Source organism: Pseudomonas sp. C11, from assembly GCF_034683865.1.
Taxonomy (GTDB): Bacteria; Pseudomonadota; Gammaproteobacteria; order Pseudomonadales; family Pseudomonadaceae; genus Aquipseudomonas.
In genome coordinates this window covers 1-56,138 of record NZ_JAWIIP010000006.1, presented here as the reverse complement: position 1 = coordinate 56,138, position 56,138 = coordinate 1, and the positions used below count along the sequence as shown (strand labels likewise).

51 protein-coding genes and 5 pseudogenes (1 of these 56 running past the window's edge) are annotated in these 56,138 nt (G+C 59.0%); 29 read left to right on the top strand and 27 right to left on the bottom strand.

Features of this window, described 5'->3' with window-relative positions; all coding sequences use genetic code 11:
- The 5 genes from VC352_RS11365 to VC352_RS11345 all read right to left on the bottom strand — a co-directional run.
- Positions 1-97 carry the 5' portion of a DUF4136 domain-containing protein gene (locus tag VC352_RS11365; RefSeq protein WP_322979669.1) on the bottom strand. It extends 458 nt beyond the left edge of the window, so the window shows 97 of its 555 coding nt (coding positions 1-97); its start codon is at positions 95-97; its stop codon lies beyond the left edge, outside the window.
- A 16-nt stretch (positions 98-113) separates the two neighbouring features.
- Positions 114-710, bottom strand: coding sequence for a DUF4136 domain-containing protein (locus VC352_RS11360; protein WP_322979668.1), 597 nt, complete (start codon positions 708-710; stop codon positions 114-116).
- A gap of 89 nt (positions 711-799) precedes the next feature.
- A complete protein-coding gene (locus tag VC352_RS11355; protein WP_322979667.1) occupies positions 800-1,549 on the bottom strand; it encodes a methyltransferase domain-containing protein in 750 nt (249 codons plus the stop codon).
- Positions 1,546-1,851 (bottom strand): nucleotide pyrophosphohydrolase, encoded by a 306-nt coding sequence (locus VC352_RS11350; RefSeq protein ID WP_021487959.1) that lies wholly within the window; start codon positions 1,849-1,851, stop codon positions 1,546-1,548. Before VC352_RS11350 ends, VC352_RS11355 begins: the two co-directional genes overlap by 4 nt.
- A gap of 154 nt (positions 1,852-2,005) precedes the next feature.
- Positions 2,006-2,863, bottom strand: coding sequence for a MaoC family dehydratase (locus VC352_RS11345; protein ID WP_322979666.1), 858 nt, complete (start codon positions 2,861-2,863; stop codon positions 2,006-2,008).
- Positions 2,864-3,158: 295 nt separating this feature from the next.
- Between VC352_RS11345 and VC352_RS11340 the strand changes: the two genes are divergently transcribed.
- Positions 3,159-4,157: an AraC family transcriptional regulator gene (locus VC352_RS11340; RefSeq protein WP_322979665.1), complete on the top strand. Its 999-nt coding sequence runs from the start codon at positions 3,159-3,161 to the stop codon at positions 4,155-4,157.
- 171 nt (positions 4,158-4,328) lie between these two features.
- Here VC352_RS11340 and VC352_RS11335 read toward each other — a convergent pair whose 3' ends face one another.
- Positions 4,329-5,684, bottom strand: coding sequence for a 3-oxoacyl-ACP reductase (locus VC352_RS11335; protein ID WP_322979664.1), 1,356 nt, complete (start codon positions 5,682-5,684; stop codon positions 4,329-4,331).
- A 182-nt stretch (positions 5,685-5,866) separates the two neighbouring features.
- Here VC352_RS11335 and VC352_RS11330 point away from each other — a divergent pair, with 182 nt between their 5' ends.
- The 7 genes from VC352_RS11330 (at position 5,867) to VC352_RS11300 (ending at position 14,247) form a co-directional block, all read left to right on the top strand.
- Entirely contained in the window at positions 5,867-7,144 is a 1,278-nt protein-coding gene (locus tag VC352_RS11330; protein ID WP_322979663.1) for an acetyl-CoA C-acetyltransferase, read from the top strand.
- 391 nt (positions 7,145-7,535) lie between these two features.
- A complete protein-coding gene (locus tag VC352_RS11325; protein ID WP_322979662.1) occupies positions 7,536-8,975 on the top strand; it encodes a cytochrome ubiquinol oxidase subunit I in 1,440 nt (479 codons plus the stop codon).
- Between the two features lie 2 nt (positions 8,976-8,977).
- On the top strand, positions 8,978-9,985 hold the full coding sequence (cydB, locus tag VC352_RS11320) for a cytochrome d ubiquinol oxidase subunit II (RefSeq protein WP_322979661.1): 1,008 nt from the start codon (positions 8,978-8,980) through the stop codon (positions 9,983-9,985).
- Between the two features lie 10 nt (positions 9,986-9,995).
- Positions 9,996-10,142, top strand: a complete 147-nt coding sequence (locus tag VC352_RS11315) for a DUF2474 domain-containing protein (RefSeq protein WP_322979660.1) — start codon at positions 9,996-9,998, stop codon at positions 10,140-10,142.
- 109 nt (positions 10,143-10,251) lie between these two features.
- Positions 10,252-10,755, top strand: a complete 504-nt coding sequence (locus VC352_RS11310; RefSeq protein ID WP_322979659.1) for a sigma-70 family RNA polymerase sigma factor — start codon at positions 10,252-10,254, stop codon at positions 10,753-10,755.
- A complete protein-coding gene (locus tag VC352_RS11305) occupies positions 10,752-11,669 on the top strand; it encodes a FecR family protein (RefSeq protein ID WP_322979658.1) in 918 nt (305 codons plus the stop codon). Before VC352_RS11310 ends, VC352_RS11305 begins: the two co-directional genes overlap by 4 nt.
- A gap of 175 nt (positions 11,670-11,844) precedes the next feature.
- The gene (locus tag VC352_RS11300) at positions 11,845-14,247 is read left to right on the top strand and encodes a TonB-dependent receptor (protein WP_322979657.1); all 2,403 of its coding nucleotides are present in this window, start codon (positions 11,845-11,847) and stop codon (positions 14,245-14,247) included.
- A 173-nt stretch (positions 14,248-14,420) separates the two neighbouring features.
- On the opposite strand, the gene VC352_RS11295 is transcribed toward VC352_RS11300, so the two are convergent.
- Complete coding sequence (locus tag VC352_RS11295) at positions 14,421-15,569, bottom strand: NADH-dependent flavin oxidoreductase (protein WP_322979656.1); 1,149 nt, start codon at positions 15,567-15,569, stop codon at positions 14,421-14,423.
- A gap of 202 nt (positions 15,570-15,771) precedes the next feature.
- Between VC352_RS11295 and VC352_RS11290 the strand changes: the two genes are divergently transcribed.
- The 3 genes from VC352_RS11290 to VC352_RS11280 all read left to right on the top strand — a co-directional run bounded on the left by VC352_RS11290 (position 15,772) and on the right by VC352_RS11280 (position 19,523).
- Positions 15,772-16,686, top strand: a complete 915-nt coding sequence (locus tag VC352_RS11290) for an AraC family transcriptional regulator (protein ID WP_322979655.1) — start codon at positions 15,772-15,774, stop codon at positions 16,684-16,686.
- Positions 16,687-16,761: 75 nt separating this feature from the next.
- Positions 16,762-18,204: a TldD/PmbA family protein gene (locus VC352_RS11285; protein ID WP_322979654.1), complete on the top strand. Its 1,443-nt coding sequence runs from the start codon at positions 16,762-16,764 to the stop codon at positions 18,202-18,204.
- On the top strand, positions 18,204-19,523 hold the full coding sequence (locus VC352_RS11280) for a TldD/PmbA family protein (RefSeq protein WP_322979653.1): 1,320 nt from the start codon (positions 18,204-18,206) through the stop codon (positions 19,521-19,523). The genes VC352_RS11285 and VC352_RS11280 overlap by 1 nt, the downstream gene beginning before the upstream one ends.
- Before the next feature lie 3 nt (positions 19,524-19,526).
- Here the strand turns inward: VC352_RS11280 and VC352_RS11275 are convergent, their stop codons facing one another.
- The 3 genes from VC352_RS11275 to VC352_RS11265 all read right to left on the bottom strand — a co-directional run bounded on the left by VC352_RS11275 (position 19,527) and on the right by VC352_RS11265 (position 21,261).
- Positions 19,527-19,823 carry a type II toxin-antitoxin system RelE/ParE family toxin gene (locus VC352_RS11275; protein ID WP_322979652.1) on the bottom strand — a complete coding sequence of 99 codons (297 nt, stop codon included), beginning with the start codon at positions 19,821-19,823 and terminating at the stop codon, positions 19,527-19,529.
- Entirely contained in the window at positions 19,811-20,068 is a 258-nt protein-coding gene (locus VC352_RS11270) for a type II toxin-antitoxin system Phd/YefM family antitoxin (protein ID WP_322979651.1), read from the bottom strand. The genes VC352_RS11275 and VC352_RS11270 overlap by 13 nt, the downstream gene beginning before the upstream one ends.
- A gap of 68 nt (positions 20,069-20,136) precedes the next feature.
- On the bottom strand, positions 20,137-21,261 hold the full coding sequence (locus VC352_RS11265; protein WP_322979650.1) for a class I SAM-dependent methyltransferase: 1,125 nt from the start codon (positions 21,259-21,261) through the stop codon (positions 20,137-20,139).
- A gap of 69 nt (positions 21,262-21,330) precedes the next feature.
- Between VC352_RS11265 and VC352_RS11260 the strand changes: the two genes are divergently transcribed.
- Positions 21,331-22,107, top strand: a complete 777-nt coding sequence (locus VC352_RS11260; protein WP_322979649.1) for a ferredoxin--NADP reductase — start codon at positions 21,331-21,333, stop codon at positions 22,105-22,107.
- On the opposite strand, the gene VC352_RS11255 is transcribed toward VC352_RS11260, so the two are convergent.
- Both VC352_RS11255 and mscL read right to left on the bottom strand, forming a co-directional pair.
- Positions 22,108-23,133, bottom strand: coding sequence for a hemolysin family protein (locus tag VC352_RS11255; RefSeq protein ID WP_322979648.1), 1,026 nt, complete (start codon positions 23,131-23,133; stop codon positions 22,108-22,110). It abuts the gene before it with no gap.
- 124 nt (positions 23,134-23,257) lie between these two features.
- Entirely contained in the window at positions 23,258-23,671 is a 414-nt protein-coding gene (gene mscL, locus VC352_RS11250) for a large-conductance mechanosensitive channel protein MscL (RefSeq protein WP_322979647.1), read from the bottom strand.
- A 145-nt stretch (positions 23,672-23,816) separates the two neighbouring features.
- Between mscL and VC352_RS11245 the strand changes: the two genes are divergently transcribed.
- Complete coding sequence (locus VC352_RS11245) at positions 23,817-24,059, top strand: YdcH family protein (RefSeq protein WP_322979646.1); 243 nt, start codon at positions 23,817-23,819, stop codon at positions 24,057-24,059.
- Positions 24,060-24,131: 72 nt separating this feature from the next.
- Positions 24,132-24,410 (top strand): YdcH family protein, encoded by a 279-nt coding sequence (locus VC352_RS11240; protein ID WP_322979645.1) that lies wholly within the window; start codon positions 24,132-24,134, stop codon positions 24,408-24,410.
- Between the two features lie 15 nt (positions 24,411-24,425).
- Here the strand turns inward: VC352_RS11240 and VC352_RS11235 are convergent, their stop codons facing one another.
- Positions 24,426-24,920: a GNAT family N-acetyltransferase gene (locus tag VC352_RS11235; protein ID WP_322979644.1), complete on the bottom strand. Its 495-nt coding sequence runs from the start codon at positions 24,918-24,920 to the stop codon at positions 24,426-24,428.
- Positions 24,921-25,009: 89 nt separating this feature from the next.
- On the opposite strand from VC352_RS11235, the gene radA reads away from it, so the two are divergent.
- Both radA and VC352_RS11225 read left to right on the top strand, forming a co-directional pair.
- On the top strand, positions 25,010-26,368 hold the full coding sequence (gene radA, locus VC352_RS11230; protein ID WP_322979643.1) for a DNA repair protein RadA: 1,359 nt from the start codon (positions 25,010-25,012) through the stop codon (positions 26,366-26,368).
- Between the two features lie 184 nt (positions 26,369-26,552).
- Positions 26,553-26,699, top strand: a complete 147-nt coding sequence (locus VC352_RS11225; protein ID WP_322979642.1) for a hypothetical protein — start codon at positions 26,553-26,555, stop codon at positions 26,697-26,699.
- A 230-nt stretch (positions 26,700-26,929) separates the two neighbouring features.
- Here VC352_RS11225 and VC352_RS11220 read toward each other — a convergent pair whose 3' ends face one another.
- From VC352_RS11220 to VC352_RS11210, 3 genes are read right to left on the bottom strand one after another with little or no spacing between them, the layout of a single operon-like run.
- Positions 26,930-27,472, bottom strand: coding sequence for a phage tail protein (locus tag VC352_RS11220; protein ID WP_322979641.1), 543 nt, complete (start codon positions 27,470-27,472; stop codon positions 26,930-26,932).
- Positions 27,473-27,502: 30 nt separating this feature from the next.
- Positions 27,503-28,036, bottom strand: a complete 534-nt coding sequence (locus tag VC352_RS11215) for a phage tail protein (RefSeq protein ID WP_322979640.1) — start codon at positions 28,034-28,036, stop codon at positions 27,503-27,505.
- A 44-nt stretch (positions 28,037-28,080) separates the two neighbouring features.
- A complete protein-coding gene (locus VC352_RS11210) occupies positions 28,081-28,593 on the bottom strand; it encodes a phage tail protein (protein ID WP_322979639.1) in 513 nt (170 codons plus the stop codon).
- 657 nt (positions 28,594-29,250) lie between these two features.
- Here VC352_RS11210 and VC352_RS11205 point away from each other — a divergent pair.
- A pseudogene (locus tag VC352_RS11205) lies at positions 29,251-29,490 on the top strand (transposase); the annotation flags it as partial.
- Positions 29,491-29,596: 106 nt separating this feature from the next.
- On the opposite strand, the gene VC352_RS11200 reads toward VC352_RS11205, so the two are convergent.
- The 4 genes from VC352_RS11200 to VC352_RS11185 form a co-directional block, all read right to left on the bottom strand.
- Positions 29,597-30,430 carry a sulfotransferase domain-containing protein gene (locus tag VC352_RS11200; protein ID WP_322979638.1) on the bottom strand — a complete coding sequence of 278 codons (834 nt, stop codon included), beginning with the start codon at positions 30,428-30,430 and terminating at the stop codon, positions 29,597-29,599.
- Positions 30,427-31,050, bottom strand: a complete 624-nt coding sequence (locus tag VC352_RS11195; RefSeq protein ID WP_322979637.1) for a hypothetical protein — start codon at positions 31,048-31,050, stop codon at positions 30,427-30,429. The genes VC352_RS11200 and VC352_RS11195 overlap by 4 nt, the downstream gene beginning before the upstream one ends.
- Before the next feature lie 338 nt (positions 31,051-31,388).
- Positions 31,389-31,664 (bottom strand): PqqD family protein, encoded by a 276-nt coding sequence (locus VC352_RS11190; protein ID WP_322979636.1) that lies wholly within the window; start codon positions 31,662-31,664, stop codon positions 31,389-31,391.
- Positions 31,665-31,998: 334 nt separating this feature from the next.
- Entirely contained in the window at positions 31,999-32,364 is a 366-nt protein-coding gene (locus VC352_RS11185) for a PilZ domain-containing protein (RefSeq protein WP_322979635.1), read from the bottom strand.
- 217 nt (positions 32,365-32,581) lie between these two features.
- Here VC352_RS11185 and VC352_RS11180 point away from each other — a divergent pair, with 217 nt between their 5' ends.
- Positions 32,582-33,088, top strand: a complete 507-nt coding sequence (locus VC352_RS11180; RefSeq protein WP_322979634.1) for a DUF3015 domain-containing protein — start codon at positions 32,582-32,584, stop codon at positions 33,086-33,088.
- A 62-nt stretch (positions 33,089-33,150) separates the two neighbouring features.
- Here VC352_RS11180 and glyA read toward each other — a convergent pair whose 3' ends face one another.
- Positions 33,151-34,404, bottom strand: a complete 1,254-nt coding sequence (gene glyA, locus VC352_RS11175) for a serine hydroxymethyltransferase (protein ID WP_322979633.1) — start codon at positions 34,402-34,404, stop codon at positions 33,151-33,153.
- A 137-nt stretch (positions 34,405-34,541) separates the two neighbouring features.
- A complete protein-coding gene (locus VC352_RS11170) occupies positions 34,542-38,669 on the bottom strand; it encodes an EAL domain-containing protein (protein WP_322979632.1) in 4,128 nt (1,375 codons plus the stop codon).
- 671 nt (positions 38,670-39,340) lie between these two features.
- Here VC352_RS11170 and VC352_RS11165 point away from each other — a divergent pair.
- Positions 39,341-39,764 (top strand): annotated as a pseudogene (locus VC352_RS11165) (transposase); the annotation flags it as partial.
- 528 nt (positions 39,765-40,292) lie between these two features.
- On the opposite strand, the gene VC352_RS11160 reads toward VC352_RS11165, so the two are convergent.
- The gene (locus tag VC352_RS11160; RefSeq protein WP_322979631.1) at positions 40,293-45,389 is read right to left on the bottom strand and encodes a hypothetical protein; all 5,097 of its coding nucleotides are present in this window, start codon (positions 45,387-45,389) and stop codon (positions 40,293-40,295) included.
- A gap of 80 nt (positions 45,390-45,469) precedes the next feature.
- Entirely contained in the window at positions 45,470-46,642 is a 1,173-nt protein-coding gene (locus tag VC352_RS11155) for a hypothetical protein (RefSeq protein ID WP_322979630.1), read from the bottom strand.
- 1,039 nt (positions 46,643-47,681) lie between these two features.
- On the opposite strand from VC352_RS11155, the pseudogene VC352_RS11150 reads away from it, so the two are divergent.
- Positions 47,682-47,918: pseudogene (locus tag VC352_RS11150) on the top strand (hypothetical protein); the annotation flags it as partial.
- Here VC352_RS11150 and VC352_RS11145 read toward each other — a convergent pair.
- Complete coding sequence (locus tag VC352_RS11145; RefSeq protein ID WP_322979629.1) at positions 47,910-48,143, bottom strand: helix-turn-helix transcriptional regulator; 234 nt, start codon at positions 48,141-48,143, stop codon at positions 47,910-47,912. The pseudogene VC352_RS11150 and the gene VC352_RS11145 overlap by 9 nt on opposite strands.
- A gap of 104 nt (positions 48,144-48,247) precedes the next feature.
- Here VC352_RS11145 and VC352_RS11140 point away from each other — a divergent pair, with 104 nt between their 5' ends.
- From VC352_RS11140 to VC352_RS11120, 5 genes are all read left to right on the top strand, one after another.
- Positions 48,248-48,838, top strand: coding sequence for a hypothetical protein (locus VC352_RS11140; protein ID WP_322979628.1), 591 nt, complete (start codon positions 48,248-48,250; stop codon positions 48,836-48,838).
- Positions 48,835-50,235 carry a DEAD/DEAH box helicase gene (locus VC352_RS11135; RefSeq protein WP_322979627.1) on the top strand — a complete coding sequence of 467 codons (1,401 nt, stop codon included), beginning with the start codon at positions 48,835-48,837 and terminating at the stop codon, positions 50,233-50,235. The genes VC352_RS11140 and VC352_RS11135 overlap by 4 nt, the downstream gene beginning before the upstream one ends.
- 90 nt (positions 50,236-50,325) lie before the next feature.
- Positions 50,326-50,628, top strand: coding sequence for a hypothetical protein (locus VC352_RS11130; protein ID WP_322979626.1), 303 nt, complete (start codon positions 50,326-50,328; stop codon positions 50,626-50,628).
- Entirely contained in the window at positions 50,628-51,443 is an 816-nt protein-coding gene (locus tag VC352_RS11125) for an inositol monophosphatase family protein (protein ID WP_322979866.1), read from the top strand. The genes VC352_RS11130 and VC352_RS11125 overlap by 1 nt, the downstream gene beginning before the upstream one ends.
- A 211-nt stretch (positions 51,444-51,654) precedes the next feature.
- Entirely contained in the window at positions 51,655-51,861 is a 207-nt protein-coding gene (locus tag VC352_RS11120) for a hypothetical protein (protein WP_322979625.1), read from the top strand.
- Positions 51,862-51,997: 136 nt separating this feature from the next.
- On the opposite strand, the pseudogene VC352_RS11115 reads toward VC352_RS11120, so the two are convergent.
- Positions 51,998-52,117, bottom strand: a pseudogene (locus tag VC352_RS11115) (DUF3363 domain-containing protein); the annotation flags it as partial.
- A 290-nt stretch (positions 52,118-52,407) separates the two neighbouring features.
- On the opposite strand from VC352_RS11115, the gene VC352_RS11110 reads away from it, so the two are divergent.
- The 3 genes from VC352_RS11110 (at position 52,408) to VC352_RS11100 (ending at position 55,109) form a co-directional block, all read left to right on the top strand.
- The gene (locus VC352_RS11110) at positions 52,408-52,698 is read left to right on the top strand and encodes a helix-turn-helix transcriptional regulator (protein ID WP_322979624.1); all 291 of its coding nucleotides are present in this window, start codon (positions 52,408-52,410) and stop codon (positions 52,696-52,698) included.
- Positions 52,699-52,798: 100 nt separating this feature from the next.
- Positions 52,799-53,644 carry a DUF4238 domain-containing protein gene (locus VC352_RS11105; protein ID WP_322979623.1) on the top strand — a complete coding sequence of 282 codons (846 nt, stop codon included), beginning with the start codon at positions 52,799-52,801 and terminating at the stop codon, positions 53,642-53,644.
- A gap of 376 nt (positions 53,645-54,020) precedes the next feature.
- Positions 54,021-55,109: a hypothetical protein gene (locus VC352_RS11100; RefSeq protein WP_322979622.1), complete on the top strand. Its 1,089-nt coding sequence runs from the start codon at positions 54,021-54,023 to the stop codon at positions 55,107-55,109.
- A 7-nt stretch (positions 55,110-55,116) separates the two neighbouring features.
- On the opposite strand, the pseudogene VC352_RS11095 reads toward VC352_RS11100, so the two are convergent.
- A pseudogene (locus VC352_RS11095) lies at positions 55,117-55,425 on the bottom strand (PDDEXK nuclease domain-containing protein); the annotation flags it as partial.
- Between the two features lie 390 nt (positions 55,426-55,815).
- On the opposite strand from VC352_RS11095, the gene VC352_RS11090 reads away from it, so the two are divergent.
- On the top strand, positions 55,816-56,052 hold the full coding sequence (locus VC352_RS11090) for an AbrB/MazE/SpoVT family DNA-binding domain-containing protein (protein WP_322979865.1): 237 nt from the start codon (positions 55,816-55,818) through the stop codon (positions 56,050-56,052).
- Positions 56,053-56,138 lie beyond the last annotated feature (86 nt).

Genomic DNA, 56,138 nt, shown 5'->3' with positions numbered 1-56,138 from the left:
TGGCGAAGTCGCGGCTGGGGTCGAAGTCGCGCTCCAGGCTGATGCTGGCGCAGCCGCTCAGCAGCAGGACGAGAAGCAGGCAGGGCAGGGTACGCATGCTGAACTCCTGGCGATCAGTGGGGCGGGTAACCGTTGAGTGCCGCGCGAATGGCCGCACGCATGGCTTCGGCCTGGGCGCTCTGATCCTTGCCGGCCAGGGCTTCGCCGCTGCCTGACCAGACCACCTGGCGGTCACGTGGGTCGATCAGTTCGAGGCGCACCACCGCGACCTTCTCTTCATAGGTACGGACGATGGGCGTGCTGCCCCAGGCGCCGTAATGCCGCCCCCAGGGGCCGCCGCCGTAATAGGCGCCAGCGTCGTCCTGATACTGGCGCAGGCGGGTTTCCTGCGTCAGTCGGGCGTTGACCAGCAGGTCGCCGCTGCCGTTCTGTGCTGGGCGCAGGCCATATTGGTCGAGGCCGGCACTGACGCTGTCGGCCAGTTGCTCGCCATTGAGCCAGGCCGCGCCGGACGGAGGTCGGCCAGCGTCCCAGCTCCAGGTGCGATAGCGCCCGTAGTCACGCGGTGGTGCGGGGTAGGCGCTGCGGTCGAAGGTACTGGCTGCGCCGGGCGGTGCCGGCGGCATCGGCAAGGATTCGGCCTGATAGGGGTTCTGGCTCTGGCAGGCCGCCAGCAGGGGCAGAATGAGTAAGGCTATGACGCTGCGCATGGTCATCTCCGTGGTCGCGCTCGACATCACCGATCTTCGCTCAGGCTACGCCGGGCTCTGTCGTTCGTCCAACGCGCCCTCTGGTGCGTTCAGGTTGGCCGACAGATCCAGTGCAGGTAGCGGCCGAGCCCCTCGAAGCTGGGGTGGCGACGGTGCGCCAGTTCCATCTCCAGCAGATCGACCAGCTCGGCCTTGGCCTGAAATTCCGGCGGCATGTAGTCGTGGAACACACGCACGCCGCTACGGCTTTCGACCTGCCAGTCTGCGCCGAGTTGCGTGGCCAGCTCGCGCGGATCGAGCGGGCGCTGCGGAGTCAGGCTCTGGCCTTCGCCGGCGAAGCGCTCCTTGCGCAACTTGCGGAAGTGGCCCTTGAGCAGGTTGCGGTAGATCAGCGCGTCCTTGTTGTAGAAGGCCAGCGACAGCCAACCCTCCTTGGCCGTGAGCTGATGCAGCACCGGCAGGATGGCCGCCGGTTCGGCCAGCCACTCCAGCACGGCGTGGCACAGCACCAGGTCGAAGGGCTGTTGCAACTGGCCGAGCAGTTCCTGCCAGGGCGCCTGGATGAAGGTGGCGTTCTGACCGGCCTTGGCGAAGCGCTGACGCGCGCCTTCCAGCATGGGCTCGGCCGGTTCGGCCAGGGTGACCTGATGGCCGCGCTGGGCCAGCCACAGGCTCATGTGGCCGAGGCCTGCGCCAACGTCGAGTACGCGCAGCGGGCGGTCGGGCAGCGTTTCGGCCAGGTCGGCCTGCAGCACGGCGAGGCGAATGGCGCCCTTGGCACCTCCGTAGATCTTCTCGGCGAAGCGGGTGGCGAGTTCGTCGAAGTGGCGGTCGCTCATTTGAGGAAGCGCCGTTCGTTGTCGGCCAGCTTGTCGAGCACCGCCTGGTTCATGTCGAGGCCCAGTTCGCTGCACAGTTGCAGCAGGTAGAGCACCACGTCAGCCACTTCCTGGCCCGCGTGGGCGAGCTGTTCGGGCGGCAACTGGCGGGATTGTTCCTCGCTCAGCCACTGGAAAATTTCCACCAGCTCGGCCATTTCCACGCTGGCGGCCATGACCAGGTTCTTCGGGCTCTGGTAACGACGCCAGTCGTTGTGATCACGGATGGCGTGCATGCGGGCGGTAAGTTCGGCGAGGTTCATGGTGCGGCTCCTTTCGAGCCGCATAGCTTCGGGGGGAATGCGGCGCGCTGCAAGCTGTCCGGCGCGCTTATTGACGCGTAGGAGCGGTTTCAGCCGCGGTCCGTTTCGCGGCTGAAGCGCAATGCCGTCCGGCTGCTCCTACAGGATGTACAGATCAGCTTTCCAGCGGCTGCCAGCTCCCGGCCATATGCGGCGTGTCGTGCTCGCCGAGCAGACGGAACTGGCCACTGGGGCCGGGCTCGCTGGCTTGCAGCGCGACATGGGTGGGCAGCAGCACCGGTTTCTGGAAGCGCACGTCCACCTCGTAACCGGCCACTGGCAGGTGCGCCCGCAACGCCGCCAGGCTGCGCGCCTTGTTCCACAAACCGTGGGCGATGGCGCGTGGAAAACCGAACAGGCGGGCACTGAGGGCACTGAGATGGATCGGGTTGTAGTCACCGGCGACACGGGCGTAGCGACGGCCGGTATCGGCAGGCGCGGCCCAGTCGGTCAGTGGCGTCAGTTCCAACGGTACCTGCTCGGCGCGCGGCTGCGCCTGGTCATCGAGGCGCAGGGCGCGGCAGAGAATGCGGCTGTCGCCCTCCCAGAGCAGGCCGAGCTGATCTTCCAGGCGGCTGATCAGGCTGAACGTGACACCCTTGTCATGCGCCTGCAGATCCGCCACATGGACGCTGACCTGGAAGGGCCCCAGCCCGCCCAGTGGGCGCAGCACGCGGATGCGATTTTTCAGGTGCACCAGGCCGAGCAGCGGGAAGGGGAAGCGCTTGTCGGTGAGCAACTGCATCTGCAGGGCGAAGGCGAGAATGTGCGGGTAGACCGGCGGCAGATAACCGTCTGCCTGGATGCCGCAGACCTGGCGATAGCGCGCCAGATGCTCGGGGCTGACTTCCACCCGGCTGCGCAGGCCGAACTCAGGGAGTTGGCGGCCGCTCACCTTGCGCCGCAGGGCGGCACGCAGGAAAAGACCGGGCAGGGCTGGCGGGGTATCGAGGTCGAGCCAGTCGATGGCCATTCGGGAACTCCTTGGTCAGTGGATGGCTGCAGCTTAACCGGCGTTCGTCGGCTGGCATTGGCTGTGCTGACCCGCCCGTGTGCCGAACAGCCAATTCGCCTGGCCTGTCGAGTCGGATCGGCAGCGAAACTTCGTACCGGCCTTGGCACGGTTCCACCGAGCCCGTGCAGCAAGCGCGATCAAGAGGCGGGGTCAGAGCCTGTTGAGCGCCTTTGCAGCCTGTATCGCCAGCGTAGGTAGTTCACCGGCAGCCTGCTAAGATGGCGCCGCTCACGAATAACAACAGCCGATAAACATGCGTGATCTGACCGACGATGTGGCGCTGATGCGCCCGGTAATCGATGCCCTGCGCGCCAGCGGAACCGACCCAGACCGCGTGCTGGTGCGTGTCGGCCTGCCGCCAGGCGGGTTGCCGGCTGGCCGTTTTCCGCATGCCGCCCAGACCCTGTTCTGGAAGGCTGCCAGCGAGGAATGCGGCGAGGAGCACGTCGGGCTGTTCCTGGCGCAGCACCTGCCGCCCTTCCATGGCCTGCTTCTGGAATACCTGTTCCTCTCCAGCGAAACCTTCGGCACTGGCTTGCGCCATGCCCTGCGTTACGTGCGCCTGCTGTCCGATACCCTCAGTGCTCGCCTCGACGTGGACGGCGAACTGGCCGTGCTGACGCTGAGCGTGGAGCCCGAGACGCCACGCCACTTCCCCGAGATGCTGGCCGGTGCGGTGATCCGCCTGTTCGCCGCATTGACCGAGAACGACTTCCGCCCGCAGGAAGTACGCTTCATGCACACCGAGGGCGCGCCGGCCGAGCGTTACCAGGCGGTCTATGGCTGCCCGGTGCGACTGGGCGCCGAGTCGTGCGCGCTGGTCTTCGACGCTGCCGTGCTGGACAAGGCGTCGCGCCATGCCGCCCCAGAACTGCTGCGCATGCACGAGTCGCTGGCGCGGCGGCAATTGGCCGAGGTCGAGCGCCTGGATCTGGTGCGCCAGGTGCGTGAGCTGATCGCCGAGTTGCTGGTCGATGGCGGCGCCACCCTGGAACAGGTGGCATCGCGTTTGAACATGCCGGCCCGGCGCCTGCGCGAGCGCCTGGCCATGGCCGGCGTGCGCTTCAACGACCTGATCACCGACTACCGCTGCCGTTTGGCCAAGGAGCTGCTGCTCAAGACCGACGAGCGCATCGAGGTCATCGTCGAGCGCACCGGTTTTTCCGAGCCGAGCACCTTCTACCGCGCGTTCAAGCGCTGGGTCGGCGAGACGCCCGTGGAGTTTCGCAAGCGCGGAAAGGGCGAGTTGTAGGAGGGGCTTTAGCCGCGACCGTCGCCGCTGAAGCGCCTCCCACCGGGTGCAATCCTGGGCGCTGCGTGCCGCCTGTAGCCCGGATTGCATCCGGGCTACAGGCAGTCGTAGGGTGGGCTTTAGCCCACCAGCACTAGCACCAGCACCAGCACCAGCACCACCGCAACAGCCTCAAGCCCCCAACAAACTCTGCCCACACACGCGCAACACCTGCGCGGTCACCGCGCCCGAACCCGGCTGGGCGAACCAGGCCACGGCCTCGGCGACGTCCTGCGGCAGGCCGCCCTGGCTCATCGAGTTCATCCGTCGCCCGGCTTCGCGGATGCCCAGCGGGATGGCAGCGGTCATCTGGGTTTCGATAAAGCCGGGCGCCACCGCGTTGATGCTGATGCCCTTCTTCGCCAGAGCAGGCGCCCAGGCCTGGGCCAGGCCGATCACGCCGGCCTTGCTCACCGCGTAGTTGGTTTGGCCGAGATTGCCGGCGATGCCGCTGATCGAGGCGATCAGCACCACGCGGCCATTGTCGTGCAGCTTGTTGGCATCCAGCAGCGCCTGGGTCAGTACCTGCGGGGCCTTGAGGTTGACGTCGATCACCGAGTTCCAGAAGGCGTCACTCATCTTCGCCAGGGTCTTGTCGCGGGTGATGCCGGCGTTGTGCACGACGATGTCCAGGCCCTCGGGCAGCGCTTCGACCAGGCGCTGCGGCGCGTCCTCGGCGCAGATATCCAGGGCCACGGCGCGTCCGCCCAGGCGCGCAGCCAGCGCTTGTAGCGCGTCGGCGGCGGGCGGTACGTCGAGCAGCACCACCTCGGCGCCGTCACGCGCCAGCACTTCGGCGATGGCCGCGCCGATACCGCGTGAGGCACCGGTGACCAGCGCCTTCTTGCCGGCCAGCGGACGCGTCCAGTCCTTCACCTGTTCGCCGCAGGCGCCGAGGCGCAGCACCTGGCCGGACACGTAGGCACTCTTCGGCGACAGGAAGAAGCGCAGCGCGCCTTCCAGTTGCTGCTCGCCGCCCTTGCCGACATAGAGCAACTGCACGCTGCCGCCACGGCGGATCTCCTTGCCCAGCGAACGGGTGAACCCCTCCAGCGAGCGCTGCACGCTGGCGGCGATGGGGTCTTTGATCGACTCGGGCGCACGGCCCAGCACGAGCACGCGCGGGCATTTCGCCAGGCCCTTGAAGGTGGGCTGGAAGAAGTCGCGCAGCTCGATCAATTGCTCGAAGCGGGTCAGGTGGCTGGCGTCGAATACCAGCGCCTTGAGCTTGGGGCCGTGCTCGGCCGTCCAGCGCGGCAGATCGAGCTGCCCCTCGCGGGCGGCGAATAGCTGATCGGTCAGTTTGCTGGCGAAAGCGGGCAGGGCCTTGAGCAGATCGCCCTCGCCACCGAGCAGCAGGGCGCCGTCCACCGGGCGCATGCGGCCGGCCATCCAGCGCTCCAGGCGCACTGGCGCCGGCAGACCGAGGGCGCCGACCAGGCGGCGGCCGGTCGGCGAGTTGGCGAAGGCGAGGTAACGGTCGGACATGAAAAGCTCCTGCGGGCGGATCGAAAGTCGTGTCACTGTACGCAGTCATGGTCAAAGCGCAATTGACCGCTCTGCGCGGCTGGCCGGCAAGGCGGCCAATGCAGCCTGGCCCACTCACGCTAGCCTTGGCAGGCCGTTTCAAAACGGCCCGTTCGCCTCATTCTCATCCGCAAGGAGTCAGCATGGCCCAGTTACGCCGGGTCGCCATCGTCGGCGGCAACCGCATTCCCTTCGCCCGCTCCAACACCGTCTACGCCACAGCGAGCAACCAGGAGATGCTGACCAGCGCCCTCGAAGGCCTGGTGGAGCGCTACAACCTGCATGGCGAGCGCCTCGGCGAGGTGGTGGCCGGTGCCGTGCTCAAGCACTCGCGGGATTTCAACCTGACCCGCGAATGCGTGCTCGGCTCACGCCTGGCGCCGGAAACCCCGGCCTACGACCTGCAGCAGGCCTGCGGCACCGGCCTGGAGGCGGCGATCCTGGTGGCCAACAAGATCGCCCTCGGGCAGATCGACTGCGGCATCGCCGGCGGCGTCGACACCACCTCGGACGCGCCCATCGGTGTCAACGAAGGGTTGCGGCAGATCCTCCTGGAGGCCAATCGCGGCAAGAGCACCGGCGACAAGCTCAAGAGCCTGCTGAAGATTCGCCCGCGCCACCTGGCTCCGGCCATCCCGCGCAATGGCGAGCCACGCACCGGGCTGTCGATGGGCGAGCACTGCGAACTGATGGCGCAGCGCTGGGCCATCCCGCGTGATGAGCAGGATCAACTGGCCCTGGCCAGCCACCAGAAGCTGGCAGCGGCCTATGCCGAAGGTTGGCAGGACGACCTGCTTACGCCATTCCGTGGCCTGACCCGCGACCAGAACCTGCGCCCGGATATCAGCGCCGAGAAGCTCGCCAGCCTCAAGCCCTGCTTCGAGCGCGGCCCGCGCGGCACCATGACTGCGGCCAACTCCACGCCGCTGACCGATGGCGCCTCGGTGGTGCTGCTGGCCAGCGAGGAGTGGGCCAAGGCGCGTGGCCTGCCGGTGCTGGCCTATTTCCGCGATGGCGAGGCGGCGGCGGTGGACTTCGTCCAGGGCAAGGAAGGTTTGCTGATGGCGCCGGTCTACGCCGTGCCACGCCTGCTGGCGCGCAACGGCCTGAGCCTGCAGGACTTCGATTACTACGAAATTCACGAAGCCTTCGCCGCCCAGGTGCTGTGCACCCTCAAGGCCTGGGAAGACGCCGAGTACTGCAAGGAACGCCTGGGCCTCGACGCGCCGCTGGGCGCCATCGACCGCAGCCGGATGAACGTCAAGGGCAGCTCCCTGGCTGCCGGCCACCCCTTCGCCGCCACCGGCGGGCGCATCGTCGCCAACCTGGCCAAGCTGCTGTCGGTGGCCGGCGAGGGACGTGGGCTGATCTCCATCTGCGCCGCAGGTGGCCAGGGTGTGACCGCGATCCTCGAACGGTAATCCAATAGCGGTGATCGCAAGTCATCGCGGTCACTCGATGTAGCAACTCCGTGATTCGGGCGGCCCGCGTAGCGCGTGGCCGCCCTTTTTTTCATGCCTGCAAGCCCAGGCTCGCTAGCGCCTATCTGGGGCCGCCAGCCGGCGTACCTCCTGCCTCCTCGCTGCGGTGGCCTGTCGCGCGGCAAACGACCACAGCGCCAGTTGCGTGATTAGCGACTAGTCTTTCAATGCGCATTGATCCAGATCAATGCAGCACTTCGCGCGTTGTACCTCCGGCCATCGTGCCTTTTCACTCGATAAGAACAACTACCGCTCGTGCGACTCCAATACCTGGAGTCTGTGGCTCGGCTTTGCGTGCCGGGGCCGAGATAACCCTGAATGAGGACGTGTCATGTTTGGCCTAGAGGCGCTCGAACTCGCCCGCATCCAATTTGCCTTCACCATTTCCTTTCACATCGTCTTTCCGGCCATCACCATCGGTCTGGCCAGTTACCTGGCGGTGCTCGAAGGCCTGTGGCTAAAGACCAGCAACACGGTGTACCGCGACCTCTACCATTTCTGGTCGAAGATCTTCGCGGTCAACTTCGGCATGGGCGTGGTCTCCGGCCTGGTGATGGCCTACCAGTTCGGTACCAACTGGAGCGCCTTCTCCGACTTTGCCGGGGCAGTCACCGGGCCGCTGCTGACCTACGAGGTGCTCACCGCGTTCTTCCTCGAAGCGGGTTTCCTCGGCGTCATGCTGTTCGGCTGGAACCGCGTCGGGCCGGGGCTGCACTTCTTCTCCACGGTGATGGTGGCCATCGGCACGCTGATCTCGACCTTCTGGATCCTCGCCTCCAACAGCTGGATGCATACGCCGCAGGGCTTCGAGATCGTCGACGGGCGGGTGATCCCGGTGGACTGGTTCGCCGTGGTGTTCAACCCGTCGTTCCCCTATCGCCTGGCGCACATGGCCACGGCGGCGTTCCTCGCCACCGCGTTCTTCGTCGGCGCCTCGGCGGCCTGGCACCTGCTGCGCGGACGCGACAACCCGGCGATTCGCAAGATGCTCTCGATGGCGCTGTGGATGGCGCTGATCGTCGCCCCAATACAGGCCTTCATCGGCGACATGCACGGGCTCAACACGCTCAAGTATCAGCCGGCGAAGATCGCCGCTATGGAAGGCCATTGGGAGAACGTCGGTGACGAGCCGACCCCGCTGATCCTCTTCGGCTTGCCAGACATGCAGCGCGAAGAAACCCGCTTCAAGGTGGAGATTCCCGGTCTTGCCAGCCTGATCCTGACCCACAGCCTGGACAAGCAGGTGCCGGCGCTCAAGGAGTTCGCCCCCGAGGATCGGCCCAATTCCACCATCATCTTCTGGACCTTCCGCATCATGGTCGCGATGGGGCTGCTGATGATCCTCACCGGCCTGTGGGGCACCTGGCTGCGCCGTGGCGATCGGCTCTATCGCTCGCGTCCGTTCCTGCACCTTGCGTTGTGGATGGGGCCGAGCGGCATCATCGCCATTCTCGCTGGCTGGTACACCACTGAAATCGGCCGCCAGCCGTGGATCGTGCATGGCCTGATGCGCACCGCCGATGCGGCCTCCGGGCACAGCGCGACGCAGCTTGGCTTCACCCTGGTGCTGTTCGTGGTGGTGTACTTCCTGCTGTTCGGCGCCGGTATCGGGTACATGCTGCGCCTGGTGCGCAAGGGGCCGAAGCTCGACGAGGGCAAGGAAGTATCGTCCGGTGGTCCTGGCCAGCCGCGTACGCCGGCGCGACCGCTGTCGGCGGCCGAAGAGGGCATGGACGAAGGTGAAACCGACAGCTTGCCGGAGAGGAACTGAACATGGGTATCGACCTTCCGCTGATCTGGGCGGTGATCATCGCCTTCGGTGTGATGATGTACGTGGTGATGGATGGCTTCGATCTGGGCATCGGCATCCTCTTCCCCTTCGTCCGTGACGAGGGCGAGCGCGACGTGATGATGAACACCGTCGCACCCGTCTGGGACGGCAACGAAACCTGGCTGGTGCTGGGCGGCGCGGCGTTGTTCGGCGCCTTCCCGCTGGCCTACTCGGTGGTGCTGGATGCGCTCTACCTGCCGCTGATCCTGATGCTGCTAGGGCTGATCTTCCGCGGCGTGGCCTTCGAGTTTCGCTTCAAGGCCAAGGCCGCCAAGCGCCACCTGTGGGACAAGGCCTTCATCGGCGGCTCGCTGACCGCGACCTTCTTCCAAGGCGTGGCGCTGGGGGCGTACATCGACGGTTTCGAGGTGGTCAACCGACGCTTCGTCGGCGGCGCCTTCGACTGGCTGACGCCGTTCTCGGTGTTCTGCGGCCTGGCGCTGATCGCTGCCTATGCGCTGCTCGGCTGCACCTGGCTGATCATGAAGACCGAAGGCCGCCTGCAACAGCAGATGCATGACCTTGGCCGGCCGCTGGTACTGGTGCTGCTTGGCGTGACCGGCATCGTCAGCCTGTGGACGCCCTTCGCCCACCCGGACATCGCCGAGCGCTGGTTCAGCCTGCCCAACCTGTTCTGGTTCATGCCGGTGCCGGTACTGGTGCTGCTGTGCACCTGGGCACTGTTGCGAGCGGTGGCGAATAATGCCCACTACGCGCCGTTCATCCTCACCCTGGTGCTGATCTTCCTCGGCTACAGCGGCCTGGGCATCAGCCTGTGGCCGAACGTGATCCCGCCCTCCATCAGCATCTGGGACGCCGCCGCGCCACCGCAGAGCCAGGGCTTCATGCTGGTCGGGGCGTTGTTCATCATCCCCTTCATCCTCATGTACACCGCCTGGAGCTACTATGTATTTCGCGGCAAGGTGACGGTGGATGATGGCTACCACTGAGGACGCGGCCATGACCGAAACCGAAGAGAAGAAGCCGCTATGGCAGCGCCTAGGTTGGCTGGTGCTGATCTGGGCCTGTAGCGTCGCCACGCTGGGTATCGTGGCCTGGCTATTGCGCCTGTTCATGAGCGCGGCGGGGTTGGGGGCGCCGGGCTGAGCCCGGCGATCCAGCCGACCTCCATTCGCTACAGGGTCGAATGGATTCATTTGAAAATCATTTGCGTTTGTACTATTTTCTCGTGCTTTCCCGGCACCGAGAGCCGCTCGTGTCCACGCCTGTCGATCCACAGCCTCCCGAAGAGCAGTTCCGGCGTCATTCGTCGGAGCTGCTGCGTTTCTTCACCCGGCAGACACGTTGCAGCGAACTCGCTGCCGATCTGCGTCAGGAAACCTGGCTGCGCCTGCAAGGCCGTCCGGTGGGGGAGATCGGCAATGTACGCGCCTTCCTCTACCGCATCGCGCGTAATCTGCTCATCGATCACCACCGCCAGCAGCAGGCTCGTCCGCAATTGGCGCCGCTCGACGAGGCGCTGGAAAGCGAACTGCCTGAACCCGAACGTGCCACTGAAGACAGCCGGCGCCTGGCCCGTTTGCAGACCTTGATGCACGAGTTGCCTGAGCATCTGCGTCAGGCGCTGCTGTGGAATCGTCTGGATGGCCTCACCCAGCGCGAAATCGGCGAGCGCCTCGGTGTCTCGGAAAGCATGGCCGGACGCTATATCCTCAAGGCCCTCGAATATTGTCAGGAACGCATGGATGACCCGTCATGAATGAGCCCGATTTGCGCAGCCAGGCTCGGGAGTGGCTGGTGCTGCTGAATTCCGGACGGGCTGGTGCGGCCGAGCGGGCTGCAGCCGAGCAGTGGTGTCAGAGCAGTGCCGAGCACGCCAGGGCGATGGCCGAGGTGGAGCACTTGTGGGCGCTGCTTGGCCAGGTCGAACGACCCGCCGCCGTTGTGCAGCCCCTGCCGCGTCGCAAGCGGCGCTGGCCATTACCCCTGGCGACTGCTGCCTGCCTGCTGCTTGCCCTGTGGATGGCGCCGCCGGGCTGGCATGCCGATGTACGCACCGAGGCGGGAGAGCGGCGTGAAGTGACGCTCGAAGATGGCTCGCGGCTGCATCTCAACGGTGCCACGGCCCTGGACTGGGATGCCAATGCAAATGGGCAGCGGCGAGTGCGTCTGTACCGGGGGCAGGTGGATTTTCAGGTGGCTGCCGATGCCGAGCATCCTTTCCTGATCGATGCGGGAGATGCGCATATCCGTGTCACCGGCACTCGCTTCGACCTCAACCTGCTGGGCGACCAGGTGTTGCTGGCGGTGACTGAGGGGCATGTGCAGGTCAGCGATGCTGATGGCCACGCGCGTGCCGTGAGCGCCGGTGAGCAGATCGCCTGGCTCGACGGCCAACTGCAAGCCCCGCAGCCTTTGGATGCGGCGCGCGCCCTGGCCTGGCAGCGCGGGCGCCTGGTTTTTCGCGACCGGCCACTGGCCGAGGTGTTCGAGGAGCTGCAGCGGCAACAGGCGCAACAAGTGCTGTTTCTCGATGGTCAGGCGCGCGAGTTGAAGGTGACAGGCGTGTTCGCCCTGAATGATCCGGCGGCGCTGCTGCATGCCATCGAAACGGCGTTGCCGGTCAGGCTGACTCGCTTGCCAGGTGTGCTGCTGGTGTCATCGCGCAGCTGACACCGTGCTTGTGCCGCCGTTTCCCGGATGGCGTCCGGGCTACGAATGACGGCGATGTTGGGCGGATTTCAAAAAATATTCGGGCGCAGGTTCAGGAATGCGCAACGCCTTCGTCTTCTGTTTCTGCAAATGCGACTTCTTCGCATGAGTAGCCAGCAGAGCACAGGACATCCGCATGCGTTCGATTCCCTTCATCCCGACGTTGATCGCCCTCTCACTCGGCCTCGTTGCCGCTCAGGTGCAGGCCGTCGAACTCGACATCCCGGCTCAGCCACTGGATGCGGCGTTAACCGATTTTGCCGAGCAGGCGGGCATCCGTCTGCTGTACGACGCCAGCCTGACTCGGGGCATGAGTGGAGGCACTGCGCTCAAGGGCGACTATTCCGTCAGCGACGGGTTGCAGCGGCTGCTGCAGGGCAGCGGGCTGACGTTCAGCATTGGCAGCGATGGCACCGTCACGCTGATCCCCGCACCCGCCAGCGGCGATGTGCTGGAGTTGGGCACCACCACTGTCAGCGGTCGGCTTGATGATCGTGCGGATCTGCCGAGCCACTATGCCGGTGATCAGGTAGCACGCGGTGCCAATATCGGTTTGTTGGGCAACCAGGACATGCAGGACGTGCCCTTCGCCTTCTCCAGCTACACCTCCGAACTGATCGAAACGCGCCAGGCGCAGACGTTGGCTGACGTGCTGGCCAGCGATCCGGGCGTGCGCCAGTCCTACGGCTTCGGCAACTTCTCACAGGTCTTCGTCGTGCGCGGCTTCCAGTTGTACAGCGACGACATCGCCTTCAACGGCCTGTACGGGATACTGCCACGGCAGATCATTGCCACCGAGTCTGTCGAGCGGGTCGAGGTGTTCAAGGGTGCCAATGCCTTCCTGAATGGCGTCGCGCCTGGCGGCAGTGGTGTCGGTGGGGCGATCAACGTGGTGTCCAAGCGTGCCGAGGACACCCCGACACGCCGCTTCACCCTCGACTATGCCAGCGACAGTCGGGTGGGTGGTCATCTCGATCTGGGGCAGCGTTTTGGCGAAGACAACCGTTTCGGTGTGCGCCTGAACCTGGCGCAACGTGAAGGGGAAACGGGCGTCGACGATGAGCATTCACGCTTCGGTCTGGCTTCCCTGGCCCTGGACTATCGCGGTGAGCGCCTACGCCTGGCCGCGGACATCGGCTACCAGAAGCAGCGTGTGAACCAGGGACGCTCGGTGGTCTACCTGACCACCACGGGGAGCACGTCCACCCTCAATGGCAAGGTGCCGGACGCGCCGGACTCCAAGCACAACTACGCCCAACCCTGGAGCTGGTCGCAACTTGAAGACACCTACGGCATGTTCAGCGCTGAGTACGACCTGTCGCCGTCGTGGACGGCCTACGTCAGCGGCGGTGGCAAGTACACGCGGGAGAACGGCGTATATGCCTCCAACTACGTGTACGGCGCCGATGGCGCGGCGCGCATCGGCCGGCTGTATTCGCCGCTCGATCAGGAAACCTTGAGCCTGGCCACGGGCCTGCGCGGCGAGCTGCAGAGCGGCTCGGTAAGCCACAGGGTCAACCTGGCGGCCAACGGCATCTGGCAGGAAAAACGCAACGCCTTCGAGTTGACCAGTGCGGACAATCGCGAGGAGGGCAATCTGTACGACGGCTCGCCGGTTTCCGTACCCAAGGCCAGCAAGCCCTCCGGCGACCTGCATGACCCGGACACCACCGGTAAGGTGCAGAACAAGAGCCTGGCGGTCTCTGACACCCTGGGCTTCTTTGATGATCGTGTGCTGCTGACGCTCGGCCTACGCCGCCAGTCCATCGGTGCCGATGCCTGGAGTGCGGCGAGCAGAGCGCGTACGTCCAATTACCAGGAAAGCATCACCACGCCGGCCTACGGCCTGGTGTTCAGGGCCACCGATTACCTGTCGTTCTATGCCAATCGCATTGAGGCGCTGCAGCAGGGGCCGACCGCGCCCAATAGCGCTAAAAACAGCGGTACGATGTTCGCGCCTTATCGCTCCAAGCAGACCGAAGCGGGGGTGAAACTCGACTGGGGGCGTTTCGGCGGCAACCTGAGCCTGTTCCGCATCGAGCAGCCACAGGGCGTGACCGATGGTAATGGCTACTACGCAGTGGATGCCGAGCAACGCAACCGTGGTGTCGAGCTGAGCCTGTTCGGCGAGCCGCTGAGTGGCCTGCGTCTGCTCGGCGGGGCGACCTGGACGGAAGCCGAGCTGCGCGGTACCGCAGGCGGCAGCAACGATGGCAACCAGGCTGTCGGCGTGCCTGAGTTCCAGTTCAACGTCGGTGCCGACTGGGACGTGCCGGGTGCGCCGGGGCTGAGCCTCAACGGTCTGTTGTTGCGCACCGGCGGGCAGTTCGTCGATAGCGCCAACGACTACAGCATCCCGGCCTGGACGCGGGTCGACCTGGGGGCGCGCTACACGACCCGCCTGGACGAGCATGCCGTGACCTTCAATGCGCTGTTGGAGAACGTCGCCGATAAGAACTACTGGGCTTCGGCCAATGGCGGCTATCTGACTCAGGGCGCGCCGCGTACCTTCAAGCTGTCGGCCACGCTGGATTTCTGATTGCTGGTCGGCTGGCCTCGGTGTCTCTGCGTCGCCTAACGTTTCACGCTACGTTCGATAGGCTTGGCGGGGGCACGCCTTGGTCGCGTAACGTTGTGGTGCGAGAGTGGCTGACGCGTCATCCAGTCCGAGAAGGTGGACACGTTTCGCGTTGTCCACCCTTGCGGCATCCATCAGGCGCTTGCGGGGGTGTCTTCGACAAGGGGGAACCAGCCCTTCGCCATCTGGATGACGCCCCACAGCTTGTCAGGGATCACCAGGTTCGGCACGAGCTTGGGGTCGAGCGCGGTGGCAATCTCGGCTGCTTTGCCTTGGCTTGCGAGTTCCACCCACGTTGGGTTTATCACCAGGCCCTGGCCGACGGCGACCAGTGATAGGCCGACTTTCAGCGCTTGCTCCGCGTCCTTGGCCGTGCGGATAAGGCCCGCAGCAATCAGCGGCAGGCGCTCACCGACATGCTCGGCGAGCAGCTCGGCGGTCGTGCGCTCATGGCCTATTGGGCGTGCATGCGGGATGTTGAAGAGCGAGGCATGGAGGTAATCGATACCGGCCTCAATCAGTCGGTCGATCAGCACGAAGCTGTCGTCGATGCGTAGCCCGCCTTCTTCCGATTCTTCCGGTGATATGCGGTAGCCCAGCAGGAACGGCTGCTTGGCGTGCTCGGCGATGACGCGCTGCACTTCCTGCACCACGGCCAAGGGGAAGCGCATGCGGTTTTCAAGCGAGCCGCCCCACTGATCGTCGCGCTGGTTGTACAGGGGCGAGAAGAAGTTCTGGATGAGAAAGCCATGCGCGCCATGCAGCTCGATGCCGTCGAAACCGGCCTCGATGGCGCGGCGAGCGGTTTCACCGAAGGCTTTGATGATCGTCTCGACTTCTGTTTCGCTCAGTGCATCGCTGGTCACTTCGGCGTTGTTGAATGGGCTCGGTGGCACTTTGAGTGCGCTGGCGCTGACAACGCGGCCATCGGGTACTAGGTACGGCAAGGCTTTGTTGCCGGCATGGAATATCTGCAGGATCGCCGGCGCACCACCGCTCTTGGCTGCCTCGGCGAGGCTGCGCAGGCTGGGGGTAAAGCTGTCGTCGTAGCTGGCAAACTCGTCGGTGAAGCCGATACCGTCTGGCGTTACGTGGGTGCAACCGGTAATCACCATGCCAACGCCGTTGACGCGAGCTCGGTAGTAGACGAGTTCTTGTGCGGAGAGGGTGCCGTCGGGGTTTGCCGACCATGTGGTCATCGGTGCCATGACGACGCGGTTGCGCAAGGTCAGGCCATTGTTGAAAGTCAGAGGCTGGAAGAGCCTCGATTCGCTAGACGTCATAGCACTGCATCTCCGTGAGCTGAGTAGGGCATCGTGGTTGGGGGCAGTATCACGGCGAAGAGGCGCAGGGCGGTTGTCGGAATCGTTTTGTTTTTTGCCTGATTCGCTGAAGATCGCTCGTTGGTCGAGTGACTTGTTCGTCACGCTGCTAAGCTTTTTTCATCCAGATCACTGGCGGACGACCGATTTAATGGGGCTTTAAATGACGCTTAAGGCTGGAACGGGTATCGACAGACTTACCGATTTAATTGGAGCAATTGCCCAATCTGATGGGGATTGCGATACCGCGATTACGACGCTGAAGATGCGCCGCTGCAGTTCCACCACTGAGCCGATGCCCTGTATCTACGGTCTGGGCCTGGCGCTGATCGTGCAGGGCGGCAAGCGGTTGATGCTGGGCGACGAGATATTCGACTACGGGCCAGGACAAACGCTGATTACCACTGTGGACATGCCCGTGGTCGCCTATGTCACTCGTGCCAGTTCTGCAGAGCCTTTTCTCGGCATGTGGTTGCAACTGGATGCACGGATGATTGCCCAGGTGGCAGCGGAAATGGAGTTTGCGAGGCCTGTTCAGGCTTCGGCGGGGCGCGGAATATCCCTGGCAGCGTTGGATGCGGGGCTGCAGGAGGCGTTGATCAGGCTGATTCGTCTATTGGACGAGCCGTCGCTGATCTCCTCCATCGCACCGCTGATCCAGCAGGAGATCGTCGTCCGCTTGCTCAGTGGTGAGCATGGCCCCAGCCTACGCCGCCTGATTGCGGTCGGCTCGCCGAGCCAGCAAGTGGCCAAGGTCGTTGCCTGGCTTAAGCAGCATTACACCGAGAACGTGCCGATGGATGACTTGGCGGCTAGAGCGCACATGAGTCCGTCGACATTTCGTCAGCATTTCCGTGCCGTGGTCGGCATGAGCCCCCTGCAGTACGTGAAAAACCTACGCCTGCTCGATGCCCGGCAACTGATGCTCAACGAGCACCTGGATGCCGGGAGCGCGGCTACCCGTGTCGGCTATGAGAGCGCCTCCCAGTTCAGTCGCGAGTACAGCCGTTTATTCGGCGATCCGCCGAACCGCGATATCAAGCGCGTGCGAGGGCAAAGAGAGGGCCTCGCCCACTGATAGGGCTGCGTGGTTGATCGCGCTGCCGCGTTGTTCCCATACTGACCTCCTTTGTCTGCATATCCAGGAGGCCTGATGTTCGCCCTCAGCGATACCCTGCAACGCCGCTTCGCCGCGCTGCAATCCACTGCGGACTTCTGGTCGCTGCGTTATGTGCAGGAGAGCCGTGCCTCCTACTCGGTGCGGCGGCATGTAGCGCAGGCGCCGTCCTTCGTCGACGATTCCGGCGCAATGTTGAACGTACGTATCGCCGGTGTCGAAGCCTATGCAGCCACCAGCGATCTCAGCCAAGCCGGTTTGCAAGCAGCACTGGAGCGCGCGGAGCAGTTGGCTCGCGCGCTGGCCGGGCATAACCTGCTGGACCTTGCTGACCTGCCGTATCCAATCGAACAGGCCGATGATGTGATGCCTGGCTACCAGCAGCCGCAGGCCAGTGCCGCGCACTGGTTCGAGCTGCTGATGGCCGAGTCGGCGCTGATTCCCCGCGATACGCGCCTGGTGGACAGTCATGTCGGCCTGACCTTCACCGATCACGAGCAGATCTATCTCAACAGTGCCAGTGCCTGCCTGCGCCGCGCCCAGCGTTATGTGTTCCCGCAGGTAGGCGTGACCGCCAGCGATGAGCGTGACAGCCAGAGTCGCAGTTTCGGTGGCACGCATCTGGCGCGCCAGGGCGGTGCCGAGGTGTTGTCGCAACTGGGTGTGATCGGCAGCGCCGCGCGTATCGCCGACGAGGCGCTGCAACTGTTGCTGGCGCCCAACACGCCGAGCGGTTCGCGTGACCTGCTGCTGATGCCGGATCAGATGATCCTGCAGATCCACGAGTCCATCGGCCATCCGCTGGAGCTGGACCGCATCCTCGGCGACGAGCGCAACTTCGCCGGCACCAGTTTCATCCGCCAGGAAGATTTCGGGTCGTACCAGTACGGCTCGCCGCTGCTCAACGTCAGCTTCGATCCCGGCGTGCCGGGCGAGCTGGCCAGCTACCGCCATGACGACGATGGCACACCGGCCGAGCGCCGTTTGCTGATCGAGGATGGCATCCTTCAGCGCCCGCTCGGCGGTGCGCTGTCGCAGTGGCGCAGCGGGCTGCCGGGTGTCGCCAACAGCCGCGCGTGCAGTTGGAATCGACCGCCCATCGACCGTATGGCCAATCTCAATCTGGAACCCGGTGACCAGACCCTGGCCGAGCTGATCGGCGGCATCGAGCGCGGCATCCTGATGAGCAACAACCGTTCCTGGTCGATCGACGATGCGCGCAACAAATTCCAGTTCGGCTGCGAGTGGGGCCAACTGATCGAGAACGGCGAGCTCAAGGGCGTGGTGAAGAACCCCAACTACCGCGGCATCAGCTCGCGCTTCTGGCGCAACCTCAAGGCGGTCGGCGACGCCAGTACCTTCGAGGTGCTGGGCACGCCCTATTGCGGCAAGGGTGAGCCCAATCAGGTGATCCGTGTCGGGCATGCCTCACCGGCCTGTGTGTTTGCCGATATCGACGTTTTCGGAGGGGCGGCCTGATGGATGCTCGTCAGCATTTCAATGCATTGCTTGCGCATCTGCAGGCGCAAGTCGTGGGCGAGGAAGGCTTCACCCTGGCCTACAGCGCCGAGGTGTCCGGTTTTATCCGCTTCAACCAGGGGCAGGTGCGTCAGGCCGGGCAGGTGCAGCAGGTGTACGTCACCTTGTCGCTGTATCAGGGCCAGCGCCATGCCGAGCACAAGCTGGCGCTCAGTGGTGTGCTCGATGAAGATGTGCCCCTGCTGCAGCAAGCGCTACAGCGCCTGCGTGGCATGCTGCCAACTCTGAGCGAGGATCCGTATCTGCGCCTGAATCGTCAGGCCTGGCGCAGCGAGTCGGTGGGCGAAGCAGTTGCGCTGGACGGCGCGTCCATCGCGCAGCAGGTGGTTGCGGCAGCGCAGGGCCTGGATCTGGTCGGTTTTCTCGCCGTCGGCCCGCAGTACCAGGGCTTCGCCAGTTCCTGGGGCGCGTTCGGCTGGTATGCAGCCAGCAGCTTCAATCTCGATTTCAGCCTGTTCCACGGCAACGGTCAGGCGGTGAAAAGTGCCTATGCCGGCGAGCACTGGGATGCCCAGTCGTTCATCCGCAAACTCGATGACGCGCGGCAGCAGTTAGTGTTTCTCGGCCTTCCGGCCAAGGCGCTGCAGCCGGGTGCCTACCGTGCCTATCTGGCGCCGGCGGCGCTGGAGGAGCTGGTCAGCCTGTGCTGTTGGGGCTTCGGCGCACAGGCGCTGGCCTCGGGCGGTAGCCCCTTGCAGCGGCTGTTCGGCGGCAAGGCCGAACTCAACGCGCAAGTAACCGTTGATGAGCGTATCGAAGGCGGCCTGGCTCCGGCCTTCACGCCTGAAGGGCCACGCCAGCCACTGCGTCTGATCGACCGGGGGCGTCCCGGCGAACGCCTGGTCAGCTCGCGCAGCGCTGCCGAGTACGGCCTGACCGCCAATGGTGCCGGACGCGGCGAATACCCGTTGTCACTGCACATGCACGGCGGCGATCTGGATGAGCACGAGGTGCTGCAGCGCCTCGGCACCGGGCTGTATATCGGCAACCTGTGGTACGGCAACTTCTCCGACCTGCCGGCCGGGCGCCTGACCGGTATGACCCGCTTCGCCACCTTTTGGGTCGAGTACGGACAGATCCAGGCACCGGTGGGCACCATGCGCTTCGATGATTCGTTGTTCGACTTCCTCGGCCCGCAACTGGAGGCTCTGACCCGCGAGCCCGAGCTGTTGCTGCCTGGCGGTACCTATGGCGCCCGACAGACAGGGTCTATGGCGCTGCCGGGGGCGTTGCTATCGCGCTTTACCCTGACCCTGTGAGGTTCATCCGAGCATGTGAGCGCGCAGCATGCGCTCCTCTCGCATGATGTGGATGATGAAGACCTTTTCATCGCTATACCGATAGAAGATTCGGCAGGGAGGCACGACGATCTCGCGATAGACGGAGCTGGGAAGCTCCTCCGGCACCCGACCTGAGAGGGGGAACTGCTCCAGCCGTGCAACGACGTCCACCACTTTGCCGACCAGCGCTCTGGCGGCATCCGGTTTGTCGAGGGCGATGTACTCGGCGAGGTCGTTGAGTTGCTCCAGCGCGACGCTTGTCCAGACTATTTCAGCCACTTGGCCAGCCGCTCCTTGGCTTGCTCGTGGCTGAACGTATTGCCCTCGACGACGGCCCGTTCACCGCTTGCCAATGCATCCAGAAGGGCGAGGCGCTTCTGCATGAACTGGTAGTCATCGACATCCACCAGATAAGCCGAAGGCATTCCATGCTCGGTGATCAGTACGGGTTCTTTGGACTCGTGAAGGTCGGCCAGAATCTTGGTGGCCTGTCGCTTTAAGTTCGTGACCAACTCGACTTTCATGGACGGTGACCGCTGCGAAGATGAAAGTGCCACTTTAGTGATACTTTTCGGCCGTGACAATCAACGAGTCACTTTCTCGCCTTGAGCACCACGAACTTCGGGGTGGCCGCTACCTGCTCGACGCCTCGGAACAGACGCGCCAACTTTGCGTGATAGCCCAGGTGGCGGTTGCCGACGATCCACAGTTCGCCGCCGGTGACCAATGCCGCGCGGGCCTGCTGGAACATGCGCCAGGCGAGAAAATCGCCGACCACCTGCTGCTGATGGAACGGCGGGTTGCACAGCACCAGATCCAGCGAGTCGGCCGGCTGCTCGGCCAGGCCGTCGCCTGCGCGGATCGTCACCGGTCGCTCACCGAGCGCCGCCTGCCAGTTTTCCTGAGCCGACTGCACCGCCATGTAGGACTCGTCCACCAGGGTCAGTTGCGCCTGCGGGCTGCCCAGGGCATAGGCGATGCCGAGCACGCCGTTGCCGCAGCCCAGATCGGCGACGCGGCGTGCGTCGAGGTGGCGTGGCAGGTGCGGCAGGAAAGCGCGGGTGCCGATGTCCAGGCCGTCGCGGCAGAACACGTTGGCGTGGTTGATCAGTTCCAGTGCCGGTTTGTCCAGACGATAGCGGCTCGGGTAGGGCGAGCGTGGGGTGGCTTTAGCCTCAGGCGTGGCGCTGAGCAGGCGGGCTTTCTTCACCGCCAGCGAGGCCTGCACCGGGCTGATGTATTGCTCCAGCAGATCGCCCGCCGCGCGCGGCAGGTGCTTGATCATCGCTCCGGCAATCACGCGAGCGCCCGGCGCCAATTGGCTGTGCAGACGGATCAGTTGCTCTTCCAGCAGCGCCAGGGTCTTGGGCACGCGAATCAGCACCCAGTCGAACGGCCCTTGCGGCGTTTCGTTGCTCGGCAAAAAAGTGACTGTGTTGCTACTCAGGCCATTGCTGGCGAGGTTTTTCTGCAAGGCGAGAAAGCCCAGATGTGAATCGCTGCTGCTGGTCACCTGGCAGTGCCCGGCCAGCGAGCAGGCGAGGGCGCCAAAGCTGTCGTTGAGCAGCAGCACGCGGCTGCCGGCCTCGACGCCGTGCTCGTGCAGATGACCCAGCAGGTATTCGTCGGCTGCGTCGAAGGCCTGCAGTGGCTCGTTGGCCTGGTGCGGTTGGCGTTGCAGTTCGAGGCTGGCGAAAGGGGTGTCGAGAGTAGGCATGCAAACCTTCGGTGTTTGTCGGCGGTCGATTGCGCCAGACTGGGCAGGTATTCAATGAAGGAGGCGATTATGACCGTCAGCGACGACAACTTCACCCGTCAGGCCTTGCTCGACGTGCAGACGCTGACGCCCAGTTTGTTCACCCTGCGTACCACGCGGGACGTGGGGTTTCGCTTTCGTGCCGGGCAGTTCGTTCGCCTGGGCGTGGAAAAAGCCGATGGCAGCGTGGTCTGGCGCCCCTATTCGCTGGTGTCCGCGCCGCATGACGAGTTTCTCGAGTTCTTCTCCATCGTGGTGCCGGGCGGCGAATTTACCAGCGAGCTAAGCCGCCTGCGGGTTGGCGACAGCCTGCTGGTGGAAAAGCTGGCCACCGGCTTCCTGACCCTGGATCGCTTCGTCGATGGCCGCGACCTGTGGCTGCTGGGCAGTGGCACCGGCATCGCACCGTTTTTGTCGATCCTGCAGGACTTCGAGGTGTGGCAGCGCTTCGAGCGCATCGTGCTGGTGTACAGCGCGCGCACTAGCGCCGAGCTGGCCTATCAGCCGCTGATCAGAGGCCTGGCGGAGTTGGAGCACCTGGCCGAGTTCGTCCACAAGCTCTCCTACCTGCCGGTGATTACCCGCGAACAGGCGCCGGGATGCCTGGCTGCGCGGATCACCGACTTGCTCGACAGTGGCGAGCTGGAGCGTGCCGCCGGGCTGGAGCTGACGCCCGAGCAGTCGCGGGTGATGATCTGCGGCAATCCGCAGATGATCGACGACATTCGTCAGCGTCTGAAGGCGCGCGGCCTCAATCTGAGCCTGACCCGTAGGCCGGGCCAGGTGGCGGTGGAAAACTACTGGTGATCAGTCTTCGCGGATGGCCTTGATGCGATGCTCCCAGCGGCGCTTGGCGAAGCGGCGCATGTTGGGGATATCGTCGGTCTCGTCGAGGATCGGCTTGCCGATGATGGTTTCCATGATGTCTTCCAGGGTCACCAGGCCGCGCCAGCTACCGAACTCGTCGTAAACCAGGCACATGTGCTGACGTTCCTGCATCAGCAGGGTCATCAGGTTCTCCACGTTCATGCTTTCCGGCACGACCTTGAGCGGCTTCATGATCTGGGTGATCGGCTCGCCATCGTTCTCGGCGGCCAGGGCGTCGTAGCGGAACACCACGCCCAGCGGCGATTCATCCTCGCCAATCACCGGGTAACGGGAGAACTGGCTCTCGCGGGCACGGGCTTTGAAGGCTGCGATGGATTCATCCGGCGCAGCAGACTCACAGACGATGCGCGGCGTCATGATGTCGCGCAGGCGAATCTCGTGCAGGTCGAGGATGTTGCTGATCACCCGCTGTTCGTCTTCGTCAAGCTTGCCCACTTCACGACCAAGCAGGGTCAACGCCTTGATCTCCTGACGAATGTCGTGCTCAGGTTCCTTGCCGCCAAACAGGCGCATGATCAGGTCTGACATCACGATGAACGGTTTGAGCAGCAGGATCATCGCCCGCAGCAGGCCCGGCAGGAAAGGCGCCAGGGCGCGCCAGTAACGGGCACCGATGGTCTTCGGCAGAATCTCCGAGAGCACCAGAATCAACAGGGTCATGACCGCCGAGGCGATACCCAGGTAACCGTCACCGAAGACAATCGCCACCTGCGCGCCAACGCCCGTCGCACCAACGGTATGCGCCACGGTATTGAGGGTCAGGATAGCCGCCAGGGGCTGGTCGATCTTGTCTTTGAGCTCTTTCAGTCGCTCGTACAGCTGAGGTTTTTCGGCCTTCTGCTGTGCGATGTAACTGGGCGTGAGGGAGAGCAGGGCGGCTTCGAGGATGGAGCAGATGAACGAAACCAGGATGGAAAGGACAGCGAACGCTATCAGGAGTGTCATGTAGGGGGGTAGGTAGCCAAGGGCTGACCAATTTAACGAAAAACACGTCAGTACAGTTCAGCAAGCTGCAACAAATCGTGTCTCGCGCCGGCGGAGCCCCTGCAGGCTCCACTGGCCGTTACGCTTATTCCTTGCCTTGCTGCGCCTTGAGCAGGTCGCGAATTTCGCTGAGCAGTTGCTGATCCTTGGTCGGCGCGGGCGGTGCTGCAGGGGCGGCTTCTTCCTCACGCTTGAGCCTGTTCAAGCCCTTGATGCCCATGAAGATGGCGAAGGCGATGATGGTGAAGTCGACCACCGTCTGGATGAACTTGCCATAGGCCAGCACCACGGCCGGGCTATCGCCCTCGGCTGCCTTGAGCACGATGGCCAGGTCGGAGAAGTCGACACCGCCGATCAGAATGCCCAGCGGCGGCATCACCACATCGCCGACGAAGGACGAGACGATCTTGCCGAAGGCCGCGCCGATGATGATGCCCACGGCCATGTCGACCACGTTGCCTTTGACCGCGAAGGCCTTGAATTCGCTGAGAATGCTCATGCTTGCTCCCTAGGGTGATGGTGTTCCAAGAGTGTAGGTTGTGATTCAGCCCCAGTCGGCGGCCAAAGACAATCCCGACGCGCAGGCGGCAAGCCTCCGTGCATCGGCTAGGCTCAAGGAAGTCACCGAAATCGGAGGGTTGTCCATGCCGCTCGAACATCACCCGTTGTCCCGAGAATTTCCCCAGCAACTGGAGGCGCTGCGCAGCCTGTTGCAGCACGATGCTCACTTCGTACGCCTGGCCGCCGAGTACGAGGCGCTGGACAAGCGGGTCTACGAGATTGAGGACGGTCGTGCTGCTGCCGACGATCTGTTGCTGCAGGGGCTCAAGTTGCAGCGGGTGGCCCTCAAGGATGAGATTGCCGCGCTGTTGCAGCAGGTTCGCTGAGCTTGATCCGGATCAACGGTGGCAGGGACGCGTGCAGCTAGGCTGGCCTCATTCTCACTCAGGAGTCTTGCCATGCACGTCGAACACCATCCGCTGGTTCATGATTTTCCCGAACTTCGTCAGGAACTGCAGCGCCTGCGCCAGCAGGACGCGCAGTTTTCCCGTCAGGCCGATGAGTACGAGGCGCTGGACAAGCGCATCTGCCGCATCGAGGACGGCGTCGAACTGCTCGACGACGTGACGCTACAGGCGCTGAAACTGAGCCGTGTCGCGCTCAAGGATGATCTGGCCCGGCAACTCAAGCGTGCCGGCGGGCAATGCTGCGGCTGCGGCAATGGCTGCAAGGGCTGAGCCTGCAGCCTTGCTTCAATGTACGGGCGGGTTGATCAGGTAAGTGAGCAGTCCGTCCGCTTCATCTTCTGTCCAGACCGCCCGCGGCGGTCTCGGCCAGTCGCTCAGTAGCTGTTGCCAGAACGCGCGGGCCGTTTCGTCCTGGCGGTAGAAGCGCAGCAGCCAGGGTTGAGCATCGCCCATCACCTGTTGCGCCACCGCGCGGCCGATGCCCAGGCGACGGTATTTCTTCAAGACGAACAGATCGGCGAACTCCGGCGCATCGATGCCTGGCAGCTCGCTGTGCTCGATCAACAGGAAGCCGGCGATGAAGCCATCGGCGAGGATCAGCTGCGCGCTCCAGCCCGGCGCCTGCCAGTAGCGCTGCAGGTGCGGTTGGTGGATATAGAAGCGACCATCCGTCTCCACGTCCTCCTGCTCCCAGTCGGAGCTTTCATAGGCATAGAACTGGTAGAGATTGGCGATCAGCGGCAGTTGCTCGGCGGTCGTAGGCAGCAGTTCGATCTGCATGGCGTGTCCTGAATGGGGCATCGGTCTGTAAATTTATCCAGTTGTTCGGTATCGTGCCAGCCTTCGTTACAGCGGCAGGATCGAGCGCAATGGCCAAGGCAAAACGCATGTACGGCTGCACCGAGTGCGGTGCCACCTTTCCCAAATGGGCAGGGCAATGTGGCGAGTGCGGCGCCTGGAACACCTTGGTGGAAACCGTGGTCGAGGGCGCTACGCCCAGCGGTCGCACCGGTTGGGCGGGTGACAAGGCCAATATCAAGACGTTGGCCGAGGTCAGCGTCGAGGAGATTCCGCGCTTCTCCACCGCCTCCGGTGAGCTGGATCGGGTGCTCGGTGGCGGCCTGGTCGATGGCTCGGTGGTGCTGATCGGCGGTGACCCTGGGATCGGTAAATCGACCATCCTCCTGCAGACCCTGTGCAACGTCGCCCAGCGCTTCCCGGCGTTGTACGTCACCGGCGAGGAATCGCAGCAGCAGGTGGCCATGCGTGCGCGTCGCCTGGATCTGCCGCAGGACAAGCTCAAGGTGATGACCGAGACCTGCATCGAGTCGATCATCGCCACAGCCCGTCAGGAAAAGCCCAAGGTCATGGTGATCGACTCGATCCAGACCATTTTCACCGAGCAATTGCAGTCGGCCCCTGGCGGCGTTGCCCAGGTGCGCGAGAGTGCAGCGCTGCTGGTGCGTTTCGCCAAGCAGAGCGGCACGGCGATCTTCCTTGTCGGCCATGTCACCAAGGAGGGCGCATTGGCTGGCCCGCGCGTGCTCGAGCACATGGTCGACACCGTGCTGTATTTCGAGGGCGAGTCCGACGGCCGTCTGCGCCTGCTGCGGGCGGTGAAGAATCGCTTCGGTGCGGTCAACGAGCTGGGTGTATTCGGCATGACCGACAAGGGCCTCAAGGAAGTGTCCAACCCCTCGGCGATCTTCCTCAATCGCGCCCAGGAAGCGGTGCCCGGCAGTGTGGTGATGGCCACCTGGGAAGGCTCGCGGCCGATGCTGGTGGAGGTGCAGGCACTGGTCGACACCAGCCATCTGGGCAACCCGCGCCGCGTCACCCTGGGCCTGGATCAGAACCGCCTGGCCATGCTCCTGGCGGTGTTGCACCGCCACGGCGGGATCCCGACCTATGACCAGGACGTATTCCTCAACGTGGTTGGCGGCGTGAAGGTACTGGAAACAGCGTCCGACCTGGCGCTGATGGCGGCGGTGATCTCCAGCCTGCGCAACCGGCCACTGCAGCACGACTTGCTGGTGTTCGGTGAGATCGGCCTGTCTGGCGAAATCCGCCCGGTGCCAAGCGGTCAGGAGCGTCTGAAGGAGGCCGCCAAGCACGGCTTCAAGCGCGCCATAGTGCCCAAGGGCAATGCGCCGAAGGAGGCTCCGCCGGGGTTGCAGGTCATCCCGGTAACGCGCCTCGAGCAGGCGCTGGATGCGCTGTTCGAATAAAGAAAGTCGCGGCTAAAGCCCCCTCCCACCGAGACCCGGAGTCTGCCCTGGGAGGGGCTTCAGCTGCTATCCCGGCATGCGGCGTTCTGCCGCGACCCGGCCCGGGTGGAAATTGACCCGAATCAATAGATAGCAGGCTATCGGCGCGCAGCATGAAGGCGTATCCACACGAGGAGACACCATCATGTTCCTGTTCTTCGACTTCTTTTCCCGGGCCTTCAATTTCGACGCCAAGGCTGTCGATTCACACGATGCACAGCGTGAGGCGCAGCGCATCAAGGCCCGTCGTCAGCGGCGCCATGCCACCGAGGCTGCCTGCCGTATCCACTGAATGCGTTTTTTACCGCTCTGCGTATTTAATTCCCGATGTGGAAATGCGGAGGAAACGATGCTCTTGCGAGCCGGGGAGTGGTAGTCGCGTTTTATTGCAGCAGCGAAAAGTACGAGGTAAGCGGCGATCTGATCATGTGCTAATCAGATCGCCGTTCTCGCTGGTGGCGGTAATGGGTGAGTTCAGCAATAACGGCTTATTTAGAGCTTTGCCTATGTAACGGATTAGAATTATGGGTGTATCGGGTATTCTCCGTCGTAGCAAATGATGTAGTTCATCACGAGAAACGGTTGGCGGTTTTCATGTGCGGCATCTCCGCCTACAGGGGAGATTGCTAACACACTCATGGGGATCAGGGGGCCAGCTTGTGAGGTGAAACTCTGCTGGCCTATGCCTGGTACATGGCCGATATAGTTGTCGTTTGCAGGGGTTGGTACATAGGCAGACGGACCTGCAGATGATGCTCCGCCAAACAAGTTGTGGTTATGAGGTGGAATTGTAGTGTCGTCCAACGTCACGCTTTCGTAACCATATCTTTCGCCGAGTTCGAGATTGGACAGACCTATGCCCTGGCCGTAACCGGCAACGGCCCTGCCTTGTAAATCTGGCAGATTGAACTTGACGTTTAGAGTACCTCCGAATCGGTAGCCCAATATGCTAAAGAGTGCTGGGAACTGGTTTACTGGTAATGATTGGCCATTGCACAGAAACCAGCCCTCTGGTGCCCAGTTCCAAGGTATGATCCGGATTTCTCCGATAAATGCATCATCCATGTCATTCTCCATATTTATCTATAATTTGGATCATTGGAAGTTAGGGTATAGGCCGACTGTGCAAATGATATAGTTCATTGCGATCGTCGGCATGTAGTTGTTGTGTGGTTCGTTACCCCCAGGAGCTTCTTCCAAGGCTGCGTTGTCCATTTGTAATGGGGTAAAATCAGTAGCTGTCTTAGGCATATAGAAGCCTGGTTCAGATTTACCCAGCAGTGGCTCACCTTCTGGGCTTGTCTGTGTGGCAGCGACAGCGGTCGCATTGACTGCATGGTTATGAGTGGGGAGGTTGCTCGTGGTGATGGTGACGGTCTCTGCGCCCACTGTTTGGCCAAGGGTATAGTTGGTTGTGGTCTGAGGCCCTTTGCCTATATGCAAAGGTAGTCTGCCGCGGAGATCGGGTAACATGAAATTAGTTTTGCCGTCCCCGCCGTAAGCAGTGCCGATCAAGGAGTACAGTATCTCGTTGTCGGAAATATTGATTATTGCACCATTACAAAAAGCCCAGTCTTTTGGAGCATAATTTCCGGCAAATAGGCGAATCTGCCCCACATAAGCGTCCATGGTAAATACCTTTGTTTGATGGGTGTTGAAGATTTTGTATTGATTCAGCCGCGCGGCGGGTAGATGCCGATGGTTGCGATACAAAACTGCAGCGCAATGGATGGCTGTCGGTTTTCGTGTGGTGTAGAACTCCCTGATGCGCTCATGCTTCCGGTGTCAAGCGCTTTAATCGGGGAGGTGCCAGGGGCGTATATAGCTGTTTTTGCATTGCACAACATGTTGTCCTTGGGGGTATTACTGCTAGGGATAAGATTCGTCGCATACATCGTGTGGGTGTGGAGGGGGATATTGCTGGTCGTTAATGTGACGCTTTCCGATCCTGCCGCCAGCCCCATGGTATAAAACGGTGCGGCTGTTGTGCCTTGATTGACAGCCACTCTGCCGCGCAGATCCGGTAGGCCGAATGTTGTTTTGCCATCGCCGCCATAAACTGAACCTAGTAGGCTAAAAAGCGCGTTATATTGTTTGATGTTTAGTATTTGGCCATTGCACGGTAGCCAGCCCAGGGGAGCGCGGTCAAATGCAAAAAGAGTAATTTCACCTACGAAGGGTTCCATATTTTTTCCTTGTATACGGTGAGCCGCCAGGCAGATCATTCACAGCAGAACATCAGGGGCTGCAATTGAAATGACAGGCTGTATGGTCGAGGCCCACATGAACTGTTAATAATTTCCTTTTCATTAATGCATCCGCTTTTGCAGGTGCTCTTTTACTGTAGTACGGCGCCCAAATATTGCAAATGATGTGATTGTTTGCAGTTTTCCCAGTGATATGGTGCGCAAGGGGCCGTCTAGGGTGGGAGTGACTAATTGGACGTGGTCTATGGGATGTGCTAGAAATTGATCTTCGCTGGTCAGCGATCAACGTAATCGGAGGTGATGATGGAAATGGATAAGAATCAGGTGGATGTAAGCGTGAATAATATGTCTGCTCCTGCGTCTAAGCAGTGGGTGGCTCCGGTTGTCGAGGTGCATGAGGTTGAGGACCTGACAATGACTGGGCCCACGAACACCGTTGATGGCGCAGGTTCGAGCTGAGTGATTGTGTGAAGGGGATAAGGGGGGGCTGATTAAGCTGTAGAAGGTGTCCCTTTATCCTGTCTACATGGATTTTTCGTGATAAACCTGTATTCGGCCATTACGGAAGTAAGGAAACTCTGAATTTAACTTCCAGAATCTTATGGAATAAGCATTATTGCTACCCCGGATATGTCAATGAAACAGATGACCTTCGCAGACGCTGAATATGCCGGCAAACGTAGCAGACCCGCAGAGAATTGTTCCTGATCGAGATGGATCAGGTCGTGCCATGGAAGGGATTGGTGGCACTGATCGAGCCGCACTATCCCAGGGGTGAAAGGTGGTCGGCCGGCCTACCCGTTGATGGCGATGCTGCGTGTGCATCTGATGCAAAACTGGTTCGGCTGCAGCGATCCAGCAATGGAGTGGGCGCTAAAGGTTCCAGGGCCGCATTTACGATATTGCAGCGCCTGGCTGCATTGGACGTTTTGTCTAGCCGTATAAGGCCACAGATAGCGCTCATTGGTTGTCCTTGCAGAGCTCAGAGATACCCCAGGCGTCGCATGACTTGACCATGCTCTTGCTCGATTTGGGCGGCCTGATCAGGCGTTAGCGTATCTTTCCAGCCTCCTGCCTTGCCTGAACGGAAGAAACGCCTGTCTGGCGCCATCGTTTCTTTGAAACCATTCTGCGCCTCCTGCTTGCTCAGTTCGCTGAAGCGAGTGTTTTGGGCAGCTTGTTCGTAGACGTCCATTGTCCTGTTGAGCCCCGCGTGGCGTGCGATACGTGCGCCCTGTTGAACAGGGTCGGTAAGCAAGTCTTCATAACGCACCAAAAGAGGAGTGGGATCAGCCTGATCTAGCCAGCTTTCCACGTGTTGGCTCCATGTGAGAAGAGGCTGTCTTGTGTTGGGCGTAAACCTGATAGCCTCTTGACTTAAAGCTGAGTTGAAAGTGGTCATGCGTTTTATAGCGTTATCAATGGATATGCCTAGGTGATGGGCGAAGGAGACTGCCACATCGCGCGGATCACGCACTATATAGATGCTGGCTTGGGTCAGTTTCGGGGGGAAAAGTGGCTGTCCTTCAGCATTGCGTACCCAGGCATCATGAACTTTGTGCATGGTTACGCCCTTGACCATTCGGCTGTAGGCGACCATGGCCGCAGGTCGTGCTGACAGTGTCTCTTCCATGGTGAGATCTGCCGTAGCTATGCCGAGCAAGTCATCCAGTAAATAACGAGACGAGGGTTGCGTCACGATATCCAGCTTGTTGATGTCTATGGGGCGACCATCTTGTTTGACGCTGCTTAGAAAGGCCCTGACCCAGGTATTGCCGGATTTGGGATAAGACGCTAGCCAGATGAAGGTACTCATGATGCGACCACATGCTCGATAAGTTCGATAACGCTCTCCAGGTGTGAAAGGTCATCGGGGCGGTGTAGAACCATTACTTGAATCTTGCTGATCAATTGTCCCAGTTGTTGGAAGTAGATCTGTTCTGCGCCAAGTAGTCGAGACAAACGGTGTCGATAGATGTGCTGACGGAGTTGGGCGAGGGCGCTGATCTTTTCTAAGGGGATCAGTTCGGCAGAGGCAATATGGCTTCTGGGGGCCAGGATGATAATGGTCTGTAGCTGGGTGGGATGGTTGCTGAAGCTTGAGTCTACTGGGTAATGAAACTTTTGCAGGCCGGCTCTTACTTTACTGAGGTTGTCAGTCTGGACGGCTAGCGCATTGGCGGCATCCTGCCACAGTTTTATGGTCGGAAAACTGGGTTTTACTTCTGTTTTAAGTGGGTCTACAACGGTGATGTCATCGCACAGTAATTGATGGCCACGGTTGATTAGTGCCGTGGCAGTAGTTGATTTCCCTGCGCCAGACTGTCCTGCCAATATGACAGCGACATTACCTATCTTGATAGACGCTCCATGCAAGGGTAATGCTTTCCTTTGATGGCAGATGAGTCCCAGTGCCGGGCCAAGCAGGAAAGTCATGATCTCTCCTTGTGTGGTTGCATCTCCCGTCTCTATAGTGATCTGCCGTCCTGCCGATACCAGAATTGACAATGTGCCGCCTATGCGAATGAGAGCCTGATCATTGGCGTAGAGTGTTACAAATGGGCTGGAGAACAAGATCGGCTGGTCGATAGGTGGGATGGTGGCATGCGTGACATATATGTCTGGTGTGGATTTTGAAGTGCCGAGAACAGCAGCCAGAGAGAGGGGTCTATCTGAGTGTAAGTGCCATCCACACAATGAATAATCAAACATGGCGTATCTTACAGTCCTTTGTTAGGCTTGGTGTTTGTGTAAACAGTGACAGGGCGAGATCGCTAATTGATTTCTATCAGGTTGTTCACCGCCAGCATGTTGAGTAGCTTGCAGACATCCACTTGTATAGTTTTCAGGTCTGCGTCGTAGTCAGTGGCCAGGGTACTACATAAATCCGCGAGTAGTGGTTGGGCGTCGAGTCGATTCCAGATATCCGTACTGATATCATCAAATGCGAAGTATTTGCCAGAGTCGCTATCCAGGAGGATTATTCTGCCATCTATTTCTGATGTGAGTTGGTCTTGTCGCTTGCTGATTCGGGCGTTGAGAGAAAGCATGCTCGTATCCCTGTCCTTGTGAAGTATTTCTGAATCTAGCGTCGCTATTGCTTTTGAACATGTTGCATGGTTCGTGCGCCAGTATATGCCCCTCTTTTTAACATACAAGCAAACTGAGCCCAGGATCGCATGGATGCCCCGAACCGGGCGTGTGTCTCGACGTCTTGAGCGAAGGCTTGCTGGCGCGCGTTGGCTATATGCCGTTGCGCTCGAATGCGGGGTGGTAATGGTGGGCGAGCTACGCCGTCTGGTGTTCAGCGGTGATGGCTCGCCCGATGACGAAAACCGCCTGGACTTCATCGAGGTGGCGGGTTTGGCTAGACCAAGCGACGTGCTAGTTGCCTAGTGCAGCCAGCTCGCGCTCTAACAGCTCTTCGTCGCCGAGGTTGAGTTCGACGAGGCGGCGCAGGTGGCTGATTGAGTCGAGGTCAATGTGTTGGCAGACGAATCCCAGATAGCCTTCCTGAGCACGTGCGAGCACCGTCTCCATGCGCACCGTTGCTTCATCGCCCAACTGCACCAGCGCTTCGAATGGCTGTTCTGGATCCCCATCCCACTCCGCCGGAGTCTCGATCAGCAGGCCTTTCAGCGAAAGATCCTGCAGGGTGGCCGTCCAGCGCCGCTCGCCCTGGGCGATGACGGTGGGGGCGTCGAAGGCGATGCGCTGGAAGCGCCGACGCTCGTTGGCGGTATCGGTCATGGATCAAGCTCCTGAAGGGTTTCTCACACTATAGCCAACGGCACGGTGCTGCGTGGCCTCGGTCGCCTCACTTGGCATCCTGGCCCAGGCGCTATCGACATAGCGCTTGGCTGCCTGACTATTGGTCGGTTCGGTAGGCGGAAGTTTGACAGTTCGCCAAGTGTCGCCAAAGCTCCTTATGCTGTTTTTATTACTCGATATTGCGGAGTGACAGATTATGAGCAAGCGAATGCTGAGCAAGGGGCTGGTCTTCGGGGTGTTGAGCATGGCCAGTCTGGGGGCCTTTGCCGATGCAGCCGGTGGTAACGGTTGTGGTTGGGGCAACATGCTGTTCGAAGGGCAGCGTGGCATGGCGCCACACTTCCTGGCCACCACCACCAACGGTACCTCGGGTAACGCCACCTTCGGCATGACCTCCGGCACCAACGGTTGCGACACCAGCGGCGCGCTGGGTTACAACGGCCGCTCCATGCTGGCGATGAACGGCATGCTCGATTCCATCGCCGAGGACATGGCGCTCGGTCAGGGCGAGGCACTGGATGCCTACGCCACCCTGCTCGGGGTCGAGGCCAAGGATCGGGCGCACTTCGCCAAGGTCACCCACGACAACTTCGGCAGCATCTTCAGCAAAGCCGACGCCACCAGCGAACAAGTGCTGGCAGCCACTCTCGATGTGATGAGCCGCGATGCGCAGCTGGCGCGCTATGTGAAACAGCCGGCCTGAGGTAAATCCCGGGCAAAAAGAAGCCCGCCAATTCGGCGGGCTTCTTCATTTCAAGCGGCGTATCAGTTGCCGTAGACCGGGAACTGGGCGCACAGGGCCTTGACCTGCTCGCGTACGCGACCTTCGACTTCGTCGTTGCCGATGTTGGCCAGCACTTCGCAGATCCAGCCCGCCAGTTGACGGCACTCGCCTTCCTTGAAGCCGCGCGTGGTCACGGCCGGGGTGCCGATACGCAGACCGGAAGTGACGAACGGCGAACGCGGATCGTTCGGTACGCTGTTCTTGTTCACGGTGATGAAGGCGCGGCCCAGGGCGGCGTCGGCGTCCTTACCGGTGATGTCCTGCTTGATCAGCGAGAGTAGGAACAGGTGGTTCTCGGTGCCACCGGAAACCACGTCGTAGCCGTTTTCGATGAACACCTGAGCCATGGTCTGGGCGTTCTTGATCACTTGCGCCTGGTAGGCCTTGAACTCGGGCTGCAGGGCTTCCTTGAAGCACACGGCCTTGGCGGCGATGACGTGCTCCAGCGGGCCACCTTGGCCACCCGGGAATACGGCGGAGTTGAACTTCTTCTCCAGCTCTTCGTTCTTGCGCGCCAGGATCAGGCCGCCGCGCGGGCCGCGCAGGGTCTTGTGCGTGGTGGTGGTGACGACGTCGGCGAACGGTACCGGGTTCGGGTACAGACCGGCAGCGACCAGGCCAGCGACGTGGGCCATGTCGACGAACAGGTAGGCACCGACCTTGTCGGCGATGGCGCGGAAACGCGGGAAATCCAGCACCTGCGAGTAGGCGCTGAAGCCGGCGATGATCATCTTCGGCTTGTGCTCGACGGCCAGGCGCTCGACTTCGTCGTAGTCGATCAGGCCCTGGTCGTTGATGCCGTACTGCACGGCGTTGTAGATCTTGCCGGAGAAGCTGACGCTGGCGCCGTGGGTCAGGTGGCCGCCGTGGGCCAGGCTCATGCCCAGTACGGTATCGCCAGCGTTGAGCAGGGCCATGTAAACGGCGCTGTTGGCCTGGCTGCCGGAGTGCGGCTGGACGTTGGCGTAGTCGGCGCCGAACAGTTCCTTGGCGCGGTCGATGGCGAGCTGCTCGACCACGTCGACGTACTCGCAACCACCGTAGTAGCGCTTGCCCGGGTAGCCTTCGGCGTACTTGTTGGTCAGCACGCTGCCCTGGGCTTCCATCACCGCCGGGCTGGTGTAGTTTTCCGAGGCGATCAGCTCGATGTGCTCTTCCTGGCGCAGAGCTTCCTGCTCCATCGCGGTAAAGAGTTCGGCGTCATAACGAGCGAGGGTCAAATCACGGCTGAACATGGCGTTCCCCTGAAATCAGCTGGGCGGATGAAAAGAGCGGCGGATTCTACCGCAAAGGTCGCATTCAGGCATATGAAGGTCGGTCATGGCGCAGACGAACGTCCTTCATTACGGAGGGCTGTGTCTCGTGTGGCGTCTCAATCGAGGGTGAACAGCGTCGCCCCCATGAGCTGCTCGCTGAGCTTTTGCGCCGACATCGGCCGGCCGAGCAGGTAGCCCTGCACTTCATCGCAGCCGTGTTCGCGCAGGAACTCCAGTTGCGCCTGACTCTCGACGCCTTCGGCGATCACCATCATGTTCAGGCTGTGCGCCATGGCGATGATGGCGCGGGCGATCTGCGCATCCTGTTCGCCATCCGGCAGACCGTCGACGAAGCTGCGGTCGATTTTCAGGATGTCGATGGGGAACTGCTTGAGGTAGTTCAGCGAGGAGTAGCCGGTGCCGAAGTCGTCCACCGCGATGCACAGGCCGAGGCGTTTTAGGTCGTTGAGCATCTGCATGGCGCTGCCGACATCGCGCATCAGGATGCTTTCGGTCAGTTCCACTTCCAGGCAGGCCGGCGGCAGGCCGGTGCGTTCGACGATGACGGCGATGCGGCTTTCCAGATCGCCTTCGGCGAACTGGCGGGCGGACAGGTTGACCGACACCTTGGGGATGCGAATCTTCTCTTCGTGCCAGGCCTTGAGCTGGCTGCAGGCCTCTTCCAGTACCCACTCGCCGACCTGCACCACCAGGCCGAGCTCTTCCAGCACGGGGATGAATTCGTCGGGCGGCACCAGGCCGCGAGTCGGGTGGTTCCAGCGCAGCAGCGCCTCGACGCCCGTAAGGCGACGGCCATCGCTGGAGTATTGCGGCTGATAGTGGAGGACGAACTGGCCCTGTTCCTGGGCATGGCGCAGGTCGCTTTCCAGTTCCAGGCGTTCCAGGGCGCTGGCGTTCATCTCCGCCTGGTAGAACTGGAAGTTGTTCTTGCCACGCTCCTTGGCGTGGTACATCGCGGTGTCGGCGTTCTTCATCAGTTGGCTCAGCTCGTTGCCATCCTGCGGGGCAAGGGCGATACCGATACTGGCGGTGACGAAGAACTCGCGCCCTTCGAGCACGAAGGGGCGGGCGAGGCTGGCGAGAATCTGTTCGGAAACGCTGATGGCGCGGTTCAGGGCGCCTTCTCGGGTGGCGCGGGGCTGCAGCAGCAGGGTGAACTCGTCGCCGCCCATGCGCGCCACGGTATCGTCACCGTCGACGCAGGCCGACAGTCGCACGGCCACGTCCTTGAGCATGCGGTCGCCGGCGGCGTGGCCGAGCGAATCATTGATCGGTTTGAAGCGGTCGAGGTCGAGGAACATCAGCACCACCCATTCGTCATGCCGCTCGGCATGCTGCAGGGCGCTGTGCAGGCGATCCTGGAACAGGGTGCGGTTGGGCAGGTGGGTGAGGGCGTCGTAGTAGGCCAGGCGGTGGATGCGTTGTTCGCTGGCCTTGCGCTCGCTGATGTCGCTGAAGAAGCAAACGTAGCTGACCAGGTCGCCTTCCTCGTCCTGCACGGCGGTGATGCCGACCCAGGCCGGGAAGTTCTCGCCGTCGCGGCGCTTGAGCCACACCTCACCTTCCCAGGAGCCACGCTGATTGAGTTGGCCGAGGATGTACTGCACGTGCGAAGCCTGCTGCCGATCGGCGGTGAGCATGCCGGGCAACTGATCCAGTACCTGCCCGGCGGAATAGCCACTGATACGACTGAAGGCCTTGTTGACCTGGACGATGTAGCCGGCCGGGTCGGTGACCAGAATCGCCGCGCTGGAGTGCTCGAATACGGTGGCGGCCATGCGCAGGTCTTTCTCGGCGCGGCGCTGCTGGCTAATGTCGCGGCCGACACCGAGGATGCCTTCGAAGCGGCCATTCTCGTCCCACATCAGCACCAGGCGCAGCTCCACGGGGATCTTGTGGCCGTCTGCACGCAGGCAATCGAAGACGAACAGTTGATCCGGCAACTCCTCGCGCAGGCGGTCGAGGCGGGAACGTTCGTCCAGGGCATCGCGAATGCGCTCGAGCAGCAGATTGAGCCCGCTCAGTTGATGCGGGTTGGCGGCCAGGTTCTGGAAGCCGTTGCTCATCATCCAGTCGACCGTATAGCCCAGCACCGGCTCTACCGAGGGGCTGACGTAATTGATCTTCAGGCTGTTGTCGGTGGAGAAGATGACGTCGCTGATGCTTTCGGCCAGCAGGCGGTAGCGCTGTTCGCTGTCGCGCAGCGACTGGTTCTGTTCGATCTGCTCGGTGATGTCCTTGGCCACGCCGATCAGGCGGCTGACTCGGCCTTGGGCGTCACGCGCCAGGGCCTGCTCGCGGATGCTGAACCAGCGCCACTGGCCGTCGCGATGGCGCCAGCGCAGCACGGACTCGAGCAGCATGCCGTCGCCGACGACCTTCTGCAGATTGCGGATGCGCCAGTAATAGTCGCTGTCATCGGGGTGCAGCACTTCCACCCAGAAGTCATCGTCCATGGCCTTGAGTTCGTCGCGGCTGTAACCCAGCTTGAGGCCCAGGCTGTGGTTGCTGAACAGCACGCGCTTGTTCTGCATGTCGTGTACGTAGAGCAGATCGGGTACCGAACGCACCACTTCCGACCAGAAACGTTCGCGCTCGATCAGCGACAGCTCGATGCGCTTGCGGCTGGTGATGTCGCTGATGCTCAGCGTCACCGCCTGGTAATCCTGAATCATCTCCGGCAGGCGCAGTACCAGCCAGACGTGACGGCGCAAGCCCTGGCGGGTGACGAGTTGGGTTTCCAGCTCGACCAGGTTGGGGCCTTCCACCACGGCGACCGCGAGCTTGAAGCGCAGATCCTCGGCTTCGATGGCGCCGCAATCGAACAGCTGTTCCCAGGCCTGTTCGGTGCTGCTGGCGCCGAGCAGATTGAGCGCCACCTGGTTGGCTTCGGTGATGTGCAGTTGTTGCCGCAGTTGCTCGTGATGCTCCGGGTCGGCTTGCAGCCAGCGTTGCAGGCCGGCGGAGTCGCGCACGCGCTGTTGCAGCAGGAAGCTGCGCAGCTCGGACAGATCGAGTACGCAGAGCGCAACGCCAGTACCCTCGAAGATGTCTTGGTAGCGCCGGCGGGTTTCCTGCAGCACGCGCATGGCCTGCTGTTCATCGGTGACGTCGCGCAGCACCCAGACATAGCCGCCATGATGGGCACCTTCGCTGATGTCGCTGCGGGTCACGGCGAACAGGCGGGTGCGACCCTGGATTTCCAGGCGTACCAGCTCGGGGCCGAGGTCGCTCGCCAGGTGGGGGCTGTTGAGCAGCAGCGGGTCAAGATCCGGCAGCAAGTCGAGCAGATGACGATCCCAGACTGCCTGGCCGTCCAGTCCGAACAGCGCCTCGGCCTGCGGGTTCAGATAACGCAGCGCGCCATCGGCCTGCGTGACCAGAATGCATTCCTCCACCGCACCCAGGGCGCTGGCGGCCTGGCGCAGTGAGCGCCGCGACTCGGCGTTGAGGCGTTGCAGGCTGCGCCGCTCGCGTTGCAGGCCATGCAGCGCCAGCAGTGTCAGCAGGCTGAGCAGGCCGAACAGGAGGAATTTGCCGGCCAGCACCGGCATCAACTTATTGCTCGCGCGTGAACTGTCGAACAGCGCGCGCAGTTGCCACTCACTGCCGTCGAGGGGGAACAGGCGGATACTGCTGGCATGTTCTTCTGCCGTGACCGGTTCAAGCGCCTGGGCCGGTACCGTGGCGCCATCGGAACGCAAGATCACCCGGCGGCTGGTGCTGTCTTCGAGCAGCCAGCGGTATTCGCCTTGCTGCTGTTCCTGCAGCCAGTTGCGTACGGCGCTGGTGCTCATGCGCAGCACCGCGAGGCCGCCGTCCGGCTGATGCAGCGCAAGATAGAGCAGGCCACCGTCGCGTGGGCTCATCGCGTAGCGGTAGGCGGCGTTGCCGTTGCGCAGCAGCAGGCTGCGGACGAAGGGCAGGTCGCCGCTGCCTGCGTTGCTTTCGCTCAGCAACTGGCCTTCCGCGTCCAGGCGGACAACGCTATCGAGACTGGAAAAGAGGCTGCGCAGAGCGCTGATCTGATCGGCCTGCACCGGCAGGGTCAGGGGCTCGTTCGGTCGGCCCTGAAGAATCGCCTGCCCCGCCTGGGCCTTCAAGCGCATGCTCAGGCTCAGATGCCGAGCGAGCTGGTCAGCGTAGGTCTGGCTCAAACGTCGCTGGTTGTCCAGCAACTGGTGGTGTTCCTGCATCAACTGCCAGGCGAGCAGGCCGAGCATGGCCAGCACCAGCACGATCAGGGCGCGTCTAAGCGACTCGCGACGCCTCGGTTGCGGTTCTCCTGGCGGCGGTGAAGGCAATGTGGAAGACGTCGGCACGTAGGGTGAACCTGCTGCTTGCAGCTGTCTGGGCGATGCTTGATGGGCGTGCTGGCACGCCAGCCGGCTAGCATGCCCTTAAATGTGGCGAAGTGCCAGTGAAGTCGACGAGCGACGGTTTGCCCTGCCTGCCGCATTCCGGTAGCTTTGCGCCGCACACGTCATGATCCGCTGTTGCGTCTCCTGCATGGCATCAGGTGGCACTTGCCCGGGTAGCGGCTAAGGTATCTGCACAGCGCGCGGCGTGCGCACCGTCTTCATTCTACTTATTCATCAAGTCAGGTTCTCATGGCTCAGTACTCCAATCTGCCCTATTAGGTTTTAGTCACGTTTTAAAATCTGCAGTCGAGACCTTATGGCCACTGGCTTTCCAGCCTGTTCTGCATCTCCCTCTTCTTAATCCTGTGGTTATGGTGGTGTTTTAGTTAGGTTTTGCTGATTTTGGCTCGAATTTAAGCTCCAAAACCTAACTTTTTGTAAGTGTCCCTGTGATTGCCTCTTCTCAAGGCACGAGGGCACGAATTTGTGTAACCGGCTCATAAGCGGCACTGTCGCTACAAACTGGAGACAGCATGAGCAAGACGCAATCCCCATCACTGACGTGTTGTAGAACCAGCTCCTAACTAACCTTCAGAAATCTGAAGGTCTGATCGATGCTGACGGCATCCTCAAGCAGCTGACAAAGAACTGGCCAAGCGCGTACTGGATACGGAGCTGATCTACCATCCCTGCCATGACAAGCGTCAATCTGTCAACAATCCAGCTGACAACACCCCCAACAGCTTCAGCTGGAAGAAGCCCAAAGGTGAGTTTGGTGAGCTGGCCATCGAAGCACCACGAGACCAAGATGGCACCTTCGATCCGCAAAAAATAGAGAAGCGCTAGGATCTATGGGCGGGGTTCGACTTCGAGAATCTCTCGTTATACGTACACGGTATGGCCGTGCGCGAGATCCAACCGCATTTGCAAGAGATGTACGGCGCTGAGGTTTCCCCCCTCTATCATCTCTTCGGTAAGCAAGCGCGCTGAGCATCAATAGCGGCTGAGCGAAGAAGAGGGCGAGTACACCCTCAAACCCAGCAGCGATATGGGCAGCTGTGTGTCTTCCAGTGATGCTGTTCTTCGTTTCCAGTTATTGTGACCCACCCGCGCTGGAGGTTGTGTCCAGCCATTGCAGTAGTTGTGATCCACGACGCCAACGTTGCTAGGGATGGTCTGAAAAAGCCCCTACTCGAAAAATGCGCCCCAGTAGATACGCGGCTTATAGGCCTGCATACTCGAAGAAGGCGGGATTTTTCAGAGTTTCCCTAGGCAACTGGTCGCCGCAGATGTGAAGCGAGTAATTGCTACCTGCCAATATTTAGCCGCAGACTTACATCTGGGTTAGTCTCGTGCATGCACTGGCCTTGGCCAGTACTTTTACTCGCCCCGGCTATCTCCAACTAATCGTAATCGACAGAGTAATGCTAAAAGTGAGCGGCTAGGGATACCTAGATCTATGCACCAATCATCAATTAGCGGAAATTAGCTAGAAATTCTGCGTGTTCGGATCAGTGATTCACGGAGATAGTATGCTCTAGCAGACCCTGTCTCTACTATTCCCGTAAGAAGATCCAAACAAGCTTCGTACATTTTAAGGCTTAGCTTGTCAGTGAGCTTAAAAAACTTAGCGATTGCCATTTCTAGGCAATATGCAGAGTTTCCTTGAGATGTCAGGATGCTCGAATTCTTCCTGTACTCAGCTGCCAAAATATGAATGCCATTGTCAAAAAATAAGTCGTGGAATTGATACATGAGCGAGCATAGCGACTCAAAAACCAAGCTGTTGCATGCTGAACGCCTACAAAATTCAAGCAAGTATTGCGATCCTATCGTTATCGCTTTGACCCGGTTTGGATGTTTCTGATACACGCCATCGCTGTACAGCATACCGCGCAAAAAAGTATTTAGATCATGCTGATGACCTGAGTAAGGTGTATATACGGCATTAAGTGCAATTTCATGCAACTGGTGCTCCAATAAGCACCAGAGCTCCCACATACCTTTATAGTCAGACCGTTGCTCCATAGCGGTGTCGAATCGAAGCTTAACAAGGTATATAAAGCTAGGCGCTTGTTGGCATCCTGCCAGCAGAAGATCACGTATGGGCCTAAAGTTATCACTTTGGCTGGCAATGACATGCTCGGCCAAGCAGTTCTGTATCACTATTGCCACATCATGATTCAATCGATATGGTCGGTCTGATGAGCGCTTTTTCTGTTCATTTTTCTCCTCATATACTATCGCAACGGTCTTATATAAAAGACTAAGATTGTTATCATTATAGTTGCCGAGAGGGAGCATCAGCAGCGGAATATGGATACGCCACAAGGAGTGAGATTCCGGTGTGATTTCAGATGGGGAAAACTCAAACTCTGCCCCGAGAATCTTTTCTCGAAACTCTGAAACAAGCGTGCTCCATTCGCTAGGCGGCGTATCAGGGTCGCTATTTTGAGCCGCTCGCACGGATGTGTAGCGCGATGCAAGCTCGAAGCGCGCAAATTCCAAAGCCCCACTAATGCAGCTGTTAGCAAAGCTCTCATCCATGTTCCAGAGGTAATCGCGCACTCCTTTAGCAGCAGACGCACATACATGTATGTTGACATGCGTTATCGCCGTAGCAATTGCATAATAAATCTCTTCGCGCAGCTCTGGATCAAGCTCAAGTTCCAATAGTTTCGCAAGAACGTACGCACAAGCGGCAGCTCCATTAGAATCGGTAGCATCGACCGCCATATGGTTGCTACTGTCATCCGAGTTCAAGTGGATTACTTGAGTTATCACCTCCAGGCACCAGTTAACATCATCAGTTGACAGAGCGTCAAAATAATCTCTTACTGCTACTGCAGCCGTAGTAGTAACCGCACCTAGCGCCATTATTTCAAAACGCCCAACTTCCCCCTTTATTAAAAGATCCAAGATTTTTCTTGCATCTCCGATAGCTTCGTCGACTCCAATCAGCCCAGAGCTGCTAGTTTCACTGTTTTCAAATTTTTTCCTAGACCACAGATAGAGTCGCTGGACGGAAAAGTCATGAGCATGATTTTCCTGGTGTTCACGCTGAGCCTGCTGAAGTTCTTCGCTAAGGGGCTGAGTGGATTGAAAGATGATCCTATTGTTTTCCTCGTCCGGAACAGCCTCCCAGTTTCGCGTATCAACTCGATGAACCAAGAACTTCAGGCTGGTGCTTTTACCTGCCTCCGCAAGTGCTCTCAGCTCATCAATAATCTCATACGCCGCAGATCTATCCTCTTCAATGAACTGAAATTTAACCAGTAATGCCTCTAGAGATTCCCCTCTCCAAGGCTTAAGAGCTGAATTTTTTCTCTCTTCAGCAAAGAACTCAGACCAGGGATCGAAGCGCATCGCAAACCAATTTAGTTCCTGACTGCCTTTTTCTTCGAGTTGACGCATTAGATCTAATGTGTAGAGATTGGTGCATTTAAGCAACGGATACGCTGCAATACCGACCTGCTTAGGAAATCCCACGGCTATAGAAGCAAGCACAGCTGTAGTTAAAACTGAGTTACTATTTTTGAGTATGTATTCATATATCCAAGAAAGTTCATTCTTGGGTGGCGGATTCTCCACGTACTCAACTAACCAGTTCTCCAGGGTCATCAATGCACATTGGAGCAAATAAGGCACAGTGGAGTGGCCGCGATATCCTTTCCACAGATGAGGTGATGCAAAGAGCGATATCTGGGTTCCATCGTTAGCGCGAATCAGAACTGATCGAACCTCCATCTCATCAGGCATTTCCTGAAGCTGATCTTCACGATTTTGGCCATACTCAGATGCTGCAAACTTCGCGGAGCAAACGCGGCAAAGGTCAAGAATGAAGTCTAGACCTTTGCGGGGATGATGTTGCAGCAGGTACTTAAATGGACCTCTCAAGCCACTTGCAGGAAAATAGTCTCTTTCATTTTGCAGGCCGTAAGCTTCATCCAGACCCATTCCGGATAAAGGGCGATAGCCACCCTGGTTGTCGTAATCTGTTTCAGGTTGTAACCATTCATGCTTGGCAAGCCGTATAATGAAATCAGGGCGATGTCGGCAGAGCATGGGAGCCAAATCGCTAGCAAGAGCCAACCTGACAAGCTCCTCCACATAGTTGGGGCGGTCGCGCCTCAGCCTTGATGCAAATACATTGCGTTCTGCCAGTGCATTGAACTCTTCAGGTATAGCCGGAACTACTTTCAGCAGGACTTTCAGAACCTTGGTTCGTAGCTTCTCTCTTTTATACGAATCTACCCATTCAAGTAAAAATAAGCAGATGCCACCAACCGCAGGTGCCTCTGCGGGCAGTTTACTCCAGATACTTATAATATCCGACCATGAGTAAGCCACCTCTACAACATGAGGAAGAACTGACTTAGACAAAGACGCCCTATTCGAAAATATGAAATTTATCAGCGCCTCCCACCCGCTACCATATGGTTTCAATAACAGCAAGAATCCAGAGTCGGAATTTTTATCCGGATATCCGCTTGCTCCTTCTACAGGGCGCTGGCAAGCAATACGCAGTATGAAGCTGAATCTAATCAGCAGGCTGCATTGATTAGCTAATAATTTGTCTTGCAGTAGATTAAAAAATTTAGATGGATCCGGGCTTAACAGTACGGTGGCAACAACCTCATCTTTCCAGTGGCTGGCAATATCATCCGCTGTAAGTATGCTTTCGATTAGGTCTGTCAATTCAGCTTCAGCTGCAAGCTTGAAGCCCATCCACAAGCGTAGGCCGCGACCAATTGCGGGCTCACTTCCGATTGCGGCTAGAAAATTATTCGGCGACCCCAAATTTGCTAAGTATTCGTTTTCAATGAATTCGCCGAGAGCCCAGTCCTCCAATACATCATGAGAAGGGCTTATCAAAGAGCTACGGGTATCGCGGCGAATAAGATTATCTTCTTCTAGCTTGGCGACAACCGCAGGATCAAAATCTGTATCAGGTACACCAAATACCATTCGTTTTGCTCGCAGCTTTGCCACCTCAATAAAAGTAGCTCTGCGCCGAGCGGGCATTCCATTCCTGCGATCCGATTGTCTTTCAATGACTGAATTCCAGACAATTGTTCGGAAGTCGCCCTCGGTATTGCTGGACTCAAATTTGGCGCCATTTGCAAACGCGCGAACAGCAAGATCAATAAAGAACGGATTGTGCAAAAGCTCCGAGATGGCCGGATTGCTCGTTAACTGCCGCAGCTCAGGAGCATTATTACAGATCTCTTCAACTTGCCCATCGGTGAAGCCTGAAACCTTTACGCTCTTAAAGTTCAAGCCGCAGGGTTGAAGGTAATTAAACGCCAGCTGCTGGTATGCATAATCGCGTCCTGTCGCAATCACGCACCACCCCCCTTGCAATCTTATGAAGTTCAATAAATCTATAAAAGCTGCCGAGTTATTAAGCTCTAATACTTTTTCAATTGACTCAATGATCAGGATTTTTTCTTTAAGGAGAGAGAAATGGCTCGCCAATTGGTGTAGGCCTGAGCTGATCCCCATAGATGCAAACACATCATTAAGATGGGGCTTGTCGAAATCCTCGGCCCTGACGTAGAAGGTGGCCGCGCTAGAATCTCTGGACTGTACATAGTCTTTGACAACGCCAGATTTACCGGCGCCCCGTTCGCCGGTAACGAATACGAATCCACCTTCTTCGTAAGAGTCGCGTATCTCTTCAACTATGTTGTCTCGGGATACATGACTCCCGCATATCGAATTAGAAATGCCTAGATATATATGGCGGCTTCTCTCCTGTAGCTTATCTATATCCGCCTCTAGTGACTGAGTTACTCTGGTTCTGAATAAAGAACTCAAGTCGGCAGGAATGTTATCGATTGTTAGTGTACCTGCATTCTGGTTGAATTCTTGAGCGGTTGTTACAATCTGTGCCAAAACTGCTGAGGGCGGTAGGTCAGAGTGTTGATGAATGAGCGAGCCAAGCATTGCAGCTGTAACTGATGCCACTTGATCCAAATCATATGAAATAAGATGGAATGTCTTCAGGAATTCCCAGAATTCATTGTCTGACAATGCGCCGCCATTTGCCCGATTTAATTGCGTTCGAAAAGCACTTAGTCGTTCCTTTTTCTTAGCGCTTGTGAAGCCTTTAGCTGTTGTTTTTTTGATAAATTCATCGGGGCTTGATGAATGACGAGCCCACTCAAGTATAGGAATGGTGCTGGCAAGATCGACCCTGGTCAATGGGCCAGTAACAAGCGCGATGGAGTCAAGATTTTTATTGAAGTCATGGCTATTGAAGTCTTCCCATGCGGCGCAAATCACTTCGGCAAATACAGAGTCTTCAGAGTCGCTTGTCGTTATTTCATGTTTAATTTGGGCTCGTAAAACTCGCTTGTTATTGGTTGAGTCTTCAGAGATGACAAGCAAATCATCTGTGTGCACGCCGGCATATCTATTCTGGAAGCTAATTTCCTTTACGCGAGCATTGGTAGGCATGCATGGGATAGGTGTTCCAGCTAGAAGCGCGACTAGAAATGAAGCCTGCACCCGGCTTTCAAAATTGACGCCACCACCCCCAGTGGAAAATGGATTACTTTGCTCTTTCAGCTTAGCCATGCCAATAACTCTCCGTTAAAAACACTTTTCGCTGTGCCTATCTGGATAATTGCAAATATTATTGAGCTGCGCCGTTTTGATTATTCCAGCTCAATTTGCGGTCCATAGGCAATCGCGTCAACGAGCTTCAAGGCTTTCCTTGCTGCAGTCCTTGCAGGAGCGAGGTCCGCATGCCGGAGTATCTCCACCAGCATGTTGCGGTCTTCAGGATCAGTGGCGGCCTCCGCCAATAGTCGCGACCAATATCGGCGAGCCTCCAGACTGTTAGAAGCGACAATAGCGGTAAGCGCTTGACCCGCATTAACGTCTCCGGCTGCCACCCTGCGCAGGACAGCCTCGGCCTCGGCAGTCGCCCCCCGTTCAGTTCCTCTGTTTCGCTCTACTGCTGCAATAAGAGCCTCTCTTGCTCGTTCTGATTTTGCATATGCGGTTCTAATGAACACCGCCAGTTCTGTTGGAGGTGCGAGCAGCTGACGTTGGCGCAATGCCTCAAAAGCCTCCAATGCTGCAGCTCGGCGCTGACGGAATGGGTTGCGCTGAGCCGCATCGAACGCCCGTCGCATTTGGCCAATAAGCTGCCCCAAGTCATCTACCAGAGACGTGATGAACCAAAATGGTCTCTCTGTGCCTTGCTGAGAGAGTGCTGTAGCAACGAACGGCCACACCTCATGTGCTGTCAGCGTCAGCCGCCCTAGGACTTGCCGAATCTGTTCGGGGCCAAGGACGCTTAAGTCAAGTAAGAAACTTTCCGGGGGCAGGTCGAGGATGCCTACATCGAGTCTGCCATTGGCGTTACCGACGTCCGCAGCGAACTGATCTGCAATGTCGGCAAATGCGCGCCGCATATGGTGCGGAGCTATTGGTAAGGCGTTGACATCTTGTGGGCGCACGACCACATGTAGCCCCTGACCTGCAGCGTTAAGGCGCTGAAAACGCACAGGAGCGGCACGCTCCAAAGTCCCCAGCAGTAGATTGATATCTTCAGCTGTTGGCTCCACTGCTGACCTGTCAAAAGCATCCAGCCACTCTGGTGCCTCTGCAGGTACTTCTGGCAAAACCAGAAACAGCGATCGCAATGAGTCGCCTCGCTCCCCGGCTGTTTCAGCCTCTCGAAACCTTCTTGCCAGATCATCGACTAGCACGTTCCGGTTTAACACTTCGTCTGGTGGACGTGGAACACACTCAAGATAGGGCCGGACACGCGTCGACTCTGCGAGGAGGCTGAGAAAATTCAGTACCTTATGCGCCTGCACGAGGGCGACGGCCCTTGAGGGGCCTCTCCCTGCATGGAATCCGGCAGCTCTTTGACCGAAAAGCAGTGATAGACCTTCGGTCGCTTGGATAAGCTGGTCTCGATGCCGAACTGGATCTCCGACCCCTACAGTCAGGAACGAAGCCCTTGGGACAGGAGCTCTCAGTATGTCTCGGACATCCCGAAGTACATCCCGCGCACTTTTGAATTGAGTTGGGGACAGCATGAGGGCTTCGTCGCCACGAACTTGTACCAGTATGGCTGATAGCGCTTGTTCTGCGGCCGCGCCAATAAGCCCCACTGGAGCGGCGAATCGCGCACAATCAACGCGAAGGGTTCCACGGTTGGGCATTCCCAAGCCAAGGAGCGCAAGAGTCAAAGCTTCCTGACTTGCTTCAAGCAAGCGAACGGTGCTTGTCCTTAAATACTGTGGCATCGCTTATCCATATTTTTAGCGGCTTTGATAGGCCCCTAGATCATGGTCGATAATGCCAGGCGCAACCGCCACCTCCTCATATACGATAGAGTTGAGAAACTCAACCACCACTATTCCGTACCGAGCCGATTGGTGTAGCAGCAAGTGGATGTACGCGCTACGGGCGAGGTCTTGGAGGTCTTCCACAACCATCTGCGTGTTAGCACTCCCTCGGCAGTATGTCTCTGGAATAAGCATGTAGTCGGAGCCACAGGCCGCCCAACCACCAGTATTACACCGAGAGTGAGCACGCCGCATTGCTCGCCAGAGTTGAAAGGGGCGGCCTGCGCTGCTACGTCACCTGCAGTATCACCTGTCCGAATGTACCGATGTGGCCAACGGGTACAAGGCTGCCAGCGCTTTGCGCAAAGAGGCTCGTTTACATGGCGATGTCCGACTGGAGGAGGCCTGTGCCCATGCGCTGACCAGCAATACCTTCGCCCTGAAAAGCTTGCCAACCGCTGGAGTGGCTGGGTCAGAATCACCAGCGCGAGTGGGTCAGGACCTTAGGAATAAAGTGCCCAAACCACAAGCCCCTACAGCGGTAAGCTCCATGACCAGATAGAGGCGCCTGTCGGAAATCTTCGTCGCGTTGAACCATATCTTCGGCGCCGAGGCGAGCGATGACGGCCACCCGCAGTTTCTCACCAGCATCGCCCAGCGCATTAGTCATCAAGAGGACAGTGATAACTAGGTGAACAATCACTCGATGGAACAAGTGATGCACGGCCGATTTTCCTAGCGCGTACTGGACGCCCTGTTCAATGCCGCGACCGACCACGAGAAGCTATCGCTATCCGTTGGGCTGCAGCTCTGCGACTTCGGGAAGTAGGTAGGACGGATCGCAGGATAGCTCACCTGCGATTCGGTAAAGCTTTTCGACGGTAATATTTACTTCGCCTCGTTCGATTCGCCCCATGTAGCTGCGATCAAGGCTGCAGGCAAGCGCGAGTGCATCTTGAGAGATCCGGCAGAGCTTTCTCTGCGTTCGGATGCGTTCCCCTAACGCTTTCGCCAACTTATCCATGACCGTCTCAATTCAACTTGAGGCGGCACTATCGTGCGTTTGCGGACGCACGAGCCACGGATTATAATCCGCATTTCTTTCGTGCTAACTCTTCTGGTGCCTCAATGAATTCGGCCTCGTTTATTTTCGACAGGCGTCTGTATGAGCTGCTTCAGGAGCCAGGGCGTACAACCTTTACTACCCGTGAACTGCGCGATGCCTATGCTACTCGCCTAAACAGCACACATTTCCGTATCGCCGATGTGCGACGCTATGTGTATGAGCAGATCCGTCGATTAGTGCGCGCGGGCTGGGTTGCACTGGATGAGAACCGTCGTATCCGAGGACAGGTCTACCACCTGCAGTCGATTCCGGCACACCTGCAACTGGAACTAATCGACAACGGCTTTGAAAGAAGCCTTAAGGCTGCCGGAGTGCGCGAACCAGACACGGTGGTGCGCGACGTGGAGGCTTTGCCGCTTAAGTCGTCAGCCAATACGGATTTGCAGTTGGAGGCGCTCCACAAGGAAATCCGCTTGGACTTTCTCACTTCAATGGGCGAGGCAGAGCGATTCAAGCTGCTTCTGGACGAGATGCCGCATTTGCGCGACAAGGTTGAAGGCGATTACCTGGAGGCCAGGGATCGCAGTTCTCGCCTTCTGGGCCATTTACGCGCCATAGAAAAGACCCTCACAACGCTCGCTGCGCCACGATGAGCAGATCGCTACGCAGCTGGCAGAACAGCTGCATCACCAAGGCGTTGGAGCACTTTACCGTCACGCAGCACTTCTTCTGCCAGGCAACGCCGGGAGCCGGGAAGACGCGCATGGCCGCGGAGCTGACCAGCCGACTGCTTCAGCAGGACAGAATTGACCTGGTGCTGTGCTTTGCGCCGTCCTGCCAGGTGGTGGAGGGTTTTCGTTCGACTTTTTCAGAAGTGCTATACAGACGTCTCGATGGCCAGATGGGGGCCGTGGGGGCGGCCTATACCTATCAGGCCATGGAATACCGTGATGAGGGATTCTGGCAGCTTCTTGATGACTACCGGGTGCTTGTGGTTTTCGATGAAATCCACCATTGCGCCGGCCACGATCCGCTGCTCAGCAATGCCTGGGGGCAGCAGATACTGCATCGGATACAGGATCGGGCTGCCTTCACGTTGGCCCTGTCTGGAACGCCCTGGCGTTCGGACGACAAGGCCATCGCATTGGCTCGCTACTCTTCGCCCGACGGGCATTTGATCTGTGATTACCGTTATGGCTTGAAAGATGCCATTTCCGACGGCGTGTGCCGATCACCTCGCATTGTGTTGCTCGACAATCAGAAGGTAAAACTTACGGAAGAGCTTGGTGCGGATAGCTCCGTGAGGCTGTTTCCCAGCATCGCCAAGCTTTTAGGGGAGTCACCTGTCACCTATGAGGAACTTCTGCGTCATGACGAGGTGATCAATCCAATCCTTGATCTTGGCTGCAGCAAGCTGAACGAGCTACGCCAGATCAAACCTGATGCCGCTGGTTTGGTGGTGGCCACAGACATCGAACACGCCCAGCAAGTTGCACTGGCTCTAGAAGCAATGGGTGAAGAGTGCCGCATCGTGACCAACAAAACCCCGGATGCGCAGCAGGTGATCAATGCATTCCGGAGCAGCGCCTGCCGCTGGATTGTGGCCGTCGGAATGATCAGCGAAGGCACCGACATTCCCCGCCTGCAAGTGTGCTGCTATCTCAGCCGTATCCGCACCGAACTGCATTACCGGCAAGTGCTGGGGCGAGTGCTGCGGCGCACAGGTGAGTCCGACGACCAGGCATGGCTATTCATGTTGGCGGAGCCAACGCTTCAGGGCTTTGCGGAGCGAATTTCGGATGACTTACCTGATGACCTGGCAGTTTTGAGCGATGTGCAGATGCCTGGTTTTACTCCAGGCTTCAGGTCTGAGCCGATGGGCACTTTGGGTCATGTCGCAGGTTTCGACGGTGCGGGGTTAGGTGGTGCAGAACCGGGTATTGGATCGCAGCCTACGAACATCATTTCGCTGGGTGGCTATGCAATTGAGCCCGCTTACCAGGTCAGCTTTTCCCAGCATTATCGGCAGCAGCTACTGGCTTGTTTTTGATGCTCAGCCAGTCGAGGCTGATCCAATGATGTTGGTGTTCATGTATCCCTAACCGGCCGGCGTCGTGTGGAACGTAATCGTGAGGTGTGCATGGAGATTAAGTCGCAGGCATTGGTCGATGTCGTTGAAGATGTGATCTGCGACGTGTGCCGCTCTGGCACGCGTATTCCCGGCTATGGTCCCCAATACGGCAAGCTTGAAGCCCAATGGGGATATGGCTCCCAGCATGATGGGGAGCACTACCGGGTGGATCTCTGTGAGCCCTGCTTTTTCAGGGTGCTGAGTGGAGTGCGTCGGGAGCGTATGGTCAATGGCATGTTCGATGATGAGCAGCCATTTTCCTCTGAGGATTTTGGCTTGGTCAGCAAGGGTAACTACTGGGAAAAGAGTTGATGACAGGACTGCGGCTGAGTGATCTTCTTGAACCCGTCATGCAGCTTGCTTACGAAGCCGGCCGACTTATTGAGTCAGAGCTTAATAGATCAGACGGCCCAAGGGGCAGTGGCTTTAAGGCAGACGTCGATGTTGAAATCGAGGTACTTCTGCGACAGCGACTGAAGCACATCCTTAATTGCGATTTTGTCGGAGAAGAAACGGGCTGCGAGCTATCAGGCCACCCATTTAGTTGGGTTGTTGACCCCAATGATGGAACAGGCGACTTCCTCAATCGTCGGCCGGGCTCTGCCATTTCTATCGGATTGCTGCATAACGCAACGCCAGTGCTGGGCGTGGTTTACGCCCCCGTCACGTCTAGTGGTCCTGACTGCATAGCATGGGCTGAGGGTGCACCGGCTTTACTGCGTAATGGTCGTCCCGTGAATAATGACCTGCAATCTGCGATCTTGGCACCGGGGACAGCGGTAATGGTCAGTTATGGGGGCACCCAAAAAGCCAAGCAGAATGCTTTGCTTTGCCACCCGGCTATTTTCCACCCGATGCCAAGCATTGCTTACCGCCTTGCGCGTGTTGCCGCAGGCGATGGTGTAGCTGCCGTATCGCTCTACAGCGTTTCGCCCCATGACCTGGTTGCGGGTCATGCTCTGTTGCGGGCGGTCAATGGCGATATCTGGAATGAGAAAGGTGAGTCGCTGCGATACGCATCACCACAAGCATTCACTCGAAGTTTGAATTTCTGCTTCGGTGGCGCGCAGGCAGCGTGCTCAGAATTGCTTGGCCGACCATGGCAGTCGCTTAAAGAAGAGTATTAGCATCGGTTCCGACACTAATACGCATGCCTGATCGACACCTATTCGCGCTCAAAATCTACTTTTTCAACAGGATCGGCTAGGAGCAGAGACTTGTTTCTGAGGCATAACGCCCAGCAGCTCGAACAGTAGTTGATCGCTACTATGTGAGAGTTATATTTGAGCTTCGTCTGGTTCACAATGTGACGAAAAACGCGCTGCAAAGGACTTGCAGATGGTCGAACAAGATACGTTGCCCGAGTTCGATGCAAACGATCTTGAAGATTTTTCGCTGAGCAAATGCGCTGGGCGTCCCTCCAGTTTCCACATTCATGATGTGGCTCGAGTTTTACCTGAGCTTATCGTAGATCTGTCTCGCTTTGAGGTCTCTTCAAGTATTTCGCCGCTTTCAGGACTTCTCACCGAGCCGGATTTCTGTTGAGCCTGATCACAGGCGATAGTCTGGTGGGCCTGAACGACTTGACCACTACCGGACAACCCACTAAGACCCAGGGGCAGATGCGGTATTGGTACCATTCGACTAGGGGCAGCCCCATTAGACACCTTGGGTGCGCGGCCTATTGATGCATGGAGGCAGCAATCTGCTGCTCCATCCACGCTTCAATCATTGGCCGCCACGGCACTAGGATGCACCCCTTACCGTCATCGAGCATGGCGTAGCGCCCGCTGGCGAGCATTTGCGCGCACTGGGCATAGGTGACGATGGGCTGCTTCATGAGCGCGGCCTTCTGTGGGAGCGTCGGCTTTGTGCTTGTACAGAAAGCCTCAAAGCCGTACGGAAGTTCACGAAAGCGTACTCGCGGTAATCACCGAATCCACGAAAGCACAAAGGTGGTGATCCGCTTTTGCGTATTTATCCAAGGGCAGGGATGCAGGCCGTGGCGTTGCTTGCATGGTAGGCCAAGAATTGGAGTATAAGTTATCTTTAACGTGGTTTTGATTGTGTCGTGAATCGACGCATCTGGGTATGCAGAGTCGTCAAATCCAGCGCGGCCGTCCGTCCGGCGCCACCACCTTCGAGGCCGAGCCGGCACGGGCATTTGGGGGGGCGGTGCGTGCGTTGCGCATGGGCCAAGGCGTGGCCCAGGAGACGCTGGCCCTTCAGGCTGGCATCGAGCGCTCGCACATGGGTAAGGTAGAACGCGGCGAGCACATGCCGACGCTCGCGCTCATCCTCAAGATTTTACGTGCGCTTGGGTGCAGCTCGGCCGAGCTGATGGCAGAGACGGAACGCCACCTGGCGGCGTCCGAGTCGTAGCGTGAAAGCGCACCGCTGCCTGTGGCTTGCGCGACCGGGTCAATCCGCAGGGATTGACACTGCATACGTGGGGGGCGGGCAGACTCAGGAAACTTCAGGCATGAGTGAAAAGACAAAAAAGCAGCACTACGTTTGGGAGTTCTATCTGAAGGGGTGGGCAACTGACGATCAGATTTGGTGCAAACGAACTGGCAAGCTATTCAAGACGTCTACCGAGAACGTCGCTCAAGAGCGCTATTTTTATGAAATAGAGCCGCTGTCACAAACCGAATTAGATCTTCTCAAAAGCATGGTAATGCGTGGGCCAGAAATCAATCAGATTACCAACCTAAGCAGCCTCTGCACTTACTTGGAGATTGCCCATGCCAAAGGTGACGTATCAAGATACGGCATCGAATGGTTTCACTCAATGATAGAGGGCAAAGCGCTTCCGGTGCTAACAGAGCTCCGGTCGGGAAATGCCAAGATACTTGAAGATAGACAGAGCAAAATTGATCTTTGCATCTATCTTGGGCACCAGTACACGCGTACTAAAAGAGCCAGAAACTCTTTCTCTGCCACACACGAAGACCTCAATACCCCAGAAAAATACAGAGACTGCGATTTAGGAAAAATTCACAACGCGATGGCATTCATCATAGCGAATGCGATTGGGTCATCCATATGCGACCATCTAGATCTACAGCTCATAAAGAATAATACCGGCGTGAGATTGATAACCTCGGATCAGCCAATTTACAATTTTCTGGCTATTTCTGGCGAAGCACCTAATGAAACATCTATTTACTTCCCTATAAGCCCAGAGCTTGCACTTTGGTCTAAGAAGAACCCTAACAATGAGCGTATAGATACAAAAGACAAGGCAGAAGAGCTCAATGCTTTCATGGCGAGAAACTCTCTGGAATGTATTTTTGCAGAGAATGAAGAAGACTTATTAAAATTCTGACTAAAAACCATTTCCTTAAAACATCATTACTTCAGGAAGGCGCTAGGGTTTGTACGAAAAGTCGTCGAGCGAAGGTCAGGCGAGGCAAAAACGGGTGAGGAAGCGGACCGAACCCGTTTTTCACGAAGCATCACCGAGCGCAGGCACTTTTCGTACAGAGCCTAGTAACGGCCACTGAGCAGTACGCCTCCAAGGCAACGCACGAGGAAGATCGGCTGCAATCCGTTATCTGGAGCAAGCTGGATACGCAGCCGTCAAGGATCAAGGGCGTCAGGAATCAACGCCGGATAGCGATGATTCGATACGAAGCGCCGGGTGCATCCTGCGGGCGGGACGTCGAAACGCAATATCGGGGAAGAACAACAAAGGCAAGACAATGAACAGCAGTGACTATCACTCCAAGCTCTACCAGCTTCAAGAAATAAGCTCTGCAAACCTGATTGCTTTAGGCGAGTGGTCTCAAGACGAAGCGCTCCCGTGGCTTTGGGAGGAACTTGGCGGCGCAATCTTGGCGTCGAGACCGAAGCACCCGATGGCACGCATTCCGCCCGAACCACAGAAACTCAAACCGATGAAGGATGCCGAGGCAGTGCGGCAGGGGTTGATAGTCTCGGTGGCCGAGCGGAAGAAGCTGTCAGAGCCATCGTTCTACCAAGCCCAGCTCACCATGCTGGACTCTGAGGCCAGGCGCTACTGCAAGAGCATCGCCGAATTCGCCAAAACGCAGGAACCCTTTGCTGCTGATGCAGTTGTGCATACCTTGCATCGAGCTCTACTGGAAATGATGCATTTAGCAGTCGTGCTCCTAGAAGATGCCGCTCGTGAAGTGACCAAAGAACCAGGGTACTTCTCTGCATGGCGACGCAGACACGAGACCCCTTTTGAAGTGTTTAAAGGTACTGAGCAAATCATCTACGGTGTCTACTCAGGTATGACTCATGCCGACAGGGCACCTTACGCACCCGTGGCGGTGCTACGCACGGCGATTGAGCTACGTCTGCGACATGCGTTTTGCGTGTCTAGCCTCGTGGACCTGAGTAGGCCAGAAGACATGATCCCTATCGACCTGAGCAAGCTCTTCGAGGCCATACAGAAACGGCAGGGGGAAATCGACTTCGTGGTGGACGTACATGACATCTGGAAAATCTACCGATGGAGCAACTTTTATCTCCATGGTGGTGTCCGCGACTACCCGTGGGTGCCTGGCTTCCTCCTTCAATATCTTCGTCCTCTCTTCTCTGGTCGGCCCTCGACACCGAACGGCGCATGGAACATAAATAGCGGAATCCAGATGAAGCGCGAGACATGGCGAGCTGTTCGCTCAGCTCTTCAACCTCCCGCTCAGAAAAAAAGTTTTGTCATGAGGCTCGCTAATGCTTGGCGCGCATTACGGCCAGGTGAGGGGCGGCAACTAGCACTGCCCGCCGTTGACGAGACATCGGCGCAGTGTATGTTTTTCGACTAGAAAGAACTTATTGCCCTTTCTTGTCCATGTCGCGCTGCTCGATCTGCAACTGCGCATGCCGGGTCACTTGCTGTGGTCGCTCCACCAACATGGCACGCGTCGACAAGGTGGTTAGGTACTCGGCGACGTGGATGCTGGACTTGCCCAATTCCAGTAGCTCGATATGCTCAGATTTCTTGCCGGTACACAGGATGATGCCCAATAGCGAGGCTTCTTCCGGCTTGCACTCGAACTTGTCGAGCCTGCGCTGGTAAAGTTCCATCTGGCCTTTGTAGGTGGCCTTGAGCTCGCCGACCTTCATTTCGACAACGACCATGAGGGGGTGACAAGAGAACGATCAATTATCTATGTCGAGATAATTGTAGATAATTCCCTCGATCTATGGCCGAGCCGGTGGTTCAGCGCTGTGTCTGTAGGCCTCAGGCGTATTTTTTCAAGCCGAGCCGTAGAGGGGGCATCTTTTCCCAGCGCCCTAGCGGCATCCAGATTGCTGGTTGCCTGGCCGCCGACTTGACCAGCCATTTGCATTGGATGTGACCACAGCACCGGTACGCCTCGACCGTCATGAATCGGCCAGAAGCAGCCTGTCGCTAGCTTGCGGCTAGCGGCCAGAGCTACCGCCACAGAGTATGATCCCGGCTAGCAGCCTGACCGTGCCTCAAGATCGACCGCACCGAAGGTGATCATGACAGTGGAGAACAGGAAAATGGGGCCCAAGCAAGTGACTATCGAAGACTGGAACGGCGATGGCGCTATCCGCATTCCGGATGAGGCTCTTCAAGAGCTAGGCGTTGACGTTGGCGACACTCTCTATGTGATCGAGGAGTACGTGGGTAATCTCCGGTGCCTTGTACTCAGCAAGACACCACAGATCCCGGATCGTACCGATGAGCTGGTTTCCCACTGGAATCAAAATGGAAACAAGTACCGCCGATCACGGTAGGCAGCTTTCGGCCCAGACCGTGTAAAAACGCAGCAAGTGATGGCAATCAACTGCCGGTGGATTTTCTCAGCGTCCAGAAGGCCGCC

Bases quoted from the DNA above. Each gene is read 5' to 3' on its own strand.
- cydB (WP_322979661.1), top strand. From the start codon at position 8,978: ATGGGTATCGACCTTCCGCTGATCTGGGCGGTGATCATCGCCTTCGGT.
- mscL (WP_322979647.1), bottom strand. From the start codon at position 23,671: ATGAGCATTCTCAGCGAATTCAAGGCCTTCGCGGTCAAAGGCAACGTG.
- VC352_RS11180 (WP_322979634.1), top strand. From the start codon at position 32,582: ATGAGCAAGCGAATGCTGAGCAAGGGGCTGGTCTTCGGGGTGTTGAGC.
- VC352_RS11355 (WP_322979667.1), bottom strand. From the start codon at position 1,549: ATGAGCGACCGCCACTTCGACGAACTCGCCACCCGCTTCGCCGAGAAG.
- VC352_RS11125 (WP_322979866.1), top strand. From the start codon at position 50,628: ATGACAGGACTGCGGCTGAGTGATCTTCTTGAACCCGTCATGCAGCTT.
- VC352_RS11260 (WP_322979649.1), top strand. From the start codon at position 21,331: ATGACCGTCAGCGACGACAACTTCACCCGTCAGGCCTTGCTCGACGTG.
- VC352_RS11195 (WP_322979637.1), bottom strand. From the start codon at position 31,050: ATGACTTTCCTGCTTGGCCCGGCACTGGGACTCATCTGCCATCAAAGG.
- VC352_RS11345 (WP_322979666.1), bottom strand. From the start codon at position 2,863: ATGGCCATCGACTGGCTCGACCTCGATACCCCGCCAGCCCTGCCCGGT.
- VC352_RS11325 (WP_322979662.1), top strand. From the start codon at position 7,536: ATGTTTGGCCTAGAGGCGCTCGAACTCGCCCGCATCCAATTTGCCTTC.
- VC352_RS11210 (WP_322979639.1), bottom strand. From the start codon at position 28,593: ATGGAACCCTTCGTAGGTGAAATTACTCTTTTTGCATTTGACCGCGCT.
- VC352_RS11240 (WP_322979645.1), top strand. From the start codon at position 24,132: ATGCACGTCGAACACCATCCGCTGGTTCATGATTTTCCCGAACTTCGT.
- VC352_RS11305 (WP_322979658.1), top strand. From the start codon at position 10,752: ATGAATGAGCCCGATTTGCGCAGCCAGGCTCGGGAGTGGCTGGTGCTG.
- VC352_RS11330 (WP_322979663.1), top strand. From the start codon at position 5,867: ATGGCCCAGTTACGCCGGGTCGCCATCGTCGGCGGCAACCGCATTCCC.
- VC352_RS11215 (WP_322979640.1), bottom strand. From the start codon at position 28,036: ATGGACGCTTATGTGGGGCAGATTCGCCTATTTGCCGGAAATTATGCT.
- VC352_RS11120 (WP_322979625.1), top strand. From the start codon at position 51,655: ATGGTCGAACAAGATACGTTGCCCGAGTTCGATGCAAACGATCTTGAA.
- VC352_RS11225 (WP_322979642.1), top strand. From the start codon at position 26,553: ATGTTCCTGTTCTTCGACTTCTTTTCCCGGGCCTTCAATTTCGACGCC.
- VC352_RS11245 (WP_322979646.1), top strand. From the start codon at position 23,817: ATGCCGCTCGAACATCACCCGTTGTCCCGAGAATTTCCCCAGCAACTG.
- VC352_RS11265 (WP_322979650.1), bottom strand. From the start codon at position 21,261: ATGCCTACTCTCGACACCCCTTTCGCCAGCCTCGAACTGCAACGCCAA.
- VC352_RS11270 (WP_322979651.1), bottom strand. From the start codon at position 20,068: ATGAAAGTCGAGTTGGTCACGAACTTAAAGCGACAGGCCACCAAGATT.
- VC352_RS11130 (WP_322979626.1), top strand. From the start codon at position 50,326: ATGGAGATTAAGTCGCAGGCATTGGTCGATGTCGTTGAAGATGTGATC.
- VC352_RS11135 (WP_322979627.1), top strand. From the start codon at position 48,835: ATGAGCAGATCGCTACGCAGCTGGCAGAACAGCTGCATCACCAAGGCG.
- VC352_RS11300 (WP_322979657.1), top strand. From the start codon at position 11,845: ATGCGTTCGATTCCCTTCATCCCGACGTTGATCGCCCTCTCACTCGGC.
- VC352_RS11190 (WP_322979636.1), bottom strand. From the start codon at position 31,664: ATGCTTTCTCTCAACGCCCGAATCAGCAAGCGACAAGACCAACTCACA.
- VC352_RS11360 (WP_322979668.1), bottom strand. From the start codon at position 710: ATGCGCAGCGTCATAGCCTTACTCATTCTGCCCCTGCTGGCGGCCTGC.
- VC352_RS11090 (WP_322979865.1), top strand. From the start codon at position 55,816: ATGGGGCCCAAGCAAGTGACTATCGAAGACTGGAACGGCGATGGCGCT.
- glyA (WP_322979633.1), bottom strand. From the start codon at position 34,404: ATGTTCAGCCGTGATTTGACCCTCGCTCGTTATGACGCCGAACTCTTT.
- VC352_RS11280 (WP_322979653.1), top strand. From the start codon at position 18,204: ATGGATGCTCGTCAGCATTTCAATGCATTGCTTGCGCATCTGCAGGCG.
- VC352_RS11220 (WP_322979641.1), bottom strand. From the start codon at position 27,472: ATGGATGATGCATTTATCGGAGAAATCCGGATCATACCTTGGAACTGG.
- VC352_RS11200 (WP_322979638.1), bottom strand. From the start codon at position 30,430: ATGAGTACCTTCATCTGGCTAGCGTCTTATCCCAAATCCGGCAATACC.
- VC352_RS11255 (WP_322979648.1), bottom strand. From the start codon at position 23,133: ATGACACTCCTGATAGCGTTCGCTGTCCTTTCCATCCTGGTTTCGTTC.
- VC352_RS11145 (WP_322979629.1), bottom strand. From the start codon at position 48,143: ATGGATAAGTTGGCGAAAGCGTTAGGGGAACGCATCCGAACGCAGAGA.
- VC352_RS11350 (WP_021487959.1), bottom strand. From the start codon at position 1,851: ATGAACCTCGCCGAACTTACCGCCCGCATGCACGCCATCCGTGATCAC.
- VC352_RS11105 (WP_322979623.1), top strand. From the start codon at position 52,799: ATGAGTGAAAAGACAAAAAAGCAGCACTACGTTTGGGAGTTCTATCTG.
- VC352_RS11185 (WP_322979635.1), bottom strand. From the start codon at position 32,364: ATGACCGATACCGCCAACGAGCGTCGGCGCTTCCAGCGCATCGCCTTC.
- radA (WP_322979643.1), top strand. From the start codon at position 25,010: ATGGCCAAGGCAAAACGCATGTACGGCTGCACCGAGTGCGGTGCCACC.
- VC352_RS11295 (WP_322979656.1), bottom strand. From the start codon at position 15,569: ATGACGTCTAGCGAATCGAGGCTCTTCCAGCCTCTGACTTTCAACAAT.
- VC352_RS11315 (WP_322979660.1), top strand. From the start codon at position 9,996: ATGACCGAAACCGAAGAGAAGAAGCCGCTATGGCAGCGCCTAGGTTGG.
- VC352_RS11110 (WP_322979624.1), top strand. From the start codon at position 52,408: ATGCAGAGTCGTCAAATCCAGCGCGGCCGTCCGTCCGGCGCCACCACC.
- VC352_RS11170 (WP_322979632.1), bottom strand. From the start codon at position 38,669: ATGCTCGGCCTGCTCGCCTGGCAGTTGATGCAGGAACACCACCAGTTG.
- VC352_RS11100 (WP_322979622.1), top strand. From the start codon at position 54,021: ATGAACAGCAGTGACTATCACTCCAAGCTCTACCAGCTTCAAGAAATA.
- VC352_RS11335 (WP_322979664.1), bottom strand. From the start codon at position 5,684: ATGTCCGACCGTTACCTCGCCTTCGCCAACTCGCCGACCGGCCGCCGC.
- VC352_RS11340 (WP_322979665.1), top strand. From the start codon at position 3,159: ATGCGTGATCTGACCGACGATGTGGCGCTGATGCGCCCGGTAATCGAT.
- VC352_RS11285 (WP_322979654.1), top strand. From the start codon at position 16,762: ATGTTCGCCCTCAGCGATACCCTGCAACGCCGCTTCGCCGCGCTGCAA.
- VC352_RS11160 (WP_322979631.1), bottom strand. From the start codon at position 45,389: ATGGCTAAGCTGAAAGAGCAAAGTAATCCATTTTCCACTGGGGGTGGT.
- VC352_RS11140 (WP_322979628.1), top strand. From the start codon at position 48,248: ATGAATTCGGCCTCGTTTATTTTCGACAGGCGTCTGTATGAGCTGCTT.
- VC352_RS11290 (WP_322979655.1), top strand. From the start codon at position 15,772: ATGACGCTTAAGGCTGGAACGGGTATCGACAGACTTACCGATTTAATT.
- VC352_RS11235 (WP_322979644.1), bottom strand. From the start codon at position 24,920: ATGCAGATCGAACTGCTGCCTACGACCGCCGAGCAACTGCCGCTGATC.